Genomic DNA, 57,671 nt, shown 5'->3' with positions numbered 1-57,671 from the left:
TTCTATGATAATTGAAATATCCCTTGGATTACTATTAACCAAAACGATGTCTGCAGTTTCAGCAGCCACATCAGTCCCGGATCCTATAGCTACCCCTATGTCTGCTTGTGCCAAAGCTGGAGCATCATTTACGCCATCTCCAGTCATCAGAACAACTTCTCCCTCTTTTTGGCAATTTTGAATAATTTCTTTTTTATCCTCTGGCAAAACTTCCGAAAAATAACCATCAAGTTCCAATTGATCACTAACCGACTTTGCGGATGCTTCATTATCGCCTGTGGCCATTAGTACTTTTATTTTTTGCTCTTTAAGATAATTTACAGCCTTTTGGGAGGATTCCCTTATTTGGTCAGAAAGTGTCAAATAACCCACCAATTTGGACTCCTCCACGACAAAAACCTTGGTTTCAGCACCTTCTCCATTATCTCCATCCTTATAATCAATTTTAAGTTTTTTCAAGAAACCCGGACCTCCGATCTTTACTTCTTTACCATTTACCACACCTTTCACCCCTTCTCCAGTTATATTCTCAAAAGACTCAAGCTCGGGAACCTTTATTCCTTCCTCTTTGACTTTTTTCATGATGCCACTGGCTATAGGGTGTTCTGATTCTTGTTCAATGGCACCTACCAATTTCAATATATCCTCCTCTTCATAATCATCCTTTAAAGCTTTGATCTCCCTAACAGCAAAATCACCCACGGTTAAGGTACCTGTCTTATCAAAAATCACCATAGAAACATTTCTGGATTTTTCGAATGCCGTTCTATTCCGAATCAAAAGTCCCTGCTTGGCTGATGCTGAAGTAGAAATCGCCGATACCAAAGGAATTGCCAATCCCAAAGCATGCGGACAGGCTATGATCATAACAGTTACCATTCTCTCCAATGCAAAATCAAAGTCTTTTCCAATTACTAACCAAGTGGCAAGGGTAATCAAACCAGCTCCTAAGGAAATATAAAACAACCACCCTGCGGCCTTGTCTGCCAAATTTTGTGTTTTGGATTTGGTCTCCTGCGCAGACTTGACCATCCCGATTACCCTGGACAAATAAGCCTCTTCCCCTACACCTTTTACTTCAACTTTCAGGGATCCTCTTTCATTGATTCCTCCACCAACCACCTCATCATCTTTTTCTTTTTTAACCGGTTTAGACTCCCCCGTCAGCATTGCTTCATTCACATAACTACTTCCATCGACCACTTTTCCGTCAGCAGGTATTTTCTCTCCAGGTTTAACCAAAACCAAATCGCCAATTTTTAAATCCGTAATCTTCACCTCCTCGGTTTCTCCATGGTCTTTTAGAAGGTGGGCCTCTGAAGGCATTAGCTTCGCCAGTTCATCCAAAGCTCCCGACGCGCCCATTACAGACTTCATCTCTATCCAGTGCCCCAATAACATTAAATCGATCAAGGTAGCTAATTCCCAAAAAAAACCTTTGCCCTCCAATCCAAAAACGGTAGCAGAGCTATATCCATAAGCAACCGTAATGGCCAAAGAGATCAAGGTCATCATAGCTGGCTTACCTTTTCTAACCTCACTTATCAATCCTTTTAAAAATGGCCATCCGCCATAAAAATAAACGACAGAAGAGATCACGAACAACACATATCCATCTCCTGAATAACCAAAATCTACCCCTAACCATCCCTGTACCATCTTCGAATGAAAAAGTATGGGGACAGTAAGTAGAATTGACACCCAAAACCTCTTTTTAAAATTATCAAGCATATGATCATGATTTCCTTCATGCTTGTTATTAGAATTGGAATGATTATGATGTTCCATTGCAATTTCTATTTTGAATGAAAAATAAATTAAACAAAAAATGGGAGGCTTATAGCGCTCCCATTTCTTTTTCTACCCTGCCACATTTCAGCATTTTATCTCCAAAATATGGATTCCTAATCTCTGCCACATCTGACAACCAATATCCGCCTTTATTATTAAAAGCCATTGGACAATATTGCTTATAAACTTTTCCAGAACTGATATGCCCTTCAATTACTCCTTCCACGGCAGCTGAAAGCTTTTCAAAGCCCTCTCTTTGCTTCTCCAGATCTGATTCAGCTACAATGACTTTAGCTGATTCCACCAATTCAGCATGACCTTCAAGTTCCGCACTTGCAGTGGCCAATTCCTGGGCATATTTACTAGCGGCTTGAGCATCCCCTTCTACCAAAGCAGTTTTCACTTTGATATAGTTTTCAAATGTACCTCCAAGGCCTTCCTCTGTAAATGAAGTTTTTACCATTGAAGGCTCATGATGCTCCATCTCCATGTTTTCAGCATGCTCATGCCCACCATGTTCACTCTTTTTACTTTCACTACAGGCTACTGCCAATAACATCGACATGGCCAAGCTGAATCCTAATACTGATCTTCTTTTCATGATTAATATGTATTTGTTGTTAAAATTTATTGATTTCCATTAATTATCCGATTTTCTAAATTCTCCTTTTACTTCTCCACAACCTAACATTGCTGAGCCGAAATAGGGATTTTTGATGGTTTCAACTTCACTCAACCAAAAAGCACCCTGATCATTTTTTGCCATCGGACAGTAGCTTTTATATATAACATCTCTGGAAGTCCCAAAATCCTCCAAAATAGCAATAAAGGTCTCCGAAAGATTGATAAACCCTTCTCTTTCCCCTTCAATGGTATTCGCATTGATAATTGCACCTAGAGCTATTTCCATTTCTCTTTTTAGTGAATCCCATATTTCCAAAGCTTCTCCTTCAAGACCTTCTTTCTTAATTCCTTCAAGAATCCCCTTTAACTTTAACGCTTCCGTTCTTGCCATTTCATCCAACACCAACTTATTCTTTAAATCGAAATAGGCACCAATGGCCTTTTCGAAATTATTCAAAAATCCAGACGATACTTCTAGCTTTTTAGAAGCAGTCTGATTCATCATGCTATATTTCCCACTCAACTGTGCGGCACCATCTACTGCAAAAACTCCATTTGTCACAACCTTATCACCAATATTCAAACCACCTGTAACAATTTGCATATCTCCAGAAGTCCCGCCAAGTGTTACTTCTACCATTTCAAATGCAGGGGCATCCACCTTTCCTACTTCCCTATATACGACAGATCTTTCCCCCGTCCACAACACCGCAGTGCTAGGGATCAAAACTCCAGAGGATGATTTTGGAGCATCCACGACCAATTTAGCAGTCACAAACATCCCTGGCTTTAATTCACCATTATTATTTTTTACCTCTGCCCGAACTTTGATACTACGGGTGTTGGTATTAAGACTTGGATCAATAAAAGTCACTTTGGCTTCATAATCCTTATCAGTCTTGGAATTGGCACTAAAGACCAGTTGATCTCCCAAATCAATATGGTTAATATTACTTTCATAGGCATCTAAAATGACCCAAACCTTATTTAAATTGGTGATCTCAAATAGTACTGCTCCTTTCTGCACATAATCCCCAACGGATACATTTCTTTTGCCGACTACACCTGAGGTATTGGCATAAATATCAAAATGAACCTGATAATCGGCCTGTTCTTCCATTTTACTGATTTGTTCATCAGTCAATTCCCACTGCTTCAATTTTTGCTTTGCAGCTTCATAAAGGGCAGGGCTTATGTTTTGTGACTTTTTGGCCTCCAATAGTTCCCTGTGTGCAGCAATCAATTCAGGAGAGTAAATCCTTGCAAGCTTCTGCCCCTTTTTCACCTCTTGTCCTGTAAAGGCCACATATAGTTCGTCCACACGACCAGAAAAGTTGGCAGAAACAGAAGCTACCTTTCTTTCATCGGCTTCTATTTTACCACTTAGTTCCAGACTATAATTATCATTCCCTGCTTTAACCCTGCTAGTGGAAATATTCGCCAATGCAATGGCTTCAGCACTCATGTTAAGGACAGTTGGAATCGCACTGGCTTCCTTACTGCCTTCCAAAGAAGAAACTGGTATTAATTCCATACCACATATGGGGCAATCTCCAGGTTCTTCCTGTCTAATCTGTGGGTGCATCGAACAAGTATAGATAGTACCTGATTCGTGGGAGTGTTCCTCTTCTTGAACTTGTTCCCCTCCTGAACTCACCCACCAGCCAATGAAGGCTCCCAAAATGAAACTTATTCCTATTATGATTAATATTTTCTTGTTTTTCATGATTTCTAAAATTTTACAGGGACTTGGCCATTAAACGCTCCAATTGAGCAATCGCTTTCTGTTTATTTACAATGGCTTCAGATATTTTCATTTCAAAATCCAAAAGCTCTTGCTGCACATTCAATAATTCTTCAAAATCCCCTTCACCAGAACTGTACTCAGCCAATATCAAATCAAAGCTGCGCTGAAGTAAAGCCGCCTGGTCTTGGTATAACTTCAGGTTCCTTTCTGCATCCTTAATTTGCTTAAAGCCTTGCTCCATCTGAAACTCCAATGAATTCAGTACCTGCTCTTTCTGATAAATGGACAACTCTCTCAAGCGTTCCGCTTCCCTTATAGCAGCTTTATATTTCTTTCTATAAATGGGCAGGGATAAAGAGACCATAGGCATTACCATATTATGCCCCATTCCTCCAGGAATATACCCCATGCCATTTCCTATTTCTCCCATAGGAGACCTTGGTGAATTAACCATATAATCTAGCCCTATACCAATACTAGGAAGTCCTGCCTTATTGGCAACTTCAGACCTTTTCTGATAGGCTTCTCCCATCACATCCAATTTTATTATATCAGGGTTCTGAGTACGAATACTATCCATAATTACCTGACGCTGCCATATCATTTCCTGTTCCAGTACAGAATAATCAACATTCACCTTTTGATCGATTGGTCGATTAAGTAATTGATTAAATTTTACTTGTTCCAATTCCATCTCTTCTTCATACTCTTCTATCAGAGCAGCAACTTCCTTAGATTTTGATTGAATCCTAAGTACATCAGTCATTTTACCCTTCACTCCAGGAATCCCCCCTTTAAACCTATTGAGGGCTAGCCTTTCCATTGCCTCCAATAATTCCAAGTTTTCTTCTGCTATCATCCGGTGATGAGACCATAAATAAAGCTGATAATAGGATTGTTTCACCTGATTGTACAACTCATCCTTAGCCTTTTCAAACTCCAGGTAATTAGCTTGGGCTAACAAGCTGGCTTCATCCTTTTGACTTTGAAATGTCCCAAACCATGGAAATCTTTGCTTTATGGAAACATTCAGCTGCTGGTCTCCCATCAAAGTAGCCATATCCTTAAGAAAAAAACCAAAACTTAATTCTGGATCTGGAAGCTGGCCCAACTGAGGCACCTTTTCCAAGCTTGACATATAAAAAGCATACTTGGCTTTTAATCCAGGATTGTTTTCTCCCGCTTCCACAAGATAATCCTCCAGACTTTGCGCCATGGAAGCGTTTATCAGCAAAACCATGGACAAAAAAAGTCCCAGCATGCACTTATTTAAGCCCAAATATTCCTTGATCATTATTCTATAGCCTCTCATTATTTCTCATTTTTGGAATTGAGTTTACTCCATTTTATTTCTTCCCACCAACTGTAAAGTACCGGTACAATAAACAGTGAAATCAAAGCCACCATCATCCCTCCAAATGAAGGAATAGCCATTGGGATCATAATATCGGCCCCTCTACCAGTTGAAGTGAGCACAGGCAATAAAGCCAAGAGCGTAGTAGCCGAAGTCATCAAACAAGGTCTAACCCTTCTTAATCCTGCCGAAATAACAGCCTTTCGGATTCCATGCACTGATTCAGTTTTGTGCTTGTCAAAACTTTGTTTGAGATAAGTAGCCATTACTACCCCATCATCAGTGGCTATGCCAAACAGTGCAATAAAACCTACCCAAACCGCCACACTTAAATTAAATTCCCGAACTTGAAATAGTTCCCGTAAGGAGCTTCCCAACACATCAAAATCCAGAAACCAACTTTGTCCATAAAGCCATAACATGATAAATCCACCAGAAAATGCCATGGCAATGGCAGAAAAGATAAAACTGGTCACAGCCACAGAGCGAAATTGGAAATAAAGAATCAAGAATATTACTATGAGACAAATAGGGATCACCAAAGACAACCTTTTCTCAGCTCTAACTTGGTTTTCATAGGAACCAGAGAATTTATAGCTCACTCCTGCTGGGATTTTCAATTCCCCCCGCTCGATCTTATCCTTTAGGTATTGTTGGGCATTTTCTACGACTGTAACCTCTGCAACACCATCTTCTTTGTCCAATAAAACATAACCTACCAAAAACGAATCTTCACTTTTGATCACCTTAGGTCCAGGTCGGTATTCCAGCTTGGCCATTTCACCTATTGGAATTTGCTGCCCGTCAGAACTGGTTACTAAAAGCTGTTCAATATCGTTTGGATTATTTCTAAACTCTCTTGCATATCTAGCTCTAATACCAAACCTTTCCCTACCTTCAACAGTCGTACTTAGTTTCACCCCACCCAAAGCCGCCTTTATGGTTTCTTGGACATCCTCTATCTTCAAACCATACCTGGCGATAGCCCTTCTATCCAAATCCAATTCCAAATAAGGCTTACCCAAGGTCCTGTCTGCAAATACTGAGGCAGGTTTTACACCTGGAACCTCTTTAAGATATTTTTCGATTTGAAAGCTAAAGTCCTCAATGGTCTTCAAATCTGGCCCATAAACTTTCAAACCTATGGGTGCTCTCATGCCTGTCTGAAGCATTAACAGTCTGGTTTCAATAGGCTGAAGTTTAGGAGCAGAAGTTACCCCTGGAAGATTGGCTACGGAAGAAATTTCATTCCAGATATCATCTGGTGTTTGAATATGATCCCTCCATTGACGAAAGTATTCCCCATTTTTATCCTCGATAAGCGCTCCATCTTCATCTCTAAGGAATTCTCCTGCTTCATCCACCGCATACCTGATTTTCCTGCCATTTTCATCGGATTTAAACTCAGGCTTATACAAAATGATATTTTCGAACATGGACATAGGAGCCGGATCTAAAGGTGTATCCGCACGACCTGCTTTTCCCACTACTGAAGAAACTTCTGGAATGGTATTGACCAATAAATCCAACTGCTGAACGATCCGCTGATTGGCCTCTACCCCTGAATGGGGCATGGAAGTAGGCATGAGCAAAAATGCTCCCTCATCCAGTGCTGGCATGAATTCTTCCCCCATTCCCGGAAAAGTATGGGCCATACCGCTGTAAATGGAAGTAGTACGAATATTCCATCCCAATTGGTCAAATCCTTTGGCTATTCCTCCAAACAAGCGGGGAAAGCCCACCCAAATATTGATTCCTAAAAAGATCATCAAAATAGGAATAATAAGGAACTTTAATTTATTGGCTAAGCACCATGAAAGAATGGATTCATAATACTTAATAAATAGTGAAAACACACCCAACACTGATCCTATGACCAAGAGCACAAAAATAAAATTGACAAAGGCACTAACTGAAACTCCCAAAGGAGCCCAAGTACTCGCCAACAACCATGAAACAGCCAGAACAGCTATGAACACCAATACCGGCGTGTGGTATTTTTTATACCATTCTTGATTCCTATATAACAGATAATTATTGGCCCCTATCGCTATCATCACCAATCCCGGTAAGGTAAACCAATAAATACTGATAAGGCCGATTAGCACCAATCCAATATTGCCCCATTTTTTCCAAAATGCTCCTCCATTTTTCATCCCAAACACCCAATGTGCAAGGGCGGGCATAATCAATAGGGTAAACAATAAGGCTGATACCAAAGCAAAAGTTTTTGTGTAAGCCAGCGGCCCAAACAATTTACCTTCTGCAGCCTGCAAAGTAAAAACTGGGAAGAAGCTGACAATGGTGGTGGATACTGCTGTAATGATCGCTGTAGCTACTTCTGTGGTTCCCTCATAAACAGTCTTTAATAAGCTTTGTCCTTTGGGTGCTTCATCCATATGTTTAAGGATGTTTTCATTTAAAATGATCCCTAAATCCACCATGGTCCCAATGGCAATGGCAATTCCAGAGAGTGCTACAATATTCGCATCTACCCCTACATATTTCATGAATATAAAACAGGTCAATACCGCCAAAGGCAAAATGGCAGATATCAATAACGACGCCCTCAGATTATAAACCATTACCATGATCACCACGATAGTCATCAGAATTTGTAGTATAATGGCATCATTGAGCGTACCCAAAGTTTCCATAATGAGATTGGAACGATCATAAAAGGGTACAATCGTCACTTTGGAAATTCTTCCATCTTCCAACTCCTTCTCAGGAAGACCGGCACTGATTTCCTCAATTTTTGATTTTACATTTTCTATAACGGCCATTGGATTATCGCCATACCTGGCCACCACGACACCACCAACTGCCTCTGCTCCAGCTTTGTCTAAAATGCCCTTCATGGACCGATCAGCCGGCCCGATATTTACCCGCGCAATATCCTTTACCCTCAAGGGGACATTATCACTTACTTTAATGACCGTCTCTTCTATGTCTGCAATGTTCTCTACATAACCCAATCCCCTGACATAATATTCTACTTGGTTTAATTCAAGGGTATTGGCCCCCATATCTTGGTTGGTCTTTTTAAGAGCTTCACGCACTTCCATCATCGAAACACCATAAGCCTTCATGGCATTAGGATCAAGGTCTACTTGGTATTCCTTTTCCATACCTCCTACAGAAGCCACCTCAGCCACACCATCGACACCTGCTAGGCCATAGCGAACATAGAAATCCTGAATGGACCTTAACTCTTGCAAATCCCAGCCCCCAGATGGCTTTCCATTTTTATCCCTTCCTTCAAGGGTATACCAATATACTTGTCCCAAAGCTGTAGCATCAGGCCCTAGCTTTGGCTGGACATTTTCAGGAAGCAAATTGGTAGGCAATGAATTTAACTTTTCCAAAATCCTGGACCTGCTCCAGTAATAATCAACCTCGTCTTGAAATATGATGTAAATACTTGAAATCCCAAACATGGAAGATGATCGGATGGATTTTACTCCAGGAAGACCTAATAAAGATGTAGTCAATGGATAAGTGATCTGATCTTCTACATCTTGCGGGGATTGCCCCATCCATTCCGTGAATACTATTTGTTGGTTTTCTCCAATATCTGGTATGGCATCCACCGGGACTGGATCACTGGGCAAAAAGCCCGTATCCCACTTAAATGGAATGACCACTAGCCCCCAAGCCACCAATAGAAGCAGCAGAAGTACAGTAACCAGTTTATTTTCTAGAAAGAATTTAATGATAGCATTAAGCATAGCCTAAATATTAATGCTTGAAATAATCGATTAAGAATTAAATGAATAAGCTACCGCATAGGCAGCAAAAGGGTGTTTTTTTTTTAGCAAAGGCATAATCCTCCTGCTAAAAAGGTTATATCAAAAAAATCTCGTTTTCTATATAAATAGGTAAGTCATTGGGGGGGGCTTCGTCCAAGGGAAAATTAATGGATTCCACTTCCTTGGTCCAAGAAATACACTCTATAATATCTGCCAATAAATGAGGGTATGGCAAAATCACAGCAGAAATGAACTGTACATTGACTGTCTTTGAAGTGTTTTGCTCGGCGTTTTGCAATGCTGTTTTGGGGACATCATCACAACAGCCTGGCATTTCATCCTCTTCTGGACAACATTTTATTTCCTCTGCAAAAAAGTTAATGGCCTCCAGTTGCTCCCCACAATAGTGCATAGAATAACTCAGCCCCGCATTGAAGCAGAGATAAATTATTAAAAGCGATATTTGGAACAGCTTTCGCATGGTTTTATGCAACAAATATAAAAAAGCTTTGTCTACTAAAGTTATATAATTTTTGTAGATTTTAAACAAATGTCCTCTTAAGCATGCTAATCAGAGAAAAATCCTTCACTTGTCCGCATTGTCTTTCACGCATTTCAATGATACTTGACCTGAGTGTAAATCATCAAAAATACATTGAAGATTGTGAAGTTTGTTGCCGACCAATCGAAGTAAGTTTTACAATAAAAAATGGAGAAATTACAGATTTTACAACAACACCCATCGAACAGTAAAATCCATCAACTAAAAACTACTTATTTTTAACAATCTTGTATTTATGATTTTTGTGATTTACTTTTGTCAATCACAAGCTACCTAACTCATGATCAAAGCATTAAGCACTCATCTATTTATCTGTCTTTTCACTTTCATAGCAAATGCCCAGACGCCAACAGGAATCAAAGAGGCAGCTGAAGATTATGCACTGGCAAATATAAATGAGGACTTTGAAACTTTGGTCAAATATACCTACCCGGTAATCCTTGAAAAATCTGGGGGAAAACAGGGCATGATAAAATCACTTGAATTAGCTTCTGATTTATTAAAAATCAGAAATATGAAGGTGGAAAGCTTTGAGATCGGGGAAGCAAAAAAATACACTCATTGCTCAGGAGAAACCCATGCATTGGTTCCCGTTACCTCCATAATCAAGGTCCCAGGGGGCGAAATCATCAACCACACCATCCTTATCGCAGTGTCCAAAGCAGCTAGCGACCAATGGTATTTTATAGAAGCTGCTAGTTTAGAGCCCAATACCATTCATAATTATTTACCCACATGGAATTATACATTGGGGCTAAAATTTGACAGTTCCAATGAATTCATCACACTTAAATCGGAATAGTTCAGGACTTTTTCTTTCGCATATTAGCCAATTGATCCCATAATTCATCTGGAACTTGCTCCAGATGGTTGAATTCCCCAGCTCCCTTTAGCCATTCTCCACCATCAATGGTGATCACTTCCCCATTGACATATGCAGAAAAATCTGAAATCAGATAAGCTGCTAGATTGGCCAATTCCTGATGTTCACCAACTCTTTTTAGCGGTATCTTTTTGGCTGGATCAAATTTATTGGCCAAATCAGCTGGCAAAAGTCGGCTCCAAGCACCTTCAGTAGGAAATGGCCCCGGTGCTATCGCATTGGAGCGGATATTATACTTGGCCCATTCCACCGCCAAAGACCTGGTCATTGCCAGTACACCTGCTTTTGCACTGGCGCTGGGAACCACATAAGCAGAACCCGTCCATGCATAAGTGGTGACAATATTCAAAAATACTCCAGGCTGCTTAATACCTATCCAGTGTTTTCCTGCAGTCATGGTCATATTGACAGTTCCTTTGAGCACAATATCAATCACGGTGTGGAAGGCATTGGCTGAAAGCCTTTCTGTAGGGCTGATAAAGTTTCCTGCTGCATTATTGACTACTGCATCCACCGCCCCAAACTCAGCTATTGCGAGTTGAAACATTTTCTCCACCTGATCAATTTCCCTGACATCGCAGGCCAAGGGTAAAACTTTACCTCCATACTTTTCCTGTAGTTGCTTTGCTGTTTCTTTGAGCACATCCAACCTTCTACTGCTAATAACCAGATTAGCTTCCAATTCCAAAAAATATTCCGCCATGGATCTCCCAAGCCCCGTCCCTCCTCCGGTAATCAAAATGGTTTTACCTTTTAAAGCATCTTGCCTAAGCATTCCCTGCGTGTATTTCATGGTTATTTTGATTTTAAGGATTTATCCAATATACCTAAAAAACTATTGAAATCGGAAACCCATAAATTCAGCAAGAAAAATTAGGCATAAAAAAAACCGCTTATTAGCGGCTTTTTAATATTTGTCTTAATCCAATGATTAGTATCTATAATAATCAGGCTTAAATGGACCTGCCACTTCTACACCTATATATTTAGCTTGATCCTCGGTTAAAGTTTCCAATTCCACACCTAATTTACCCAAGTGAAGTTCAGCAACTTTTTCATCTAAGTGCTTAGGCAATACATAAACTTTATTTTCGTAATGATCTGTATTGGTCCATAACTCCAACTGAGCCAAAGTTTGGTTAGTAAAAGAGTTTGACATTACAAATGAAGGGTGGCCAGTGGCACAGCCTAGATTTACCAACCTTCCTTCTGCAAGAAGGATGATATCATTCCCTTCAACGTTATAAAGATCTACCTGAGGCTTGATTTCGTCCTTGGTATGACCATAGTTGGTATTCAACCAAGCCACATCGATTTCGTTGTCAAAGTGCCCAATATTACAAACGATGGTTTTGTCTTTCATCACTTTGAAGTGCTCACCGGTGATGATATCTTTATTACCAGTAGCAGTAACAACGATATCAGCTTCAGCAGCAGCATCGATCATTTTCTTCACCTCAAAACCATCCATAGAAGCCTGAAGAGCACAAATTGGATCGATTTCAGTAACGATTACCCGAGCACCAGCTCCTCTAAGAGAAGCAGCTGAACCTTTTCCTACATCACCATATCCACCTACAACAGCTACTTTACCAGCCAACATCACATCTGTAGCTCTTCTAATAGCATCCACCAAAGACTCCTTGCATCCATATTTATTATCAAATTTAGATTTGGTTACAGAGTCATTTACATTGATAGCAGGCATAGGAAGCGTTCCATTCTTCATTCTCTCATAAAGTCTGTGAACACCTGTAGTGGTTTCTTCAGATAATCCTTTGATGTCAGCAACCAATTCAGGGTATTTATCCAATACCATATTGGTCAAGTCGCCACCATCGTCAAGAATCATATTCAACGGCTTTTGCTCCTCACCGAAGAACAAGGTTTGTTCTATACACCAGTCAAATTCCTCCTCTGAAAGACCTTTCCAAGCATACACTGAAACACCTGCAGCAGCTACAGCAGCAGCGGCATGATCCTGCGTGGAGAAAATATTACAAGATGACCAAGTTACTTCTGCACCTAGTTCCACCAAGGTTTCAATCAAAACGGCGGTTTGAATGGTCATATGAAGACAACCTGCAATTCTAGCTCCTTTTAGGGGCTTGGATGCGCCATATTCAGCTCTTAAAGCCATCAACCCTGGCATTTCAGCTTCAGCCAATTTAATTTCTTTTCGGCCCCATTCAGCCAAAGAGATGTCTTTTACTTTATACTTGACGTATTTTGATTTAGTTTCTGACATGAATTTATCGTTTTGATATTAATTTCGGATCACAAATTTACTCAATCCCATAGACTTTACATAATTAGCTACTTAGATGAATTTAACTTCTTTGAAGGCATAATGGTTTAATTCCTTGTTATTTTTCTCAACAATCAATCGTCCCTCTGAACTTATCCCTATTATTTTCCCTTTAAACCGACCATATTCATCTTCATATTCCGACAAAATATTCTTTCTAAAAAGATGATCCCAATAGTCTGAATGTAAACGCTCCTTATCATCCCTTTTCAACTGTAGGTATCGTTTTTCAATACAGGACAAAATACTGCCAAGGATTTCCCATTTATCATATGTTTGTCCACTGAGCGCTGCCAATGAGGTGGGACCGGGAAAAGGGAAGTTAACTTGGTTGATATTTAGGCCCATCCCCACTATGGAATTATCAATATTTTTCCCTGAAATACTATTTTCTATCAAAATCCCACCTAATTTCCCCTGTTTTTCGTGTACTATATCATTGGGCCACTTCACTTTGATCCCATCAACCAACTCACTGAGTGTATCAAAAACTGCCAAGGAAACCACCCTATTCAACTCAAAATGTGAAACAGCATTCAGAAAAACGGGGGATAAAACCAAGGAAAAAGTCAGGTTTACTTCTGGCTCACTAAACCACCTATTGCCCCGCTGCCCCCTCCCCTTGGTTTGTTTATCTGTAACGATAATACTACCTTCTTTGGCGGAACCTTCTTTGATTTTCTGTGCGGCTATGTCATTGGTAGAGTGACACTCTGTCAGATAAATAATATCTTTCCCTAGAAAAACAGTATTGGCAAGGATTTTATGCATCAATTTATTAGTTATTTTGTCGCACAATAAAGATATTTATCCTTTTATTGTGGCGTTAATTATGATATTGTAAAATTACAACAAAAGTATGACAGCAGAAGAGCTGAGTAAATTAATCGTGAAAGGGATGGAAGAAAAAAAAGCTTCCGATATCGTGGTGATGGATTTGAGGGATATCAATAATTCTGTTTCCGATTTTTTTGTGATTTGTTCCGGCCAATCAGACACTCAAGTAGAAGCCATTTCTGATTCAATCGAAGAAGAGGTTTTCAAATCCAACAAAGAAAAGCCGTGGAGAAGTGAAGGAAAAAATAATCTGCAATGGATTTTAGTAGATTACGTTGATGTGGTAGCACATGTTTTCCTGAAAGATAAAAGAGAGTTTTATGGACTTGAAGATTTATGGGGGGATGCAAAAGTTACCCATATAAATTAAGTCTTTGTAAACTTTCATTTTTTAAATCCGTTTTACCTAAAGTTTATTGAATTAATATTTAAACGATGAGTGATAAAAACAAAAATAAAAAATTCATTCCCAAACCGCCCCAAAAGCCCAATTTTCAGCTTTGGCTAATCGTCACGGCTGTAATTGTGCTTATCGGCATCACCTACTTTAACCAAAGGAGTGCTGTCATTGATATAACAATGAATCGGTTTGAGGACATGATCCTGAGCAATGATGTGAAGAAGGTAGTGGTGGTCTACAACCAAAATTATGTGGAAGTCACCCTTAAAGAGGAAGCTCTGGAGAATCAGCGTTATAAAGACGAACTAGAATCCCAAAACCCTTTCTTTAATCCCACTGGCCCTCACTATAAAATAACAGTAGCGTCAGTTGATAAATTTGAAGAAGATTTTGACAAATTAGAGGAGAAACTTCCTGAAGAACAAAGAATAGGCACTTCGGCCAAAAAAGAAGAAAGTTGGGGCAACTGGTTTGGTAGCTTTGGCTTCTTGATCTTGGTATTCTTCCTTTTCTGGATCATGATGAGAAGAATGGCTGGACCAAGTGGACCAGGTGGCCAGATTTTCAATGTGGGTAAATCCAAAGCCCAACTGTTTGATGCCGAAAACAAGGTCAAAATCACTTTTGACAATGTAGCCGGATTGGATGAGGCCAAAGAGGAAGTACAAGAAATTGTTGAATTCCTAAAGAACCCGTCCAAATTCACCAAGCTAGGTGGTAAAATTCCTAAGGGCGCTTTATTGGTAGGACCTCCAGGTACTGGTAAAACCTTGTTGGCAAAAGCAGTGGCTGGTGAAGCAGGTGTTCCGTTCTTCACACTTTCAGGTTCTGACTTTGTCGAAATGTTTGTAGGTGTAGGTGCCGCCAGGGTGCGTGACCTCTTCAAGCAGGCCAAAGAAAAAGCACCTTGTATCATCTTTATTGATGAGATAGATGCCATTGGACGTTCTAGAGGTAAAGGCCAAATGCCAGGATCTAATGACGAGCGTGAAAACACACTGAACTCACTATTGGTAGAAATGGATGGTTTCGGTACGGACACTGGCGTCATTGTATTGGCTGCTACTAACCGACCTGATGTATTGGATAGCGCCCTATTGAGAGCAGGTAGATTTGACCGTCAGATCAGTATTGACAAGCCTGACATTTTGGGTAGAGAAGCCATTTTCAAGGTTCACCTAGAACCTATCAAGACCAGCTCTGATATTGACCCTAAAAAACTGGCAGCTCAAACTCCAGGATTTGCTGGTGCTGAAATTGCCAATGTTTGTAATGAAGCGGCCCTTATTGCCGCAAGAAGAAATAAAGCAGCTGTTGATATGCAGGATTTCCAAGATGCCGTTGATAGGGTGATTGGTGGTCTTGAGAAGAAAAACAAAATCATTTCTCCGGAAGAGAAAAAGATTGTTGCCTATCATGAAGCTGGCCATGCCGTGGCAGGCTGGTTCTTGGAGCATGCTGATCCTTTGGTAAAGGTAAGTATTGTACCAAGGGGGATTGCTGCATTAGGTTATGCGCAATATTTGCCAAAAGAACAATTCCTTTATCAAACAGAGCAATTGATTGACGAAATGTGCATGACACTTGGTGGCCGTGCTGCGGAAGAAATTGTCTTTGGCAAGATTTCAACAGGTGCACTTAGTGATCTGGAAAGAGTTACCAAAATGGCTTATTCTATCGTTTCGGTCTATGGTATGAATGATAAAATTGGCAATGTCTCTTTCTATGACAGCAAAGGAAATGATTACAAATTCAGCAAGCCTTACTCTGAGTCCACTGCGGAAACGATTGATGAGGAAGTTAGAAAGCTAATCAACTTTGCATACGAAAGAACCAAAGACCTTTTGAGTCATCGAAAACCAGAATTGGAGACCTTGGCCCAAGAGCTATTGGAAAAAGAGATTATCTTCCAATCTGACCTAGAAAAACTTATTGGTAAACGACCTTTTGACAGTGAAACTACTTATGAAGCATTTACCAGAAAAGTTGACGAAAAAGAATTAGAGGAAAAGAAATCAGCCACTAAGAAAGGTGATAGTTCTTCAGATGTTGAAGAAAGCCTTAGCGAGAAAAAGGACTGAATACTTTAAAATACATGATTCAAAAAAAGCTTTCCTATTTGATTAGGGAAGCTTTTTTTGTTTTCAGCCACATATAGTCCGCAAAACTTACCTTTCCAATAATCAAAAGATTGCTAACTTTGACAACCAAAACGATCAAGCAGGCATAATTAATATCTGCAGTATCGTACTGTCAACCTATAAATTAGCCTTTGCTTACATTTAACATATTCTTTCAGATCATACATGAACATCAACCTTAAGGAAAACCAAAAAATATTTTTCGCTTCTGATTTTCATTTGGGTTCACCCGACCATAAAACCAGTAGAAAAAGGGAAGATAAAATCATCAAATGGCTGAAGAGCATAGAAAACGAAGCAGCTGCTATATTTTTGGTTGGTGATCTCTTTGATTTTTGGTTTGAGTTTGACACAGTTATCCCTAAAGGTTTCATCAGGTTCATGGGCAAAATAGCTCAATTAAGAGACAGGGGAATTCCCATTTTCTTTTTCACTGGGAATCATGACCTATGGATGAAAGATTACTTTACCAAAGAGTTAAATATCCCCGTTTATCACAATCCAATAAACCTTGAAATCAATCATAAGAAATTCCTAATTGGTCATGGAGATGGACTGGGGCCAGGTGATAAAAAATATAAAATCCTTAAAAAGTTTTTTACCAGCAAAGTCTGTCAATTCATATTTAAATGGCTTCATCCTGATATTGGCTTGGCGATTGCTCACAAATGGTCTAGCCAAAGCAGAAGCAGTAATATGGCAAAAAATGAAGACAAGTTCTTAGGGAATGGCGAATGGCTATGGGAATACTGTAAAAATGTTGAAGATAAAATGCACTTTGACTATTATATATTTGGCCATAGACATTTACCTTTAGAACTACCAGTGGGTAAAAATTCCAAATACATTAACCTGGGAGAATGGCTAAGTCAAAACACTTTCGCTGAATTCAATGGAAAAGAATTAAAACTAAAGAAATTCGAAAAATGAGATGCTGGTTGATCTTCTTTCTTTTTTCCTTGAATTCACTATTAAGTTACGGGCAAGAAATAAAATGGAAAGCAATTTTCGATCTTAAAGAAAAAAGCATCAGCCTAGTTGATATTGACAATGATGGCAAAGTCTTAATAGCAGACTCAAGAGGTAATCTGGACCAATACAACCTTTCTGGGGATTCAACCAATCATTATTCTCCCGAATTCCAAGGAACCTTAAGTCAACTTGAAGCAGGAAGAACCTTAAATATTTTTACCTTTTCAAGCGACCTCCAACGTTTTGAGATATTAGATCGATTTATGAGTCCTCGATTTTCAAGCAGATTAAATAACTTAGAATTAGGTAATATTCGGGCCGCTTCCTTGGGCAATAATCAAAAAATATGGCTTTATGATGAAACCAATTTTTCCTTAATCCAATATGATTATCGAAGAAATGTGATTTTACAAGAACAATCTCTCAATCTTATTTTCGATGATACCTATCTAACAATTACTGAAATTACAGAATACCAAAACACACTTTTTATCAATGTTCAAGACAAGGGAATTTTTCTATTTGATAACCAAGCCAACTATATAGGTAAGATCGAATTGATCACGGAGCAAAAATTATCTTTTTCAGGAAACAATATATATACTACATCTGCAAATCAACTAATCAAGGTAGACTATTTGTCAGGAAAGAAAGAAATATTCAATGTCCCTGTCCAAAATATGAAAGTGGCTACCTACCAAGACCTTTTTATTTTTTATAATTCCAGCTTACTTAAAGTTTTTAAAGGGGAATACATCAAAAAGTAAACACTATTCAAAAAAGATTCTTTATCAATAATACTATACTATTCTTAGATAAGCTACATTATTCATAAGCTTAGTATCAATTTTGATTATTCAAATATTAGTTATCAATCTTCAGTTACATTAACAGTAAAAATAATTATTAGAATATTTCTTACAATTATTTAAAAAACATTCGATTTATGGTTTGATTTTTGCAATTTTGCGATCAAATGACAAAACCTTTACCAAGAAAAATTCAACACTTCCTTTTTATATTCGCTTTCCTGTATTTTGGATCAGGAGTAGCAATGAAATATAGTGCCCAGAATTTCCTGAAAAAATCGGAGACCAATCTTACTTTCCCGAAAAATCTAAACAAACCTGATGTAGACTTTGATTTAAAACCTACTGGGCAAAAGAAATTTAAAATAGTATTGGAAGAAAAGATCCCAACCAAAACCACTGTAAAAGTTTTTGACATTATTGGTAACTTAATACTTGAAGATGCCTTAATGCCTGAAGATGGCTTGCAAAAAACTTACGACTTTTCTTATGTTAGCAGTCAACTCTTTGTGGTGGAAGTGGGCAATTCAAAATACAATAAAACGAAAAGCATCTACGCCAATCCTCAAGGTAAAAAAAAAGTGGATGAGCTAAATAAAGACTTTGATGAAGATGAAAATCAAGACGAATCTTCAAAAAATGAATAAAAAAAACCGGCCTAGCCGGTTTTTTTTATTATGTGATATGAAATGCTAAAATTTAATTAAGCGATCTCAACCAATTTTATATCGAAAACCAAATCTTCTCCAGCAAGTGGGTGATTTGCGTCCAAAACAATCTTTTCCGTATCCACCTTAACCACTTTTACTGGTACTGGTTGACCTTGTTGATTTTGAATAGACAGATCCATACCTACTTCAGGCTTGATATCTGCAGGAACTTGTTCGATTGGCACATCAATCATCATATCATCTCTCTTGGCACCATAAGCCTCATCTGAAGGGATAGTTACGCTTTTACCTTGTCCTACCTCCATACCATCTACAGCCTGATCGAAACCTTTAATCATATTTCCATCACCTACTGTAAATTGAAGAGGTTCTCTATTTTCTGAAGAATCGAAAACAGTACCGTCCTTTAACTTCCCTGTGTAGTGTACTTTTACTGTACTTCCTTTAGTTGCTACAGACATTTAATTAATTATTTTTGTGAATAATGATAAAGGTAATACTTTTTGAAAGGGATAAAAAAGAATCCCATATTTGATTTAAAAAGCGTTCATATTCGTCCTTTTTTTGTTCAATTCCGAACATATCTTTATAAAAAACCCCTCATTTACTGTTATTTTGCCTATATTCAATTATGGCATTATTTAAGCAATTGAATGTTAATAACATTACAAAATCAAAATAACAATGGAAGAAAAAAGTCTCGGAAAAATACTGATAGTAGATGATAATGAAGACCTACTTTTCGCTGCAAAAATGCTATTAAAAAAATATGCTAAAGAAGTAACCATAGAAAAGGACCCTAGACGCATTCCATTTTTAGTAAACAATAACAGTTACGATGTAATTTTATTGGACATGAACTTTACCGAGGATACCACATCGGGAAAGGAAGGCTTTCATTGGCTAAAACAAATCAAAGAAATCGATCCAAAATCTGTGGTAATTTTAATTACCGCCTTTGGCGATGTCGAAATGGCCGTACAGGCCTTAAAAGAAGGCGCTACTGATTTTATCCTAAAACCTTGGCAAAACGAAAAACTTTTGGCCACTTTAACCGCTGCAAGTAGACTAAAAGAAAGCTATAATCAGGTAGATTCAATTTCCAGAAAATCAAAACAATTACAAGCAGACCTGAAAAAGCCATTTTCAGAAATCATTGGGCAAAGTGCCGCGATGAAAAACATTTTTTCGATCATTGACAAGGTCGCCCAAACTGATGCCAATGTGCTCATACTGGGAGAAAATGGAACAGGAAAAGAGCTTATTGCCAGAGCTATCCATGATAGGTCTTTGAGAAACGACGAGATATTTGTCGGAGTCGACATGGGAGCAATCACCGAGACTTTATTTGAAAGTGAACTATTTGGTCATAAAAGAGGCGCTTTTACAGATGCCAAGGAAGACAGGGCTGGTAGGTTTGAAGTAGCGGACAAAGGCACTCTTTTTTTGGATGAAATCGGTAATCTAAGCATGCCCTTACAGTCAAAGCTACTGACAGCATTGCAAAAAAGAGAAGTCACCAGAATAGGCACCAACAAATCCATTCCCGTCGATATCAGATTAATCAGTGCCACTAATATGAAAGTCCATGATATGGTCATGGAAAATAGCTTCAGGCAAGATTTATTGTACCGAATCAACACGGTGGAAATCTTCCTGCCACCATTGCGCGATAGGCAAGATGACATCCCTTTACTGGCGAATCATTTTCTAAAAGTCTATGCTAAAAAATACAGAAAAGAATTCAGTGGCTTTAAACCTGCCGCTATTCAGCTCTTGCAGCATTATAGCTGGCCTGGAAATATCAGAGAGCTTCAACATGCCATAGAAAGAGCCATCATTATGGCTGAGGGTAACGAACTGGATAGCAGGGATTTCTTTTTCCTTTCTTCAAAACCAATAGCTGAAAAAGTCAGCAATAACACCAGTCTCAACCTGGACGAAGTAGAAAAAAACGTGATTCAAAAAGCGATTGATAAGAATGGAGGAAATATCTCCAAGGCAGCCAAAGAGCTGGGGCTGACCCGTGCTTCTTTGTACAGAAGATTAGAAAAATATGGATTATAAAGTCGGGTTACTAGGAAGAGTGGTCTTACTTTCCATGACCCTCTTCATACTTTCCTATGCAATACTAAATGAAGCCGGTGTTTTCATCACTTCCTTATTTATCATTTTGGTTATTGCCCAATTGATTTTCCTGGTCAACTATGCAGAAAGCAGTTTCAAAAAGGTCAGGCAATTTTTAGACAATATCAAACAAAATAATTATTCGACGGTCTATCCTGTCAAATTTGATGGAACCGAAACTGACGACCTCCACATTGAATTCAATGCCATTTTGGCAAAGCTAAAGGAAGACCAAGCAGAAAAGGAAGCCAATTACCAATATTTCAGATCTGTATTTCAACACCTCAGTATTGGCCTGATCACCTTTGAGGAAGACGGACAGGTTCAGATCCTCAATACAGCAGCCAAAAGGATGCTCAATATAGATCAGCTCAGCCACATAGAGGAAATTGAAGAAGTCAATAAAGAATTACACTTTGCCATCAAAAACCTGCGCACCGGAGGCAGCGAATTGATAAAAATCGCCCATCCGGATGGTATTATGCAGCTTTCTGTTTATGTCATTGAACTGGTACTTCGAGATGTCAAGTTCAAACTTGTCTCCCTGCAGAATATCCAAAGTGAACTTGAGGAAAAAGAAATGGAAGCTTGGCAAAACCTAGTAAGGGTCTTGACCCATGAAATCATGAACAGCATTGCCCCTATTTCTTCATTGGCCTCCACTATTAAGACCGATATTCAATCACAAATGGATAAGGGAAGCAATATTCCTATCCATGATGTAGAAGACTATTTAATGGGAATAGCGACCATAGAAAAACGCAGTGAAGGCTTGATTGATTTTGTCAGCGATTTCAGAAGCTTGGCCCACATCCCTGTCCCTAAATTCTCAGCAATTAAAATTAATGAACTCTTTGAACAACTGGCTACGCTTTTCAGCCATCAGATAGATGAGTTAAGCATTAAATGTGAGAAAAACATAGAACCTGAAGATTTACTGTTATTCGCTGATAGTTCTTTGATTGAGCAGGTACTGATTAATATTATCCAAAATGCTATCCATGCTGTAGAGGAATCTGAAGAGAAAAAAATCTCACTTAGCGCCTTTATTGATGAGGCAGGAAAAATCATTATTGAAATAAGTGATACGGGTAGAGGAATTGAAGAAGAAGCGCTCAACAAGATCTTTATTCCTTTCTTTACGACCAAACAAAAAGGATCAGGTATTGGCCTCAGCCTATCCAAACAAATAATGAGAAGGCATAAAGGCAATATTCAGGTCAAATCGACTATTGGATCAGGCACCACATTTAAATTAATCTTCAATGCTTAATCTCCCAATTTTCATTAATCAGCAAGGAGGAATATTCATTAAAATCTCTTCAAAAATATCTTGTACAAGTAATTGATCTCTGAGTAATTTAATTCCATTATGAAATCGTTATATAAGGTTTCAGGATTTTTCTCAAACCAATTCTTTGAGTCCTGTATGTTTTGATTTTATTTTTTCGTTTGCTGATAGACAAAGGTTTTCTTTATCTGTTAGCTCGGCTACTTTCTGTTTCACTTTCACTAAAAATGTTGGTAGCTTATCTTGATATTTTTTATGAAGGTACAAGCCATGCAATACAGGTGAATCTTCGGAAATTTTGGATTCATTAGGCCGCTTCTTGTCTTTGAATTTTGACTTTAACCAAACTGACCCAATAAGCCCTCCTTTTATTGTCCAAGTTATGGGGATATCACCTTGTTGTAACTTTTTCAAACAATCAAACAAAAATTGCTGTCTGGTAAGTAATACCCCATCAGGTTCAAAATTCAGCAAATCTTTTAAGGAATTATAATTTATCTCAGTCGAGGGGTCTTCCTGCGGCAAATTTGATTCTTTATCCAAAATGAAATATTTATCATTTATTACTTCAGTGGGCAGGAACGGATGCTTCACCCATGAACTAAGACCAAATCTTTTTATAAGGGAAATTTGCTCTTTGCGTAAGCCCCACTTATGTCTCAGTTTCGATTTTGCTACTTTCGGATTTTTATAGACATTGGCAATGAAAGCATTGCCCCATTTATTCAAAAGGGATTTTATCCTAGAAGACAGTGGATTTTTCTTTTGGGGGTAAACTGTAAGTTTATAAACTGTATCCGAGGTATTTGCCAACCTGTCTTTATATGCCTGCCCCCCTATCGTCAGATCAAGGATCCCTCCCTGTTTTTCATACAAATCATTGATAAGCATTATAAAAATCAAAAATCCCGGTGAATGTCTTGAATATTGGATGGATTGGGTGTTAATTCCTGCACCATGGGACCAGCCTCCCTTTCCGTATGTTCCAGATATTGATGAAATGATTTTTCCGTCCAATTTAAGAACATATAGAAACATCAATCCTTTCTCAAACAACCTTGTATAAAAGGCTTTCTTTTGGGGATTATCCCTAAAAGGAGTTCGGTTATGGATCGCCCCTTGCCTAAAATCATATTGAACCACCAAATCCTCTAACACCGAGTTAATCTTATCTTTACCAGAAATTTGCTCAAAAGTTAAATCTCCAATTCTTTTTAAGCGATTACGATCCTCTCTAAACTGCTTTTTCTTAGTCAATTTCCTGACTACTCCTTCTTTCAGCTCCACATGAGGCCTGTTTATAGGCACTAATTCCCCATATCCATCAAGCGATGGGTCATTTTCCATCCACGCAATGGGAGCACCATTAGGAATGCAGCTTAATACTAGTTTACTTTTATTGAACTTTGATCTTAATAATTTTATTACATTTTTTAAAAAAACACCGTAGTCATTTTCTCTAGCTAACCAGGTTTGATACAATCCGTCTCCTTTTCCTACTCCGGTGATTTCATCTCTGAATCCTCTCCCTTTGCTGAGGAAGATCACAGCTGATAATGTTCCTAAAGAATTGGAAAAAATCATAATAGGCTCGAAGTCCTGAAAAAAAGCTTCATACCATTCAACAACAAACTGGGGACTTTGAAAGATGGTGGACCAAGGACAATCCTCATACAACTCAATCCAGCTTCTCAAGAAGCTCCGATCTTTGAGAATATCCAGCACCTCCATCCCAATCAATATTCTTGTTTGGGAACAGTTTTTTTCTTCCGGACAACCGTTCTTTTGATGCATGATTTCTGTATTTAAAACTTATGTTCTTTATGGCTTAAATGTCTTGGATAAGTTATCAGACTAATGCTGGCCTGAATTCAGAATTTTGAATTACCTGATTTAGCGCTTTATTCCTATCCTCTATAATTAAACAAACCCTTATATCCTCGTTAGGATCCAAAACAGCATTCACTACAGAAAGAATAAAATCACTTACCTGGTCCTCATATTCAACATGACTGTAAATCAGCTCCATAAACCTGACATCCTTTCCTAAAGATTTTTCTTTAACAATTCCATTCTTTCCCCTATAAACCTTGGCACAGGCCAATAAACAGTCCCCCTTAGCATGTGTATAGATAGTATTTTGTCCACTTAAACTGTACATAGCATTTTCCATAAATTCCCACCGCGTAAGACCAGGCTTAACATGCTTATATTTCAACAAATCTTTTATTGAATTCTTTCTAATAGAAACTTCCCTTCCAACTATGGATTCACCCTTAAAAAAATAAAAACTCACATTTTTCTTACTGAGCCCCATATTACCTCTGCCAAAAACATAGCTCCAAATTCCTTTATTTTTCACCATATACCACTGTTTACTCCAAAACAACTCTACAGACATAGGTCGAAATCTCATTTTCAGTAAAACCCCATAAATGAAAACGCGGAATTTTCTCTTTAGGTAAAAAACGGGGTCTTTGGTCAGTACAAAACTATATACAGCATCACTTTCTGTCTTCCAATTTTCCTTGTACTTGTCCCAGCCAGGTGTCAAATCAAAAACATCAACTCCATCACTTACAAGCAATTCACCCAAAAGATAAAAAAGGATAATCCCAGGTGAGTACTTTGCATAAATAGGCGAATAGGTATTAATTCCCTGTAAATGAACCCAATTTTTTCCTCTTAGGGCAACCATTGAGCCTAGCACTTCTCCTTTAATTGAAAGTACAGTCACATGAAGCAAACCCTTCTCAAAAAGTTTTAAATAAAAATCCATTTTTTGTGGACTTTCCCTAAACTGACTTTTATTGAACATGGCTGCCTGCCTAAAGTCAAACTGATCTATGATCTGAGGAAATATTTCTTCAAATTCATGCTTTTCGGTAATCCTTCTAAAATTATATCCTTTGAGTCTTTTTAATTTTTTGAGCTTTGCCTTATACTGGCTTTTGGGGGTGATAACATTGAAGATTTGAGGGGATTTTGTATTCATTAAGGGCCTTCTGAAGGGCTGAATGACCCGCTTATACTTCCACTTGCTGGACTTCTCAAAACCAGCTATTAGACCTTTATCAGGCACATACCTAAATAATATATCTGCTTTTGGGAATTGGTTTAAGATGAGATCAAAAGCCCTTTTGATAAACATTTCATTTTGATCTTTCTCAACTAACCAAACTTGATACTCTGCCTCGTAGAGCCCCGCTCCCTGGATTTTAATTTTCTTAGAATTATCTATATTGTCTTTTGGAATGGTCATCGTCAATAAACCAGTGAGATTTCCCTCGTGATCCGATGAGATCACAATTAAAGGTTCATACTCATCTTTGAACGCCAAATACCAGGAGACAACATACTCTCTGCTCTGAAATACAGTAGCCCAAGGACACTTCTCATAAAGCACAGTCCATTGGTGTATAAAGCCATCATCATCCATCTGTTCAAATGCTTCTTTTCCTACAAGCAAAAAAACTTTCTTTTGCTTAAGATTTGGGCTTGATATTTTTGAGGTGCTAGCTTTCCCCTCTTCAATTAGCTCCATTTTGGACATAATTAAAAAACCATTTAATTCCTATGCTAAATTGGTAATACATATAACCAATGACTTGCCTTCTAGGAGGCGTAGCAACTATCAACCATTTGATATTTTAAAAGCCAATTTTAAAAAAGCCTGATAATTTGCTATCTAAATCAATTACCCATCAATAAGTGTCACCCGAATTCAAACCGGCAGTGTATTGACTCACTAAAAAGCACTAAGGTCATCTATTAAAACATCTTTAAGCCCACATCCTTTATTTATATAAACCCTTGTAAATCTGGCCAATGACATTATATTGTAATAACGTAATAAAAAAAACAAAACAAAAACATTAAATACATTTTTTATCCTTTCAAAATATATTTAATGCTTTTTGTAACAATATTTAATATTAAGGAAATTTTTAAGCTAGAACATTCTCAATCCATATCAATATAGTAATACCCGCTTCACAATCAGTTAATTAGCAGTTTATATATTGATATAAAAATAGGAAAAGCTTTGAAAACACATTTTAAGACCATTGTCGTTTCTGATCTACACCTAGGTACAAAAGGCTCCAAAGCAAAAGAGGTAGTTCGCTTCTTGAAAAACTATCATTGCGAAAACCTTATCCTTAATGGGGATATTATTGACGGGTGGCAGTTGAAAAAGTCTGGATCATGGAAAAGGAAACACACTCGATTTTTTAATAGAATTCTCAAAATGATCGATAATGATAATACAAAGGTATATTATCTTAGGGGAAACCACGACGATTTTTTAGATCAAATTCTACCTTTGGAGATCGGAAACCTTTCCATTCAAAAGGACATAATTTACCAATCACATGGCAAGAAATACTTAGTCCTTCATGGAGATGTTTTTGATAGTATCACTACTAATCTCAGATGGATAGCCTACTTGGGAGACATTGGTTATACTTTCCTTTTATGGTTAAATCGTTTTGTAAACCATTACAGAAGAAAAAGAGGATTAAGCTATTTTTCCCTCTCCCAATACGTTAAAAACAAAGTCAAATCTGCTGTATCCTATATTGACAAATATGAAGAGGAACTAGCCAAGATGGCCAAGGCAAAAGGCTGTGATGGGATCATCTGTGGTCACATCCATAAGGCGGAATCCAGAATGATAGACGGAATTGCTTACCATAATTCTGGTGATTGGGTAGAAACCATGAGTGCCCTGGCAGAGGATTTCGAAGGGAACTGGCAATTGATTCATTATAACGAATTGGACTTTGCCAGGTCTACAAAAGATGAAAAGGTCATCCCATTAAAAGCACCTCATAAATATAGCGAAGTTTCCTTCTTTGGTTCAAACGACAACATCATCCTTCCTCCATCTTCATTTGAATCATGAAATTTGTTTTTATAGTTCAGGGCGAAGGAAGGGGACATATGACCCAAGCCATTGCATTAGCTTCCATATTAGAGCAGCAGGGCCATGAAGTCAAGCATATACTTATTGGTAAAAGTAATAGAAGACAGTTACCTGAATTTGTCCGTAAAAACTTAAAAGCACCTATAATACAATTTGAAAGTCCCAACTTTCATACTGACAAAAAGGGTAAATCAATCAACCTTTTCAAAACCATCACGAAAAACATCCTAAGGTCCAACAAATATATTCATAGCTTAAGGATACTTGATCGGGTGATAAAAGTTGATCAACCAGATATTATTCTCAACTTTTATGATGTACTTGCAGGGATATATAATTTATTCTTTAGGCCAAAAGCAGCATTTTGGACAATAGGGCACCAATACCTCATCTATCATTCATCTTTCCCTTTTGCTCCCAATAGCTTTATTCAGAAAAAATTATTCCAATTTAACACTTCTATAACAGCACTTGGAGCTGACAAACTGCTAGCCCTTTCCTTTAGGGATTACCCCAAAAGCACTCATAAAAAACTGATTGTCATTCCTCCGGTTTTAAGATCAGAAATTCACCGTTTGACCCCAAAGGAAGGAGATTATATCTTAAGTTATATTGTTAATTCAGGTTATGCAGAAGAAATTGTTTTATTTGCACAAGAAAATCCTGAAATAAAAATAGAAGCTTTTTGGGATCGCAGAGAATGCGAAAAAATCTATAAACCACAACCCAATATCACCTTTCATCAAATTGATGACCGGAAATTCCTTGAAAAAATGGCGAACTGTAAAGGTTTGGTCTGCACTGCAGGTTTCGAATCTGTCTGTGAAGCCATGTACTTGGGCAAACAGGTGATGATGATTCCCGTAACCGGCCAATATGAACAAGCCTGTAATGCCATTGATGCACAAAATGCCCATGCTGGCCTGGCCCATCATTCCTTTGATTTCAAGTTATTTTCAGATTATCTGGACAGAGCAAAAAAGAATGACCTAGCATTCAGAAAATGGCAACTTCAATTACCCAAAATGCTTGAAAAAATTATAGCTGAATCGAATTCACCTTCCACTTTATAAGCGTCCAATTCAAGTCAAATTCTTTAATATCCATGGAGTATCAATACATCAAACCCTATAATTTAAAGTATTTTAGAAAAAAACTTAATTGAAAAAAGTGCGTTTCCATCCTGCGCAATCGTTTTCGATAAAAAAAATGAACCATTTTTTAAAATTGGACCTCACAAAGGAAATTAGTTTTCTAAAAATACTTGTAAATTCAACATTTAAGACCTGAAATTATTTCCATGAATATAGAGAGACTAAGACTTAAAGAAGATCAGGATAGGATCAAACATTGGAAAAAATGGGGACCTTATTTAACTGAAAGACAATGGGGTACTGTAAGAGAAGACTATAGTGCGGACGGTTCGGCTTGGGAGAATGTTACTCATGAAGATGCAAGAAGCAAAGCATACCGATGGGGAGAAGAAGGTTTAGGTGGATTTAGCGATCACAAGCAAAAACTCTGCTTGGCTTGGGCCTTTTGGAATGGTAAGGACCCTATGATCAAGGAGCGATTATTTGGTCTAACAGGCAATCAAGGAAATCATGGGGAAGATGTAAAGGAGCTTTACTATTATCTAGATAGCACGCCTACACATAGTTATATGAAAATGCTCTATAAATATCCCCAGAATGAATTCCCCTATAAAGACCTAGAAGAAGAAAATTCCAGAAGAGGAAAACTGGATCCTGAGTACGAAATCATAGATACGGGTATTTTTGATCAGGATGAATATTTTGACATCTTCATTGAATATGCCAAAGAAGACTTTGAGGACATCGTCTCTAGAGCTACTATCCATAACAGGAGCAATGAGGATGCAACGATTTGGGTCATGCCCACCATTTGGTTCAGAAAGACTTGGTTTACTGGTCATGAGCCTTTCCTGCCAAAACTTTCCAAGAAATCTGAAAATCAAATACTGGCCTTTTCACCCAAATCAGGCAACTACCATTTCCACTTTGACGGAAATCCAGAGTTGCTTTTCTGTGATAACGAAACCAATAGGGAAAAACTATATGATATTGGCAACCAGAAGAAATTCTTAAAAGATGCCATCAATGATTATGTCGTAGAGGGCAAAACTAAACACCTTAACCCTGACAATTTTGGCACGAAGGCTGCAGGCCTATACAAAATCCTCATTCCAGCGGGAAAATCCAAAGAGGTAACCTTTAGGATGAAACGCAAGTCGAGCCCTGTAAACATGGAAGAATGTGATGAAATCATTCAAAACAGGCTCCATGATGCAGATGAATTCTACCTAGATCTTCAAGGACATGTTACTGACGAAGAACTCAGGAACATCCAAAGACAGGCCTACGCAGGTATGATGTGGGGAAAACAATTTTACTATTATAATGTAGAACGTTGGCTTGAGGGAGACCCAGGGCGTTATGTCCCTCCCGTAGAAAGAAAAAAAGGCAGGAACCACAACTGGCGTCACCTGCAGAACTATGATATAATTTCCATGCCAGACAAATGGGAATATCCTTGGTATGCAGCTTGGGATTTGGCCTTTCACTGTATCCCCATCGCCAGAATGGACCCTCAATTTGCCAAGGATCAATTATTGGTACTACTAAGTGAATGGTACATGCACCCCAACGGGCAAATACCTGCCTATGAATGGAATTTTAATGATGTCAATCCTCCTATCCATGCTTATGCCATCCAAAGGGTCTTCCAAATAGACAGGAAAATGAATGGTGGAGAGGCGGATTATGAATTCCTTGAGAGAGCCCTGCATAAACTAATGCTTAACTTCACATGGTGGGTAAACCAAAAGGATAGCGATGGACAGAACATCTTTGAAGGAGGCTTTTTGGGCTTGGATAATGTCAGCCTATTTGATCGCTCACATGTGGATCAATTCGGCGCAAAACTAGAACAGGCAGATGCCACCTCCTGGATGGCCATGTTTTGTCTGAATATGCTAAGGATTTCCCTAGATCTCTGCGAAAAAAATAAAGTATACCAATACACTGCCACTAAGTTTTTGGAACATTTTCTTTATATCGCAGGTGCCATGAATAATATCTCTGGGCAAAACATCAGCTTATGGGATGATGAGGATAACTTCTTTTATGATGTCCTCCATATTGATGACAAAGCTCCGAAAAGAATGAAAGTAAGATCCATCGTTGGACTTATTCCTTTATTTGCAGTGGAACCCATAAAGGAAGAAATGTATGAAAACCTTACTGAATTCAAACAACGGTTGGATTTCTTTCTAAAAGAGAAACCTAAGCTTGCTTCTCTTGTTTCGAATTGGATAGAACCAGGCAAGGACAAAAGACATTTGTTCTCTCTCTTACGGGGCCACAGGATGAAAAGCCTTTTAAACAAGCTTTTGGATCCTGAAGAATTTCTTTCTGACTATGGAATAAGGTCTGTTTCTAAATACCATAAAGACCATCCTTACTCCATGAGGCTAAATGGTGAAAAACATACTGTCAAATACACTCCTGGTGAATCAGATACAAGAATGTTTGGTGGCAACTCCAACTGGCGTGGTCCAATTTGGTTTCCTATCAACTGGCTGATCATGGAATCCCTTAAGAAGTTCAATTATTATTATGGCGGAGATTTTCCTATTGAATACCCAACTGGATCTGGAAAATTTATCACCTTGGACATTATTGCGAAAGAACTGTCTCTAAGAAACATTGAAATTTTCAAAAGAAACCAAGAAGGCAAAAGACCGGTATTTGGAGAAAACGAAAAAATGCAGAACGATCCACATTTCAGGGATTATATTCTCTTTTTTGAATATTTCCATGGAGACAATGGTAAGGGACTTGGATCTTCCCACCAAACAGGTTGGACAGGACTAATTGCTGAAATGATCCATAAATATTTTCCAAGGGAAGAAAAAGTAGAAGATGAAGTTGTCACCTTATTTAGAAGCTAACAGATTGGAAGCTGGATGTGATGAAGTAGGCAGAGGTTGCCTTTGTGGCCCTGTGGTAGCCGCTGCAGTCATTCTTCCCAACGATTTTGCCAATGAAATCATTAACGATTCCAAGAAATTAAGCAAGGGAAACAGGGAAAGACTGATAAGCGAAATTAAAGATAAATCCATAGCTTGGGCAGTAGCTGAGGCCTCGGTAGAAGAGATCGATCAAATCAATATCCTAAACGCTTCTTTTCTTGCCATGAACAGGGCCATAGAAGCTTTAAAAACTGATCCAGAACACCTTTTGATAGATGGGAACAAGTTCAAAAACAACCTTAATATCCCTTATGACTGCATTATAAAAGGAGATGGTAAATATGCCAGCATAGCTGCTGCATCCATTTTGGCAAAGGTTCATAGAGATAATTTAATGGCTGAATATGCCAAGGAATACCCTGGGTATGGCTGGGAGAAAAATGCTGGCTACCCTACCCGGCAGCACCGACAAGGCATACTGGAATTAGGCCCTACTCCAATCCACCGTAAATCCTTTAAGCTACTACCAGACCAATTAGAAATCGGTTTTTAAACAAAAAGCCCCAAGGCGTTCATTCACCTTGGGGCTTTTTGTTTATTAATCCAATCTTTACTTTTTAGGACTTGCCCCCATCTCAATCAGCAAATCACCGCCCTTTACCAAATCCTCATGCATCAAAAACTTGGTACTATACGGTTCACCATTAAAAGTGATTTTTTGAATATAAATATTTTCTGAAGAGTTATTCTCGACTGTCAAATTCAGGGTATTTCCATTGTCCATGTGAATCGTAGCTTCGTCAACAGTAGGGCTACCCCAAACATAAGTCCCCCCTGCAGGATTAACCGGATAAAAACCAAGAGAAGAAAGCACCAGCCATGCTGACATTTGCCCTACATCTTCATTTCCGCTTAAGCCATCAGGATCATTAGCATAAAGTTCCTTCAAAATATACCTTACTTTTTCTGCTGTCTTATATTGCTGATCCACGTAACCATACATATAAGTAACATGGTGACTTGGTTCATTCCCCTGTGCATATTGACCAATCAAACCAGTGATATCATTGGAGGCTTCCTCTCCCATATCTCCTTCTACAATAAATAAGGAATCCAACTTGGATATAAAAGCCTCTTTTCCTCCCAGTAATTCAACCAAACCTTCTACATCCTGAGGCACCAAGAAAGTATATTGCCAAGAATTACCTTCTGTAAAATCACCTTTCATATGTATGGATGTAAATGGACTAAATGGTTCCCTCCATTCTGTATCGGAAACTTTGCCCCTCATAAAACCAACCTCAGGGTCGAAGTAATTTTTATAGTACTGTCCCCTTTTCGAGAAGTATTCATAATCCTCCTCCTTGCCCATAGCCTTGGCCATTTGAGCAATGCTCCAATCAGAGAGCGCATATTCCAACCCCTTGGAAACATTCTCTACTTCATCATTTGCTGGTATATATCCAAGCTTTTTCACCTTGTCCAGTCCAAATTCATCCCTCATTGCGGTGGTTTTCACTGCCTCAAATGCCAATTCAGCATCCATTGGAATCCCTTTCAAATAAGCATCAACTATGATAGGAACAGCACTATAACCGGGCATGGTATTGGTCTCATTGCCCATTAAATGCCAAACAGGTAATTTGCCTTGCTGCTCATAGATCTTCAACATGGACTCCACCATATCCACCATTCTATCCTGTTGGGTAATGGTATAAAGTGGACTACATCCTCTGTAAATATCCCATAAAGAGAACGTTGTCAAATTGGTAAAAGTCTGATCATTTCTCACCTCACCATCAGTTCCTCTGTAATCACCATTCACATCATTGAATACTGATGGAGCTATCATGGTATGATATAAAGCAGTATAAAACTTTACCAGTTCATCTTTCTCCTTCATTTCAACCTGCATCTTGTTGAGCTCATGATTCCAAGCTTTATCTGCATCAGCAACCACCTTATCAAAATCCCAATGAGGCAGTTCTTCTTGAAGGTTCAACAAGGCATTTTCTTCACTGACAGGAGAAATCGCCACTTTCATTTCCACTTCCTCATCCTGCTCTGTTTCAAAGCCCAATATGGCCTTTACTGCTCTTGAAGTATATTCATCACCATCCACAGGCTCATTCATATCAAACAAGTCAAAAGACTGTATTGGCTTTGACAAAACCGCCGTAAAAAACAATTTCTGGTCCTCTGCCCAGCCCTTTGAATGACGATAACCTGAAATAGTGGTATCATTTACCATCCTAATATGGGTATCCGTTGGGCTGTCCCAGCCAATTCCTTGTTTCAAATTAATGAGGATCTTGGATTGCTGACTACCCGGAAATGTATATCGGTGAAAACCTACTCTTTCTGTAGCAGTCATTTCTGCAAAGACATCATATCTATCTACCTCTACCGCATAATAACCAGGTTTCATTTGCTCATTATCATGAGAGAAATAGGAGAAATATCCTGTTTCTGGCTGTTCTGGATCACCTTTATAAACCTTGGTATCTCCCACTATCGGCATGACCAATACATCCCCTAGATCACCAATTCCAGTACCACTCAGGTGGGTATGGGCAAAGCCAATAAGCGTCGAATCCGAAATATGATAACCCGAACACCAATCCCAACCTTCTGTCAAATTCACAGGACCTAATTGCACACCACCAAATGGGACGTTCGCTCCTACAAACACATGACCATGCCCTCCAGCCCCAATATATTGATTGACATACTGAGTAAGATCAAGCTCACTATCTTCAATATTGTTTTCATGTTGAGCATTTTGGTTACATGAAAACATTACCATACCTGATAATAACAGAAATGCTACTTGTTTAAAATTCATATCGTCTCCTTTCTATTTTAAAGGCTTATTTAGAAATATACCATTCGGTTGGAACGGGTTTTCTTTCACCTTCTTGATCAATATATTCCAGAATAAGGGTATGCCCCCCTCCACCTTCGATAAAGTCCAACTTAATCGGGTGAAGTCCCGCGTTTAATGCTACCTGACCACTTACTTCTTTCGCAGGGTGAAATCCATCATTATCTATTACCTCTCGCCCTCCAATATAAAGTTTGCTCCCATCATCACTAGTCAAAATAAAGTCATATATTCTTTTTTCTGGGACATTGATATAACCTATAAACTCAGCTCCAAAGGCACCTTTGGCTAAATCTTCAGGTATACTTAATTGCTCCATCAACCTTGTTTCATCGGCCTGATGGTCAGCCATTAGCGCTGTTTGTTTGAATGTCCCCTTATGGAAATGCATAATGAGTCCTTTTTGTCCTGAAACCGCTTTGGTATTTATTACCTTTAAATAAGTGGTTTTTCTATAAGGCACCTCATACACATCCCCCCTATTACCTGAAGGTCCAAAAGCTGCTATTTTAAAATCCGTATCAGTCTTCACTTTTAAAGGCTTTTCCAAAACTTCATCATCCATTGCTGGAGCGCTACCATCTGTTGTATACCTTATGGTCAAAAAATCAACTGGAGCGCTCACATCCAATTTCCCTTTTTTTACAAACATATTCTTATCTGCAATGCCATTCAAGTCTGGCAAACGATAGTTGATGTCTTTCTTCTGCATCCAAGCAAAATGATTATTCAACCTTTCTTGGTATCCTTCAAAATCTTCTGGGTCTGACCATAACCTTTCTGCCAAAGCAGTCATCCTCGGCATATACATATAGTCTGCTCTTGCTTCTGAAGGAATATATTCTGTCCAAATATTGGCTTGTCCACCGATGACCTTATTGGCCTGCTCAGCAGTAAATCCTTCTGGCACAATACTCACTGTATATACTTTTCTCAAAGAGCTCTTATCTGGTGCATAATCAAAATATAGTCCTCCACCAACCGGCGACATGATGATCTCATTACCATTTTCTACGGCTTTGAAAGGAGCGTCTTTAACCCAGCTCCTCCAATACATCACATGGGCCGTCGGGCTGATCCCGCCTGCCAAGGCATCGTCCCACACAATTAATTGTTTTCCCTTTGATTTAACATAGGCTTCCATATGATTCACAAAGAAGCTTTGTAGTTTGTCCACATCTTCAATGCCATTCTCCTCCATCCAATCCTCGCACATCGAAGTCTCCCAAAACTCCCTATCCACTTCATCTGCCCCTATATGCACGTATTTGCTGGGAAATAAAGCCATGATCTCATCCAATACTTTTTCTGCAAACTCATAGGTACTTTCCTGACAAGGGTTCAAAGGGCTTGAAAACAACTCTCCCCATTCCGTCTTTTGATCACCTGTCAAATAAGGATAAGCCCTTACTGCAGCACTCATATGCCCTGGCATATCTATCTCAGGCACTACTTCAATATGATTCTTTGCCGCATAGGCTATAATTTCTTTAATATCTTCCTGAGTATAAAAACCTCCATAAACTTCCTTGCCATCGACTTCCTTGATATTCCAAGGGTCAATGATATAATCAGGATTGGTTACTGACCGCTCCATGCATATACTATCATGCTTATTAAAAGTTCTCCAGGCTCCTACTTCTGTCAACTTAGGAAATTGCTTGATTTCAATTCTCCACCCTTGATCATCGGTCAAATGCAAATGGAGTTTGTTAAACTGGTACCTTGCCTGCCGATCAATAAATTTCTTAATATACTCTTTAGTAAAAAAATGTCTTGCTACATCAATGTGCATCCCTCGCCAATCATATTTGGGGGCATCATTTATTTCTACTGCCGGAACTTCAATCTCAGATAGTTGCTCACCTGAAAGGTTTACTGGCAATAATTGCCCAAAAGCTTGAACACCTCTAAAAAAACCAGTATTGGTACTGGCTTTGATCACCACTTCTTTGTTTGAAATAGCTAGAAAGTACCCTTCTTCTGCATCCACTTCATTTGAAAATGATAATTGTATCTTTCCACTGGTAGAACCTTTGGCAGAATCCAAATCATATTCTTCTAGCATTTCCTTTAGGAAAGCTACTTCATTACTTAAATCCAACTCCCCATTTTCCAATTGAATTTTTGTTTCTGCAGATAGTTTGAAAGCGCCATCTTTAGCTATCAACTCAGAAGGGTAGGGAATTAAGGGATATCTTTTAGAAAGATTTTCCGTCTTCTGAGCCATTACCGCCACACACAGCAGCATTGCACTTAAACAAAAGGTGATTTTCTTATTCATAATACTATTAAATACTAAATAAAAAGGGTTTATGAACAATATACGTCCTTAACCCTTTTCGAACTAATTACTATTTTGGCTTTAATAAAAATACGGATATGAAATTTCCAATACTGTCAATTCTTACTTGTGGGTTTTCAAATTATTTTCATATTTAAAGGAACCTATAAACTGATCCCAATACCATTTGGATTATCCAGAAATATTTATTCAGTTCAATTGGAAATCCCCTTCTAAACGGATATCACTGGAAGACCTTCCAACCAAGATTTTAAACGCACCGGGCTCTACAAGCTGATTCATTTGACTATCTAAAACCTGTAAATCTTCTGAGGTCAACTCAAACTGGATTGCTTCCTGCTTACCTGCCGGAATATTAACCTTATCAAAGCGTTTCAACTCCATCAATGGTCTGACAGTGCTGCTGACCAAATCTTTTATATATAATTGCACTACTTCTTCTCCATCAACTTCACTTGTATTTGATACGCTGAAACTCACGATTACCTTGGCATCTTGCGCACTTCCCTCTGTTACTATATTGAGGTCAGAATACTCAAACTCGGAATAACTTAAGCCATGTCCAAAAGCATAAAGAGGCGCTGCACTACCCTCTACATAATCATGCCTTTTAGGATTTTTATAATTATAATAAACAGGTAGTTGCCCAACCGAACGCGGAACAGAGATCGAAAGTCTACCAGCAGGATTATAATCGCCAAATAATACATCAGCAATAGCATTCCCTCCTTCTTGGCCCGGGTACCAAGCATTCAAAATCGCTGGAATATTTTCATCCGCCCAATTCAAATTCAATGGACGACCTTTGATCGTCACCAAGACCACGGGTGTACCCGTTGCATGAATTGCTTTCAACAGCTTAATCTGATCCCCCAACATCTCCAAGGTCATCCGATCAAAACCTTCACCACTTTCCATATCACTGACCAACTCCCCTTCTGCGGTCTCACTGACTTTAGCTGCAGCAGTTTCTTCATACTCGGTATCAAAATCCCTGGCACTACTACCTCCCAATACCACCACCGCAACATCTGCCTTGGCCGCTAAAGCTGCAGCTTCCTCAATTTGGCTTTGCGTGGTATCGCGTATTGCACAACCTTTGATATAGTCGACCTGAACATGCTCCCCTACTTTATTTTGTATTCCTTCTAGAACAGTCACCACATTACTATTGGCTTGAGGAGCCGTATAATCCCCCAGTTGATTGTATATATTATCGGCATTGGGGCCGATGACAGCTATTTTATCCAACTTCTTACTTAGTGGTAAAGTAGCATTTTCATTTTTCAACAATACTAAGGATTCCTTTGCCACTCTTCTTGCCAAAGCAATATGCGCTAGGGACCTCACTTTTTGTGCTGCCAATTCAGGATCAACATAAGGGTTCTCAAACAATCCCATTTCAAATTTCAATCTTAAAACCCTAGCTACTGCCTGGTCCAAAATATCCAAATCCACTTTTCCACTTTGTATAGCTGCATAAAGGTTTTCATCAAATCCATAGCCTCCCAAATCGGAATCCACACCAGCATTGATGGCCAGTTGGGCCGCATCTTCCAAAGTCGCTGCCACATGGTGACTTCCCTTCAATCCACTGATACTTCCAAGGTCAGAAACCACAAATCCATCAAATCCCCAATCATCCCTCAAAACATTATTGAGTAAATATCCATTGGAAGTACACGGAATTCCATCAATGGAATTATAGGCGGTCATTACCGATAGTGCACCTGCCTGAACAGCGTCTTTAAATGGAGGCAAATAGCTCTGGTGAAGTTCACGTTCTCCCACACTCACACTGGTTCCATTATGCCCTCCTTCTGGGACACCATAAGCCGTAAAATGCTTTAAGGTAGAAATCACATTAACACCTGAAGCGATGGACTCACCTTGAAACCCTTTTACCATGGCTATCCCCATCTGTCCGTTTAAATAAGGATCTTCACCATAGGTTTCCTCTACCCTTGACCATCTAGGTTCCCTAGCCAAATCCAGCACTGGACCGTAACCGATATGTCCACCTTGTAACCTTGCTTCCAGTGCAATGACAGAAGCCATCTCCTGGATCAACTCAGGATTCCAAGTACTTGCCTGACCGATAGAGGTAGGAAAGACGGTCGTTCCAATGGCCATATGTCCATGTGGACATTCCTCTGCCAAAAGCATGGGAATACCCAAACGGGTGTTTTCCACCACATATCGCTGCATGGCATTGGTAGCTATGGCCGCTTGCTTGGGCTGCAATCCGGTTTCCAATGTCTTTTGAGTCCAAGGATCGGCCCTCAATGTTGCCCATAGCATCCCTATATTTCTTTCCTGTACAGCTTCCTTAAAAGCTTCACTAGCTTCAGCCCCATCACCGGTTTTCTCATACATTTCCCAACCCAACAGTGTGGAAAGCTGACCAACTTTTTCTTCCAAAGTCATCCTATTCAGAAGATCAGTCACCCGGGCTGCCACTGGCAAATCCTGTTGCTTATAAGCTGCCTGATTATTTTGTCCAAACGCACTAATACTGAAGGCCATAAGGAAGCCTCCCACTATTGCATTTTTTAACAGACCTAGGGGGGAAATATTTTTGAACATACTAACTAGAGATTTTTTGATTTTTAAGGGCGATAGGTGCCGCAAACGGAAAGCTATTTAATTATTTTTTTAGTAAAGTAAAAAGAGAATATTAAAAATATTTCAGCAAGAAACCTACTTTTCATAAAAAGAAATAAAATGAAAGAAAACCAAAACAATTCAACAAGCGCTGATTCCAGCACTCCCGTCAAAATTCCATTTTCAATCATACTAAACCGATTATGCTTTACAGTAATACCCACGACCAAAGTTCATAAAAAATAATTCGCCCCAAGGAATAAAAACATTTACTGTTCTTCATCATTACTGACCATCTTGAACTGACTCATACGGGGACCTCCATTGTACTACCAAGTTAGGAGCAAGTATTCTCAAGTATAGAATATAAGGTATTAAAAAGTTGAGAACCACAGATGGAGGAGGAAAAATCAATTTTCTCACTATAACCAAGCATTCTTCTTCAAGTGTTCTCTCGGCTCTGATGCGGAACAACGAGGAATTGAACCTGTGGCTCAAAAAATCCTATCCGTGTTTATCCGTATCCATCTGTGGACCATTCCCCATAAATAATACGAACAGTGGTAAATAGAACACCTTCTCCATAACACGAGATCGCCACGCCCTCCCTCAGTCGGTCTCGCGATGACGTAGCCTGCTCTTTACTCTTTATTCTTTTCTCCCCCTTTGCTACTTGATACTCAATACTTGTTACCCACAATCCTTTAGGCAAAAAAACACAAAAAGGCCTTCCGGAAATACCGAAAGGCCTTTTTGTGCGCACGAGAGGATTCGAACCTCCACGCCCATAAGAGCACCACCCCCTCAAGATGGCGTGTCTACCAGTTTCACCACGTGCGCAGGATTAGGTCTGCAAAAGTAGAAAGATATCCCTTTTGCTCCAAACGTTCACCAAATATTTATGGGCATACCAAGGTTTTCATATCATTTATAATCTGATTTTAAGCTCATTAAAATTAGATTTTTTTCTCTAAAATAATTCTATACTCTTCCACTGTAGCTTTTTTTATTATATCAGCAATCATAAAACCCCGCTTCAAGGCAAAGCGAATCATATCTTTATGCATATTTCTTGTTTTAAAAACCAACTTTTCATAGCCTGATTGCTTGGCCCAATTGGCTTGGACGTCTGCCAAAATCCCCGCAACACCACTCCGTCGAAATGCGGGAAGCACTCCTCCCATCCATGAATAAAATTGTTCATCATCCATGGCATAGCCCACCTTAAAACCAACCAACTTCCCCCCATATTCTGCCACCAAAATCAGATTGGGCCTCCCCTTAAGTCTATCTACATAAACGTCATCCCCATAGGGATCACTAAACTCCGGTATGGCTACACTTAAGGAGAGTACCTCTGCTATACTCCCTTCACGAATGATGATTTCTGGTTTTCCTGATTCAATCATTAAAGCTCCACTTCCATTTTAATATCACACCTGCTGTATTTCCCTGCTTCGGGAACCACTTCCTTAAATCCCAGCTTTCGGTACATATTGATCGCTGGAACTAATTTCCGACTACTATACAATACCACCTTCTCTGCATACATTGTTTTGGCCTTTTCCAAAATGGCCTTGGCCAAGCTCCAGCCCACTTTCTTCCCCTGTGCAGCTGGAACGACCCCCATCTTCGTCATTTCATACACCCCCTCCTCATAATACTTTAAGGCCACCGTCCCCACTATTTCCCCATCCAGCTCTGCAAATATCACCGTTCCTCCCTGATCAATGATATTTTCCTGAGGTTTTTCCAAAACAGCCACATCTATTGGCTCCAAAGTAAAATTCGCAATGATCCAAGCCTTATTAATCGATTCAAAATAAGGCTGTAAATCTGCGCTGTAATCTATAATCCTGATGCTTTCCATGTTTTATGCTGCACTATATTATAAATAAATACTCGTTTTCCCCAAACATTCAAAAATACCAAGAAGTTGCCCACCTCTCCTATTTATTATCGAGACACATAATGTCCAACTTTCCACCAACCTAGCCTAACAATATCACGTTAGTTTATATTATAAACATTTTAATGTTTACTAAATTTACATCATGAATACAGATAACACTAGAACCATCGTCCATATGGACCTGGACTCCTTTTTCGTTTCGGTCGAGCGGTTATTTGACAGCAGACTCAACGGCAAACCCATACTGATTGGTGGCACAGGGGACCGTGGTGTAGTGGCATCTTGCAGTTATGAAGCCCGCATATTTGGCATCCACTCTGCCATGCCCATGCGCACTGCCCGTCAGCTTTGCCCGGAAGCTTTGATCATACGGGGCGACACGGAACGATACAGTCAAAAATCACACGAAATCACTGAAATCATACGAGAAGAAGTTCCGCTTTTTGAAAAATCATCCATTGATGAATTTTATATCGACTATTCTGGAATGGACAAATTCTTTGGCTGTTTCAAAATGGCCCATGAACTTCGTCAAAAAATCATCAATGAAAGTGGACTTCCTATTTCCCTGGGGCTTTCTGAAAACAAAACAGTATCTAAGGTAGCCACGGGCGAGGCCAAACCTAATAATGAAAAAGAAATTCCATTGGGTACAGAAAAACCCTTTTTGGCCCCCTTATCTGTAAGAAAGATACCCATGATCGGTGAAAAAACCGCCCAAAGCTTATATGAAATGGGAGTAAAGAAAATCCAAACCTTACAAACCATGCCTGCCGAATTACTGGAAAGTGCATTTGGCAAAAACGGCAGAATACTTTGGAACAAAGCCAATGGAATAGACAAAAGCCCTGTCATCCCCTACAGTGAAGCCAAGTCCATCTCTACAGAAAACACCTTCAGCCAAGACACCATCGATGTCAGGATGTTGGAAGCCACTTTGGTAGCCATGACAGAGCAGCTGGCCTCAAAGCTCAGAAAAAACAGACAACTTACCTGTTGTGTAAGCATCAAAATTCGTTATTCCGATTTTGACACCCACACCATGCAACAACGCATCCCCTACTCTTCAGCAGACCATAGTTTAATTCCCGTGGTCAAAGAACTCTTTAGAAAGCTCTACAACCGCCGCCTACTTATACGCTTAATAGGTGTTCGCTTTAGCGCCTTGGTTCATGGGCAATACCAAATCAATCTCTTTGAGGACACAGAGGAAAGTATTCGCTTATACCAAGCCTTGGACAAAATCAATATAAAGTACGGTAACAAGACAGTTTGCCGTGCAATAGGTATGAGCACCGGAAAACGTAGCTTCAACCCTTTTAACGGTTTGGACAATTGACCAAACTAACTATCTTTAATACTATTATTAGAAATGCTTTTTATGTAATTTTGCAGTCGGTTTTTCACCCAAACATTATCATGGCTAAATCGTTATACTTAGTCATTCCATCTAAAAACCAATAGTATGCAGGAAATTCAACGCATTGAAGCACAAATAAAACCTTTAAAAGACCAGCTTTCCCAGCATCCCCTATACTCAAACCTTTCCAGTATAGAAGACATCAAAGTGTTCATGAAACTGCACGTTTATGCGGTATGGGACTTCATGTCCTTGCTCAAAGCACTGCAAAGAGACCTTACGGGAATTTCTTTACCTTGGACACCTGCAAGCAACCCAAGCCTAAGCCGCTTTATTAATGAAATCGTGCATGGTGAAGAAAGCGACATCAACGAACTTGGAGAACCTAAGAGCCACTATGAAATGTACATAGATGCCATGGAACAAGCAGGAGCAGACACCAGTGAAATCATTCAGTTTATGCAGCTGATCAATAAAAATCACACGGTCAAAGAAGCCTTGGAAATGATCAATGCCGATCCTGCTGTAAAGGACTTTGTCAACTTTACCTTTGAGGTAATCGCAACGGGCAAAGCCCATCTTATCGCATCAGCCTTCACCTTTGGACGTGAAGACCTGATTCCAGATATGTTCATTGAGATCATCAAACAGGCAGAGCAAGAAAACCAGCATTCTTACAGCAAATTAAGCTATTACCTAAAGCGACACATCGAACTAGATGGAGACGAGCATGGTCCTTTGTCCATGCAAATGATCGCGGAACTATGCGGGGACGACAGCCGTAAATGGGAAGAAGCAGCAAAAATCGCTGAGCAAGCCCTAAATCAAAGGATCAAACTATGGAATCAAATCAACAAAAAAATCTCAGCTACGGCATTATTAAATACCTGATAAACAATCAAACCTTTTTCTAAATGATAATTACTTCATCTAAAAGAATTATCCAAGCGCCCCCACTTAACACCACCCCCTTTAAACTGGTTTTTGTTTTGGTGTTATTCATACTTCTTTTCATTGAAAATAGCTATGCCCAGGAAAAGGAGGTTATTCGCAGCAACCAACAATGGTTTCGATATTGGAACAAAACCAAATTCAATGATAACTGGAGCCTAAAATCTGACTTTGGCATAAGATACAAACACCAACTCAGCCAAAGAAACCAATATATCGCCAGAACCGGACTGATTTACAACTGGAAGAAAAACCTGGAACTGACTGCTGGATTTGCACACCTTGGCTCCTTTCAAGGTAAAAAAATCTCGATTATAGAATCAAGACCTTTTCAACAAATCTCCCATTCTCATCAAACAGGAGTAGCCAAGCTAAAACAAAGATTATCTGTTGAAGAAAGATCTTTTAAAATCAAAGACGGGGACAATAGTTATAGGGCTCCATTAAATTTCCGCTTCCGTTACCGTTTAATGGTAAATATCCCCTTGATTAGCTCCCCCTCAAATGACAAGTCCCTTTCTCTTCAAGCCGGCGATGAAATTTTCATCAAGAGCACACAGAAAAACGTCCCTACTCCATTTGACCAAAACAGATTAATACTTGGCCCCACCCTTCAGGTAAACAATAATGTCAAACTTGACCTTATTTATATGTACCAATACGCCTCCACTCCCATTGAAAATATTTATAAACAGTCCAATATTTTCAGGATGACACTTAAACACTATATTAACTTATAATACATCAATGGCTCACCTTTTTCAATAAGCAATGCGGCCATCCCATGAGGATGGCCGCATTGCTTATTATTGGATCATCGCTAAGCTGTCTCTTTCTCCATAACCGATTCTCTGCGCCGCCTTTGCTCCATGTCCATAGGCTGGGATGAACTTAGTTCCAAAATCCTCGGTGAGGACTTGGCTATTTTCTTTACCTTTTTCAAGGTCACAGCATCTAAAAACAGGCAAAGCCCAATCACCCCTCCAACAACCATTGGAAGCAATAAATTATCCGAATAGGAAGCAAAGCTGATCACTAGGAACAAAAAACCAAGCTTGATTAAGCCCAAAACAATAGCCACTTGATCATGCCTCATATTCATCCTCATCAAAAAATGATGAACGTGAGATTTATCTGCCGCCATTGGTGGTTTCCCATTTCGGATTCTTTTCACAAAAACCCTCAGGGTATCTATACAAGAAACCAACACCAATGCCAGACCTGCTGTAATCGGTGCTTGAAATTTCAAATAATGGTTTTCATTTAATTTCACTCCATTCGCTTCAACAAAAAATATTGCTAGAATAGCCATTAAAAATCCGATGGTCAAAGAACCTGTATCCCCCATAAAAATTTTTGCAGGATGCCAATTATATACCATAAATGCCAAAATCCCACCTGACACAGACAAGGCCAGCACACCATATACATGAAACCCTGTCAACAAAAACCAAGCTCCTAAAAACAAAAATGAGATCAAACTTAAGGTTCCTGCCAGCCCATCCAAGCCATCCACCAAATTAAAGGCATTGGTCAAACCAACCACCGTAAAAATGGTCAGTGAATAACTCAACCATAACGGAAGCTCTCCCACACCTAAGAAGCCATAAAAACTGCTAACCCGAATATCACCCAGGACAACCACGATCGATATAGCGAACAATTGCCCCAATAGCTTTTGTAAAGGAGTCAATTCAACCAAGTCATCCTGAAGTCCCAATACAAACATCACCCCACTGCCTAGCAACAAAAATCGAATCTGGCTTAATTCTTCAAGGTTTAAAGACAATGCTAATCCTGCGAGCATTGCTAGGAATATACCTATGCCACCCATGGAAGGGATGGCCTCTTTATGGATTTTCCTGCCTCCAGGTTTATCCAAAATATTCTTTTTCTTAATGATTTTAATAATGATTGGAATCACCAATATTCCAACAAAAAATGAAATCAGACTTGTAAATAATTGAATCATAATAAAAAACTTATCAGTTCAGTAAGATATTTTATACTTTATAACAATTAAACAATTTAAATGCCACCAAGCCAGGTTTGACTGTACACGATTATTTTGGGCGATTAAAATACAACTACCTAATTACACTTGTAGAAATCCCTACCCAATTTTACACAATGAGGCAGAAAACTACACGCTTGTTGGATTATCATTTAATAACAATAAATACATCTTCAAAACTAATGAGCTTAAAACTTTTTTCATATACCCCAAAAAAGGTATTTTATTATATTGGATTTGGCTCAAGAAAATTCCTCTTCCAGCTACTAGCTTTCCCCACAACCATATATTAATTCCATTTTTTTAGTCTAACCAGTACTTTTATTTCGTTAATAATCTTAAATTGATATTTGCTTAACCCTACTCTTGTTGAGTAGAATAAAGTAAATTCTTGAATATTATTTTCATTTAAGATCCAATGCTTATGATCCCCACAAGAAATTTTCGAATATTAACAGTTCTTATTTTATCCCTATCCATTTTCATCACTTCCTGCAAGGACTCAGAAAAGCCTTCTAACCCAGATGACAACACCCCTGAAAACCCCAATGTCATTATCAACAATTGGATACAGGTAAACATGGACTATTGGTACTACTGGCATGCTAGTATGAATAACCCCATCAATGAAGAGTCCGATCCAGAAGAGTATTTCAACGAGCTTTTGGTAAATCAGGATCGTTTTTCCATTATTTACCCCAACTTTCAAGAACTTTTGAGCGCCCTAGAAGGCACCAGCAAAGAAGCTGGTTATGAATACACACTCTTTAGAGAAAGTGAAGCCAACAATAACGTCATAGCCGTAGTGCTTTATGTTAAAAAAGGCAGCCCTGCAGAAGCCGCCGGAATTAAAAGAGATGATGTAATTGTGGGCATAAATGATACCCAAATCACCCTAAACAATTACCAAGATTTATTAGGAGCAACAGAAGAAACACATACGCTTAACATGTACAGATACGATGATGGTGAAGAAACCTATTTACCAATTGAAGATCCTGTAGAGGTAAGCACGACCATATTTTCAGAAAACCCGCTCTTTATGGATTCTGTTTACACCATTGGTGACAAAAAAATAGGCTATCTAGTATATAATTTCTTTGCCCCTGGGGACAATACCGAGTATAACCAGGAACTGGATGAAGTATTTTCTGATTTTAAAGCGAAAGGCATCAATGAATTCGTTTTAGACTTAAGGTATAATGGAGGAGGCTATGTGAGTAGCGCTGTTAATTTAGCCAGCCTAATAGCTCCAAACGCTACCGAAAATGATATATTTTCCAAAACAGAATATAACAGCAATGTACAGCCTGATTATATAGAGTTATATGGAGAAGCCTCGCTGACCAACCGATTCAAAAGCAAAAGTCAAAACATTGGGAGTTTACTTGGTTCAAACACGATTTATGTCATAGCAACTGGCAGCACAGCCTCTTCCAGTGAACTGATCATCAATGGTCTAAAACCTTTCCTAAACGTAGTTATTGTCGGCGAAACCACTTATGGTAAAAACGTGGGATCCATACCAATTGAAGACGAAGAGAATGAAGACAATGACTATGGCATGCTTCCCATCGTTTCTAAAAGTTTCAATAGCCAAAATCAATCTGAATACGGTGAGGGCTTCAGCCCAAACATTCCTATAAACGAATTTGCTTATAGGCTTTTACCATTTGGCGATACGAATGAAGTTTTGCTTAAAGGTGTCATTGAGCAAATCACTGGTATCAGCAGTGGCGATAGATTAAAAACCCTAGACCGAAAAGTCCTTGACAATAGTCTAAAAACAAAGGCCAGATTCGGAAAAATGATCGAAAGCCCTATAAAACTTCAAAAATAAACATACATTTCAATTTAGCTCCAGAAGCCTTTTCATTCTGGAGCTTTTTCTTTTCTCCATATGGGCCCCAATACATTTTTAAAGCTACCCAAATAAATAAAGCCTACCTCGCTCGAACAACCTTACTCCTTGGCAATAAAAAAGCCACTCTTTATAGAGTGGCCTTATCATATTCAATATCTTGCTTAACCTATAATCAATTAAGCTCTTTCAAATTATCCTGTACAATCTCAAACTCCGGAGCATTTGCCAGAGCAGCCTCAAATGCCGCTTTTGCTTCTGAAGTACTCCCCTGTTCTTTGTATATCAGCCCTTTCAAATTCAAGGCTGCTGCTTTCATGCTCACATCCTGGGTACTGTTATCCTTTTTAGGAAAGGTCAGCTTCTCCTCTTCTGATTTATTGTTTTTTATCAACATATCCACCGAATTCAAAGCTTCATCATATTTCTTCAAAGAATATTGAAGGTAAGAAGTTTTATATAAGCTAAAAAGGTCTCCAGACAGTAAGTGTAAAGACTCAAAATGCGGCAAAGCCCTATCCAAGGCTCCAAGCTGCTCCAATGAATAAGCCGCTATTTCCAATGCCGGAATATTTTCATCATCTGCCTTCAACACATCCAATGCCACTAGGGCTGCAGAACTATACTGTTCAAGTTCAAAATACAATTTTGATAATCTTTCTGCATAAAACAGATTTCCGGGATACTTCTCGATCAACTCATATAATTTACTCTTGGCCACTGCTGGATCATTATACCTCAGCGCCATTTGGTAAATATTTATTGCTGCTTGGTCAGTAGCCTTTTGACTGCTATCCATTTTTGTGGGTTGGCTATTTGAATTTCCTTCCTGTGCCATCACCCCACAGCTGATCATAAACAACGCTAATGCGGTAAATTTAAACTTATTCATACAATTACTAATTTTCCTTTTTGGTAATCCCCTTTGCTTCAGCCAACTTAAACATTAACTGAATAGCCTGTTCTTTATTGTTCTCAATTTGACCTTCTAATATAGCTTCTTTTATTTCTTCTTTTATTTCTCCGACAATTTTTGATGGTGAAAGACCAAAAATTTCCATTATTTCCTCTCCTGATACAGGGGGTTGAAAATTCCGAACCTGATCCTTCTCTTCTACTTCCTGGATTTTTTGCTCCACCTTATCAAAATTCGCCAGAAATCGCTTTACCCTGTTCGGATTCTTAGAAGTCACATCCGCTCTACACAAATTCATCAAATCTTCAACATCATCTCCCGCTTCATAAACCAACCTTCTTACCGCAGAGTCTGTGACCTTATCATTGACCAATGCGATTGGCCGTAAATGCAATCTTACTAATTTCTGCACATATTTCATGCGCTCATCCATAGGTAATTTGAGTTTTCTGAAAATTTTGGGTGTCATTCGAGCCCCTTTATCCTCATGCCCATGGAATGTCCATCCTACTTTTTTATTGAATCTCTTGGTAACTGGCTTTGCAATATCATGCATGATGGCCGCCCACCTTAACCATAAATCATCCGTAAAATCACAGATATTATCCAACACTTGTAACGTATGGTAAAAATTATCCTTATGGGATTTGTCTCCTACCGAATCCACCCCTTGTAAATCTACCATTTCAGGGAAAAACTGATGCAATAGTTTACTTACAAAAAGTAGTTTAAAACCATAGCTGGGCTTTTCAGATAGGATAATCTTATTCAACTCATCAATAATACGCTCCCCTGATATGATCTCCAGCCTGGAGGTATTCCTCATCAAGCCATCAAATGTACTAGGCTCAATATCAAACTTCAACTGCGTAGCAAAACGTACCGCACGCATCATACGAAGAGGATCATCAGAAAAAGTGGTATCAGGGTCCAAAGGTGTTTTGATGATCTTTCTCTTGAGGTCTTTCACCCCATCAAAAGGATCTATCAATTCCCCAAAATTTGCCTGATTAATAGATATCGCCAAAGCGTTGATAGTAAAATCCCTTCGTTCCTGGTCTTCTTTCAATGTACCATCTTCGACAATAGGTTTTCTGGAATGCTGCCTGTAGGACTCCTTTCTGGCCCCTACAAATTCCAATTCCCAATCATCCAACTTAATCATGGCCGTGCCGAAGTTTTTAAAAACCGACAATGGCACATGATGATCAAAAGAATCTGCTACTTTTTTGGCCAGCTCTATCCCACTGCCTACACAGACAAAATCTATATCTTTGCTTGGCCGCTTTAATAACAAATCCCTTACGAATCCACCTACTACATATGCATCCACACCCAATTCATCTGCACAAGTCCCTACTCTCTTGATTACTTCAATCGCTGCTATTTCTTTCGATAAATTCATTAATCACCTATTTTGACATCACCCTCAGGACTTAAAAACAGTCGCTTCACATCCGATCGAAACAAAGGAAACTTTTCTTTGACAGTCCCCGCTTCCTCCTGCTCAAAAACTTCTTTATACAATAACGGCCTACTAAAACTAAAAACCACTTTATTCCAAAATCCCTGTTTCAAAATACTGAACTTCACTTTCCCTTCTTCCACAGGCCCCTTTACCAATAATGGACTGGCCAGTGAAGTATAAATGGTTGGTTTGGTGGCATATTCCACTATATCCAAGGCAATTTCAGAAAACTGACCTGCCAAGGCTCGAATTTGAAACAAATCAGTCAGTAAATATATCGCCGACTGGTCAAGATTTTCATCGTAAAGATCCGGGTTGATCAATTCAATTTTTCTCCCGGCCCCTTCCTGAAGACAAACCCGGCCATTTTCTCGTAGTAAACGGACAATGGTATTTATTTCCATTTGCTAATTTTTATTTATTTAAACGGCAAAATTAAAATAGTTTATGAAGTAGCAGCTATTTTTTTTGAGATTAACTACATTTTACGACCGTAGCCACGCTCACTTGCTTATTTTTCAAATACATCATGATGAATATACAAATATTTTCCCTACCTTTGCCCTTCGTTTGGAATAGAACTAAAACTCGAATAGATATGGCAGTTACTACATTAAAGAGAAAAGCTAGAAGAAATAGGCAAAGACAAGTTACGCGTGTAATCAAGATCAAGCAATTAAATGCTAAGCCTGTAATCAAAAACGTGGATGTTGAGGAACTTAAAAAAGATTTCTCTAAATAATATCAGCCACTTGTGCATATCAAAAGAGGCCATCCGCCACGGCGGATGGCCTCTTTTGATTTTTTCATTAATACCTTAGCAATCAAGCACAAAGATAATTCAAGTCTCAATTTAGTGACAAATCATTCCTGTGGGCTATCTTGGAAGGAGAAACAAAATTTTAATCCATTCCTCCTCCCTCAAGTCAATAATTTTATTTAATTTTGAGCCCCATAGGAATTCAAACAAAACATTATAATATTCTTATGGCATCACCCACCAAATATATCTTTATTACAGGGGGAGTTACTTCTTCATTAGGTAAAGGAATCATTGCAGCCTCTTTAGCAAAACTGCTACAATCCCGAGGTTTCAAGGTAACCATTCAAAAATTCGACCCTTATCTTAACATCGATCCAGGAACACTTAATCCTTACGAGCATGGAGAATGCTATGTCACTGAGGATGGTGCAGAAACTGATCTTGACCTTGGGCATTACGAAAGATTCCTGAACACCAATACCTCCCAAGACAATAATGTTACCACAGGAAGGATATACAATAATGTCATTACTAAAGAACGTAAAGGTGAGTTCTTGGGAAAAACAGTTCAGGTCATCCCTCACATTACAGATGAAATCAAAAACAGCTTCTATAGACTAGGGGAAAAAGGCAATTACGATGTTGTCATCACCGAAATTGGTGGATGCGTGGGTGACATCGAATCTCTTCCATTTATAGAAGCAGTAAGACAAGCACGTTGGGACCTTGGACCAAACAACTTCTTGGTAGTACACCTTACTTTGATCCCTTATCTTTCTGCAGCCAAAGAATTAAAAACCAAACCTACCCAGCACTCTGTGAAGCAGTTGTTGGAAGCAGGTATCCAGCCTGACATTTTGGTTTGTCGTTCAGAACACCATTTACCTGCAGATGTCAAGAAAAAGCTCGCTCTTTTCTGCAATGTTCAATTAAACTGTGTAATTGAGGCCATGGATGCAGAGACCATCTATGATGTACCTTTACACATGAAAAAAGAAAAACTGGATGAGCGGGTAATGACCAAGCTGAAACTACCTTCCAAATCAGACACCAAACTGGAGCATTGGAAAGAGTTTTTGGGCAAACTTAAAAACCCGACTTCAGAAGTCAATATTGGCTTAGTAGGAAAATATGTCTCTCTGCCAGATGCCTACAAATCCATTATTGAATCCTTTACCCATGCAGGAGCTGCTTGTGAAACAAAAGTAAACCTGAGCCTTATCTCCTCAGAGGAAATCAATGTAGACAATGTCACCAAAAAACTCAGCGAGTTGGACGGCATCTTGGTAGCCCCTGGCTTTGGAGAAAGAGGACTTGAAGGGAAATTAGAAACTGTTAAATTTGCCCGTACACAAAACATTCCATTCTTCGGTATTTGTTTGGGTATGCAGGTGGCAGTTATTGAATATGCCAGAAATGTAATCGGATTAAAGGATGCCAATTCAATTGAAATGAACCCTGAGACTGCCAATCCTGTAATTTCCTTAATGGAAGAACAGAAAAACATCGAACAAATGGGCGGTACCATGCGTTTGGGCTCTTATCCTTGTGACATTAAAAAAGGCACCAAGGTAAGTGCTGCTTATGGCAAAACTAAAATACAGGAAAGACACCGTCACCGTTATGAATTCAACAACAGCTACCTGAAACAATACGAGGACAATGGCATGTTAGCTACTGGAATCAATCCAGAAAGCGGATTAGTGGAAATTGTAGAACTAGAAAACCATCCTTGGTTCGTAGGGACCCAATTCCACCCAGAATATAAGAGTACCGTATTAGAGCCTCATCCTTTATTTGTAAGGTTTATTAAGGCCACTTTGGACAATAAAAAGAATAACAATTAAAACAATTTCGGAAGGGGCTATAATGGCCCCTTTACGGATTTCAGAAATCTAATATTATGGACAGAAATCAAGCGACAGGGCTTATCCTTTTCGCAGCTGTGCTTTTGGTTTACACTTTCTTTTTCAGTGAACCGCAGCCAGTAACAGATGAGCAAAGTACCACTACTACAGAAGCCATAACCGAGAAACCTTCTCCTCAAGCGGCAGAAACAACTCCGGTCACTTTACCTGACAGCCTACAAAACCTCCAAAACCAACAGCAGTATGGAGAATTTGCGGCCTTGGTATCAGGCAATGAGGAGCAAGTTGTTTTAGAAAATGATTTGGTAAAAATCATTTTCTCTTCTAAAGGTGGTGAGATAAAAAGTGTTGAACTTAAAGACTTTAAAACCTGGTCAAAAGAGCCTCTCCTGCTTATTGATGAGGAAAGTGCCGCCATTGATTATCAGCTTCAAACAAGTAAAGGCCCTATCAGCCTAAATGAGTTCTATTTCAATTCCAGTATTGAAAATACCACCATTGAAGATAATGCTGCTCAGAAACTTACTTTCACCGCCAATACAGGCTCTGGTAGTATCAAAAGGATTTATACACTTCAATCGGACAAATATACGCTTGCCCAAAGTATCTCAGCCAATGGCATCAACAGCTTGACTGATCAGCGAATTGCCATTACTTGGGACAATAAACTGAAAAAGCAGGAAGCCGATATCAGTGAATCTAGAAGGAAAACACATATAAACTATTTCACCAAAGAAGGTGATTTTGATAACTTGAGTGCTTCTTCTGATGAGGACAACGAGCAACTTGCTACTCCAGTAAAATGGGTTTCATTTAAACAGCGCTTCTTTAGTGCAGGTTTGATCGCCGATGACCAGTTCTCGGATGTCAATCTAGTGCAAGCCACTCCTACAGACACCATGTCAGTTAAGGATATGACAGCCAGCCTTTCAATAAATATGGTGAATGGCCAAGCCAATAACAGCTATTTCTTTGGTCCTAATAATTACAAACTCTTAAAAAAGGTAAGTCCTGAATTTGAGAGGAACGTGGACATGGGCTACTTCTTTGTTAGCTGGGTCAACAAATACATCATTGTCAATTTGTTCCATGTATTGGAGAAACTCTTTTCCAACTATGGAATTATCATTATTCTGATTGTATTCATCATTAAGGCAGCCCTTTTCCCTTTGACCTACAAGTCCTATATTGGAATGGCCAAAATGAGGGTCATCAAGCCGGAAATCGATGAACTCAAGGAAAAATACGGAGACGATCCTACAAAAATGCAACAAGAGCAAATGAAGCTCTTTGGACAACTGGGAGTAAGCCCGATAAGTGGTTGCTTGCCGATGTTGTTGCAGATGCCATTCCTATTTGCCATGTTCTTCTTCTTCCCTAACTCAATCGAATTAAGGCAAGAACCTTTCCTTTGGGCGCATGATCTTTCGACTTACGACTCCATCATCAACCTACCATTTACCATTCCTTTTTATGGAAGTCACGTGAGTCTTTTCACCTTGTTGATGACAGTTTCCCAAATCGTCTATACACGCTTCAACAACCAGTTGACGGCTGCGCAAGGACCGATGAAGAACCTTGGTTATATCATGCCAGTAACCTTCATGTTTGTCCTTAACTCTTATCCTGCGGCTTTGAGTTTCTACTATTTTGTTTCCAATATGGTCACATTTGGTCAGCAAGCTTTGATCAAGCGTTTTGTGGATGATGACAAAATCCGTCAGAAAGTTGAAGACAACAAAAAGAAAAATGCCAATAAGAAAAAGTCCAAGTTCCAAACAAGATTGGAAGAAGCCATGAAAGCTGCCGAAGCTGGCAAAAAAAGAAAATAAGCAAAGCCTTATTTGGGACGAAATGCTAAAAGGAGGAATGGTAAAACCGTTCCTCCTTTTAGTTTACCCCTATTGAACGGACCCCTCCTCTTTACTTTTATTTGTACCAATAAGCACCCATTTCTTCAAGAATTTTGGTTTCGGCATTCCTACTATATTGCTCCATTTTCAGGGCATAACCATGTTTTTTCAATAGATTTCAGGACAAAATAAACCCCGCAGAAAATTAATAATCAACCAGTTATTGAGTATCCACAAGCCTATGTGGAAAACAAACTGTTTCATGTAAAAATTAAACTTATATCTTTGTGTAGCGTGAAATTGGCATTTTGGCAGAATTATATTGATTGATACCCAATTGATTTAATTATTATTAAATTCTAGTGAATTTTAAGTAATTTGCGGGATGATTTTACCCGAGGGCTTAGAATTCTAAAGGATTAGTAAAGCATTAATAAGGCTGTTTTAGAAATGTCAAAGCTTTGTACCAAAACTAACATGACCATTTGACACCAATACAATGGGAAAAATAGTAGCTATTGCCAACCAAAAAGGCGGCGTGGGTAAAACAACCACAGCCATGAATTTAGCAGCCAGCTTGGCTGTTCTGGAGTTTAAAACTCTAGTGATTGATGCTGACCCACAGGCCAACACTACTTCAGGACTGGGACAAGACCCCAAAGAAATAGACAACAGTATCTATGAATGCATGGTTGATGGAGTCGATATCAATTCCATCATCTACCATACTGACATTGAACACTTGGACTTGGTGCCATCACATATTGACCTAGTAGGTGCTGAAGTAGAAATGATCAACCTGGATAACAGGGAAGAAAAAATGCGTGAGGTAATTGGTAAGATCCAAGATCAATATGACTTCATCATCATTGATTGTTCACCTTCTTTGGGTCTAATCACCATCAATGCCCTTACTGCAGCTAATTCTGTCATCATTCCTGTGCAGTGTGAATACTTTGCTTTGGAAGGTCTCGGAAAACTATTGAACACCATTAAAATCATCCAGACCAGACTTAATCCTGATCTGGAGATTGAAGGCATATTATTGACCATGTACGATGTTAGGTTGAGACTCTCTAACCAAGTTGTAGAAGAGGTTCGGCTACATTTTAAAAACATGGTTTTTGAAACTATTATCCCGCGAAATGTAAAGCTAGGTGAATCTCCTAGTTTTGGACTTCCCGTGATAGCTTTCGATGCCGAAGGCAAAGGAGCGCTGTCCTATTTGAATTTAGCCAATGAAATTGCGGAGCGCAATGGCTTGGTAAAAATGAATTAACCTATTACACATCATGGCTGATAATCAAAAACCCATAAAAAGGAAAAAGGCACTGGGAAGAGGATTGGGTGCTTTATTGGAAGATTCTTCTAAAAATGAAAATAAAAAGGAAGAAAGGGAGGTAGAAATTCCTGCTGCAGGAATCCATGAGGTTCCTTTGGCGGAAATTCAGGTAAACCCTTATCAGCCAAGAACCCATTTCGACAAAGATGCCCTGCAGGAACTTGCAGACTCCATCATAGTTCAAGGCATTATTCAGCCTATTACAGTCCGAAAATTAGCGGACAATGAATACCAATTAATCTCAGGTGAAAGAAGGTTCCAAGCATCCAAAATTGCTGGATTAGAATCCGTACCGGCCTATGTCAGGACGGCCAATGACCAGCAGATGTTGGAAATGGCCCTGATTGAAAACATCCAACGGGAAAACCTTAATGCACTTGAAATAGCCCATTCCTACCAAAGATTATTGGCTGAATGTGACCTAAAGCAAGAACAGCTGGGTGATCGAGTAGGAAAAAACAGAACCACGGTCAACAATTATCTTAGACTGCTCAAACTCCCGCCGGATATACAAGCAGGTATTAGAGACAAAAAAATATCCATGGGCCATGCCCGTGCATTGATCAATATCGAAGAGGTTGACAAACAGCTTGCCATCTACCGAAAAACCATTGAGGAAGAGTTGAGCGTCCGTAAAGTGGAAGCTTTAGTAAAAGCTTTACACAATGGACCTGAAGAGGAAACTGTCACAGCTGAAAAACCAGAATTGGACCCTGTCAAAAAATATGAGCTGAGCAAGCTTCAACAAAGATTGGCTTCTCATCTAGGCAGCAGGGTAAGCTTAAAAATGGATCATAGAGACAAAGGAGAAATCAAAATCCCTTTTGGTTCTGCAGATGATCTGAACAGAATACTGGAAATACTAGAAATCATATAAAAGTGTGTCATTCTTATCTCAAATGTTTAGTTGAGGAAATAAAAAAAGCAATAGTTAACAATCCGAAAACTATTGCTGTTTTTGTTTTATTGCCGCTATTCCAAATCCAATGTTTGGGACAAGAAATCAGGCCAATTGAAACAGACACTACCGATCAACAAGAGATTACGCTAAATAAGGACGCCAAAAACCCAAAAAAAGCAGCATTATTATCGGCCATTCTTCCCGGAGCTGGACAAGTTTATAATGAAAAACCATGGAAAGTACCGATTATTTATGGTGGAATCATAACTAATCTTTACTTTGTGGACTTCAATAATCGCAGGTACCAGCTTTTTAAGGAAGCTTTGATCATTTACCGTGATGATGATGACAGTACGGAAAACCTTTTTCCTAACCTTAATGAAGATGGTCTGATCAGGAATGTCGATTATTGGAGAAGAAACAGGGATGCTACTTATTTGATTTTTGGAGCCATCTATGCATTAAATATCGTGGACGCCATTGTGGATGCCCACCTTTCAGGTTTTGATGTTTCTGATGACCTGACATTGAAAGTTCAACCTTCTGTAGAATCCATGTATGCCAGTGGAAATTCAGTAGGAATATCAATAAAATTAAAATTTTAAATACCAGATGAATATTTTAATACTTGGGTATGGTAAAATGGGAAAAATCATCTCCCAAATTGCAGAAGAAAGAGGCCATACCATTGCTGGAAAGATTGACGAATCCAATGTACACACACTGGATCAACTTGACACTAAATCAATAGATGTAGCCATAGAATTCAGTCAACCTGATGCTGCTTTCAAAAACTTAACTTGGGCCATCGACCACCAGATCCCTGTAATCAGTGGAACTACCGGTTGGCTGGATAAGAAAGGTGAAATAGAAAAACTAACATTGGCCAAAGACGGTGCATTTTTCTATGCCTCCAACTACAGTATAGGAGTAAATATTTTCTTTAAGATCAACAGCTTTTTAGCTAAAATCATGAATGATCAGTCTGATTATTCAGTGAAAATGGAAGAAATCCACCACACAGAAAAGAAAGATGCTCCAAGTGGTACTGCCATCACCCTTGCAGAGGGTATCATCAATAATATGGACAGAGTAAATAGTTGGAATTTGGACACTGAACTGAACGGCAACGAACAATCTATCCCTATTACTGCAAAAAGAATCGACCCTGCTCCGGGGACCCATATCATTAATTATTCGTCTGAAATAGACGATATTGAAATCAAACACACAGCACATAGCAGGAAAGGATTTGCCCTTGGCGCAGTTTTGGTAGCTGAGTGGATCAAAGATAAAAAGGGAGTATTGTCAATGGACGATTTCCTTACATTCTAATTAATCATTGTACAAGATGAGTTCAGAAAAAAAGAAAAAAGGCCCAGTTAGGGAATGGCTGGATGCCTTGGTTTTTGCGGTCATTGCCGCCAGTTTGATCAGGTGGTTATTTTTGGAACCCTTTACCATACCCACTGCTTCAAT

The 57,671-nt window shown here is 39.0% G+C and carries 46 protein-coding genes and 1 tRNA gene (2 of these 47 only partly in view); 25 read left to right on the top strand and 22 right to left on the bottom strand.

Annotated elements, in window-relative coordinates:
• The 6 genes from H7U17_RS09170 to H7U17_RS09145 form a co-directional block, all read right to left on the bottom strand.
• Nucleotides 1–1,788: the 5' portion of a heavy metal translocating P-type ATPase gene (locus H7U17_RS09170; protein ID WP_186756409.1), read on the bottom strand. 204 nt of this gene lie to the left of the window's left edge; only the first 1,788 of its 1,992 coding nucleotides appear in the window; it begins with the start codon at nucleotides 1,786–1,788; its stop codon lies off the left edge, out of view.
• 49 nt (nucleotides 1,789–1,837) lie between these two features.
• A complete protein-coding gene (locus tag H7U17_RS09165; RefSeq protein ID WP_186756408.1) occupies nucleotides 1,838–2,392 on the bottom strand; it encodes a DUF3347 domain-containing protein in 555 nt (184 codons plus the stop codon).
• Nucleotides 2,393–2,431: 39 nt separating this feature from the next.
• On the bottom strand, nucleotides 2,432–4,141 hold the full coding sequence (locus tag H7U17_RS09160; RefSeq protein ID WP_186756407.1) for an efflux RND transporter periplasmic adaptor subunit: 1,710 nt from the start codon (nucleotides 4,139–4,141) through the stop codon (nucleotides 2,432–2,434).
• Between the two features lie 13 nt (nucleotides 4,142–4,154).
• On the bottom strand, nucleotides 4,155–5,474 hold the full coding sequence (locus tag H7U17_RS09155) for a TolC family protein (RefSeq protein WP_186756406.1): 1,320 nt from the start codon (nucleotides 5,472–5,474) through the stop codon (nucleotides 4,155–4,157).
• Entirely contained in the window at nucleotides 5,474–9,247 is a 3,774-nt protein-coding gene (locus H7U17_RS09150) for an efflux RND transporter permease subunit (protein WP_186756405.1), read from the bottom strand. The genes H7U17_RS09155 and H7U17_RS09150 overlap by 1 nt, the downstream gene beginning before the upstream one ends.
• Nucleotides 9,248–9,362: 115 nt before the next feature.
• Nucleotides 9,363–9,749 (bottom strand): HYC_CC_PP family protein, encoded by a 387-nt coding sequence (locus H7U17_RS09145; protein WP_186756404.1) that lies wholly within the window; start codon nucleotides 9,747–9,749, stop codon nucleotides 9,363–9,365.
• A gap of 83 nt (nucleotides 9,750–9,832) precedes the next feature.
• Here H7U17_RS09145 and H7U17_RS20720 point away from each other — a divergent pair, with 83 nt between their 5' ends.
• Nucleotides 9,833–10,021, top strand: a complete 189-nt coding sequence (locus H7U17_RS20720; protein WP_222439169.1) for a CPXCG motif-containing cysteine-rich protein — start codon at nucleotides 9,833–9,835, stop codon at nucleotides 10,019–10,021.
• An 89-nt stretch (nucleotides 10,022–10,110) separates the two neighbouring features.
• Complete coding sequence (locus H7U17_RS09135; protein WP_186756403.1) at nucleotides 10,111–10,632, top strand: hypothetical protein; 522 nt, start codon at nucleotides 10,111–10,113, stop codon at nucleotides 10,630–10,632.
• Between the two features lies 1 nt (nucleotide 10,633).
• Here the strand turns inward: H7U17_RS09135 and H7U17_RS09130 are convergent, their stop codons facing one another.
• The 3 genes from H7U17_RS09130 to H7U17_RS09120 all read right to left on the bottom strand — a co-directional run bounded on the left by H7U17_RS09130 (nucleotide 10,634) and on the right by H7U17_RS09120 (nucleotide 13,792).
• Nucleotides 10,634–11,506 carry an SDR family oxidoreductase gene (locus H7U17_RS09130; protein WP_186756402.1) on the bottom strand — a complete coding sequence of 291 codons (873 nt, stop codon included), beginning with the start codon at nucleotides 11,504–11,506 and terminating at the stop codon, nucleotides 10,634–10,636.
• 138 nt (nucleotides 11,507–11,644) lie between these two features.
• Nucleotides 11,645–12,961 carry an adenosylhomocysteinase gene (gene ahcY / locus H7U17_RS09125; protein WP_186756401.1) on the bottom strand — a complete coding sequence of 439 codons (1,317 nt, stop codon included), beginning with the start codon at nucleotides 12,959–12,961 and terminating at the stop codon, nucleotides 11,645–11,647.
• A 72-nt stretch (nucleotides 12,962–13,033) separates the two neighbouring features.
• Nucleotides 13,034–13,792, bottom strand: a complete 759-nt coding sequence (locus tag H7U17_RS09120) for a biotin--[acetyl-CoA-carboxylase] ligase (protein ID WP_186756400.1) — start codon at nucleotides 13,790–13,792, stop codon at nucleotides 13,034–13,036.
• Nucleotides 13,793–13,880: 88 nt separating this feature from the next.
• Here H7U17_RS09120 and rsfS point away from each other — a divergent pair, with 88 nt between their 5' ends.
• The 5 genes from rsfS (at nucleotide 13,881) to H7U17_RS09095 (ending at nucleotide 18,827) form a co-directional block, all read left to right on the top strand.
• Complete coding sequence (rsfS, locus tag H7U17_RS09115) at nucleotides 13,881–14,228, top strand: ribosome silencing factor (protein WP_186756399.1); 348 nt, start codon at nucleotides 13,881–13,883, stop codon at nucleotides 14,226–14,228.
• 65 nt (nucleotides 14,229–14,293) lie between these two features.
• The gene (gene ftsH / locus H7U17_RS09110) at nucleotides 14,294–16,339 is read left to right on the top strand and encodes an ATP-dependent zinc metalloprotease FtsH (protein WP_186756398.1); all 2,046 of its coding nucleotides are present in this window, start codon (nucleotides 14,294–14,296) and stop codon (nucleotides 16,337–16,339) included.
• A gap of 225 nt (nucleotides 16,340–16,564) precedes the next feature.
• The gene (locus H7U17_RS09105; protein ID WP_186756397.1) at nucleotides 16,565–17,329 is read left to right on the top strand and encodes a UDP-2,3-diacylglucosamine diphosphatase; all 765 of its coding nucleotides are present in this window, start codon (nucleotides 16,565–16,567) and stop codon (nucleotides 17,327–17,329) included.
• Nucleotides 17,326–18,138, top strand: coding sequence for a hypothetical protein (locus H7U17_RS09100; protein WP_186756396.1), 813 nt, complete (start codon nucleotides 17,326–17,328; stop codon nucleotides 18,136–18,138). The genes H7U17_RS09105 and H7U17_RS09100 overlap by 4 nt, the downstream gene beginning before the upstream one ends.
• A 209-nt stretch (nucleotides 18,139–18,347) precedes the next feature.
• Nucleotides 18,348–18,827, top strand: coding sequence for a hypothetical protein (locus H7U17_RS09095; protein WP_230981339.1), 480 nt, complete (start codon nucleotides 18,348–18,350; stop codon nucleotides 18,825–18,827).
• Nucleotides 18,828–18,883: 56 nt separating this feature from the next.
• On the opposite strand, the gene H7U17_RS09090 is transcribed toward H7U17_RS09095, so the two are convergent.
• Entirely contained in the window at nucleotides 18,884–19,312 is a 429-nt protein-coding gene (locus H7U17_RS09090) for an FKBP-type peptidyl-prolyl cis-trans isomerase (RefSeq protein WP_186756395.1), read from the bottom strand.
• A 223-nt stretch (nucleotides 19,313–19,535) separates the two neighbouring features.
• On the opposite strand from H7U17_RS09090, the gene H7U17_RS09085 reads away from it, so the two are divergent.
• Complete coding sequence (locus tag H7U17_RS09085) at nucleotides 19,536–20,918, top strand: sigma-54-dependent transcriptional regulator (RefSeq protein ID WP_186756394.1); 1,383 nt, start codon at nucleotides 19,536–19,538, stop codon at nucleotides 20,916–20,918.
• A complete protein-coding gene (locus H7U17_RS09080) occupies nucleotides 20,908–22,251 on the top strand; it encodes a sensor histidine kinase (RefSeq protein WP_186756393.1) in 1,344 nt (447 codons plus the stop codon). Before H7U17_RS09085 ends, H7U17_RS09080 begins: the two co-directional genes overlap by 11 nt.
• Before the next feature lie 132 nt (nucleotides 22,252–22,383).
• Here H7U17_RS09080 and H7U17_RS09075 read toward each other — a convergent pair whose 3' ends face one another.
• Together H7U17_RS09075 and H7U17_RS09070 are read right to left on the bottom strand one after the other, a co-directional pair.
• Nucleotides 22,384–24,063, bottom strand: a complete 1,680-nt coding sequence (locus H7U17_RS09075; protein WP_186756392.1) for a GNAT family N-acetyltransferase — start codon at nucleotides 24,061–24,063, stop codon at nucleotides 22,384–22,386.
• A gap of 55 nt (nucleotides 24,064–24,118) precedes the next feature.
• The gene (locus H7U17_RS09070; protein ID WP_186756391.1) at nucleotides 24,119–25,813 is read right to left on the bottom strand and encodes a GNAT family N-acetyltransferase; all 1,695 of its coding nucleotides are present in this window, start codon (nucleotides 25,811–25,813) and stop codon (nucleotides 24,119–24,121) included.
• Nucleotides 25,814–26,314: 501 nt separating this feature from the next.
• Between H7U17_RS09070 and H7U17_RS09065 the strand changes: the two genes are divergently transcribed.
• The 4 genes from H7U17_RS09065 (at nucleotide 26,315) to H7U17_RS09050 (ending at nucleotide 31,743) form a co-directional block, all read left to right on the top strand.
• On the top strand, nucleotides 26,315–27,175 hold the full coding sequence (locus tag H7U17_RS09065) for a UDP-2,3-diacylglucosamine diphosphatase (protein WP_186756390.1): 861 nt from the start codon (nucleotides 26,315–26,317) through the stop codon (nucleotides 27,173–27,175).
• Nucleotides 27,172–28,269, top strand: coding sequence for a glycosyltransferase family protein (locus tag H7U17_RS09060; protein ID WP_186756389.1), 1,098 nt, complete (start codon nucleotides 27,172–27,174; stop codon nucleotides 28,267–28,269). The genes H7U17_RS09065 and H7U17_RS09060 overlap by 4 nt, the downstream gene beginning before the upstream one ends.
• Before the next feature lie 227 nt (nucleotides 28,270–28,496).
• The gene (locus H7U17_RS09055) at nucleotides 28,497–31,169 is read left to right on the top strand and encodes an MGH1-like glycoside hydrolase domain-containing protein (RefSeq protein WP_186756388.1); all 2,673 of its coding nucleotides are present in this window, start codon (nucleotides 28,497–28,499) and stop codon (nucleotides 31,167–31,169) included.
• The gene (locus H7U17_RS09050) at nucleotides 31,141–31,743 is read left to right on the top strand and encodes a ribonuclease HII (RefSeq protein WP_186756387.1); all 603 of its coding nucleotides are present in this window, start codon (nucleotides 31,141–31,143) and stop codon (nucleotides 31,741–31,743) included. The genes H7U17_RS09055 and H7U17_RS09050 overlap by 29 nt, the downstream gene beginning before the upstream one ends.
• Before the next feature lie 57 nt (nucleotides 31,744–31,800).
• On the opposite strand, the gene H7U17_RS09045 is transcribed toward H7U17_RS09050, so the two are convergent.
• From H7U17_RS09045 to H7U17_RS09020, 6 genes are all read right to left on the bottom strand, one after another.
• Nucleotides 31,801–34,035, bottom strand: coding sequence for a GH92 family glycosyl hydrolase (locus H7U17_RS09045; RefSeq protein WP_186756386.1), 2,235 nt, complete (start codon nucleotides 34,033–34,035; stop codon nucleotides 31,801–31,803).
• A 25-nt stretch (nucleotides 34,036–34,060) separates the two neighbouring features.
• Nucleotides 34,061–36,358, bottom strand: a complete 2,298-nt coding sequence (locus H7U17_RS09040; RefSeq protein WP_186756385.1) for a family 20 glycosylhydrolase — start codon at nucleotides 36,356–36,358, stop codon at nucleotides 34,061–34,063.
• Between the two features lie 210 nt (nucleotides 36,359–36,568).
• Nucleotides 36,569–38,965: a glycoside hydrolase family 3 N-terminal domain-containing protein gene (locus H7U17_RS09035; protein ID WP_186756384.1), complete on the bottom strand. Its 2,397-nt coding sequence runs from the start codon at nucleotides 38,963–38,965 to the stop codon at nucleotides 36,569–36,571.
• Between the two features lie 774 nt (nucleotides 38,966–39,739).
• Nucleotides 39,740–39,823 (bottom strand) — tRNA-Leu (locus H7U17_RS09030).
• Between the two features lie 116 nt (nucleotides 39,824–39,939).
• Entirely contained in the window at nucleotides 39,940–40,392 is a 453-nt protein-coding gene (locus H7U17_RS09025; RefSeq protein ID WP_186756383.1) for a GNAT family N-acetyltransferase, read from the bottom strand.
• A complete protein-coding gene (locus tag H7U17_RS09020; RefSeq protein WP_186756382.1) occupies nucleotides 40,392–40,853 on the bottom strand; it encodes a GNAT family N-acetyltransferase in 462 nt (153 codons plus the stop codon). Before H7U17_RS09020 ends, H7U17_RS09025 begins: the two co-directional genes overlap by 1 nt.
• Nucleotides 40,854–41,037: 184 nt before the next feature.
• Here H7U17_RS09020 and dinB point away from each other — a divergent pair, with 184 nt between their 5' ends.
• The 3 genes from dinB to H7U17_RS09005 all read left to right on the top strand — a co-directional run bounded on the left by dinB (nucleotide 41,038) and on the right by H7U17_RS09005 (nucleotide 43,946).
• Nucleotides 41,038–42,234 (top strand): DNA polymerase IV, encoded by a 1,197-nt coding sequence (dinB, locus tag H7U17_RS09015; RefSeq protein ID WP_186756381.1) that lies wholly within the window; start codon nucleotides 41,038–41,040, stop codon nucleotides 42,232–42,234.
• Nucleotides 42,235–42,360: 126 nt separating this feature from the next.
• Nucleotides 42,361–43,146 (top strand): DUF3050 domain-containing protein, encoded by a 786-nt coding sequence (locus H7U17_RS09010; RefSeq protein WP_186756380.1) that lies wholly within the window; start codon nucleotides 42,361–42,363, stop codon nucleotides 43,144–43,146.
• A gap of 23 nt (nucleotides 43,147–43,169) precedes the next feature.
• On the top strand, nucleotides 43,170–43,946 hold the full coding sequence (locus H7U17_RS09005) for a DUF2490 domain-containing protein (protein WP_186756379.1): 777 nt from the start codon (nucleotides 43,170–43,172) through the stop codon (nucleotides 43,944–43,946).
• An 80-nt stretch (nucleotides 43,947–44,026) separates the two neighbouring features.
• Here H7U17_RS09005 and H7U17_RS09000 read toward each other — a convergent pair whose 3' ends face one another.
• On the bottom strand, nucleotides 44,027–45,178 hold the full coding sequence (locus H7U17_RS09000; RefSeq protein ID WP_186756378.1) for an MraY family glycosyltransferase: 1,152 nt from the start codon (nucleotides 45,176–45,178) through the stop codon (nucleotides 44,027–44,029).
• A 466-nt stretch (nucleotides 45,179–45,644) separates the two neighbouring features.
• On the opposite strand from H7U17_RS09000, the gene H7U17_RS08995 reads away from it, so the two are divergent.
• The gene (locus tag H7U17_RS08995; RefSeq protein WP_186756377.1) at nucleotides 45,645–47,060 is read left to right on the top strand and encodes a S41 family peptidase; all 1,416 of its coding nucleotides are present in this window, start codon (nucleotides 45,645–45,647) and stop codon (nucleotides 47,058–47,060) included.
• Nucleotides 47,061–47,256: 196 nt separating this feature from the next.
• On the opposite strand, the gene H7U17_RS08990 is transcribed toward H7U17_RS08995, so the two are convergent.
• The 3 genes from H7U17_RS08990 to H7U17_RS08980 are packed head-to-tail and all read right to left on the bottom strand — an operon-like array spanning nucleotide 47,257 to nucleotide 49,869.
• Nucleotides 47,257–47,973, bottom strand: coding sequence for a tetratricopeptide repeat protein (locus H7U17_RS08990; protein ID WP_186756376.1), 717 nt, complete (start codon nucleotides 47,971–47,973; stop codon nucleotides 47,257–47,259).
• Nucleotides 47,974–47,980: 7 nt separating this feature from the next.
• A complete protein-coding gene (locus H7U17_RS08985; RefSeq protein WP_186756375.1) occupies nucleotides 47,981–49,402 on the bottom strand; it encodes a CCA tRNA nucleotidyltransferase in 1,422 nt (473 codons plus the stop codon).
• On the bottom strand, nucleotides 49,402–49,869 hold the full coding sequence (locus tag H7U17_RS08980) for a hypothetical protein (protein ID WP_186756374.1): 468 nt from the start codon (nucleotides 49,867–49,869) through the stop codon (nucleotides 49,402–49,404). Before H7U17_RS08980 ends, H7U17_RS08985 begins: the two co-directional genes overlap by 1 nt.
• A gap of 194 nt (nucleotides 49,870–50,063) precedes the next feature.
• Between H7U17_RS08980 and H7U17_RS08975 the strand changes: the two genes are divergently transcribed.
• The 8 genes from H7U17_RS08975 to lepB form a co-directional block, all read left to right on the top strand.
• A complete protein-coding gene (locus tag H7U17_RS08975) occupies nucleotides 50,064–50,207 on the top strand; it encodes a hypothetical protein (RefSeq protein WP_186756373.1) in 144 nt (47 codons plus the stop codon).
• 245 nt (nucleotides 50,208–50,452) lie between these two features.
• Nucleotides 50,453–52,075: a CTP synthase gene (locus H7U17_RS08970; RefSeq protein ID WP_186756372.1), complete on the top strand. Its 1,623-nt coding sequence runs from the start codon at nucleotides 50,453–50,455 to the stop codon at nucleotides 52,073–52,075.
• Nucleotides 52,076–52,131: 56 nt separating this feature from the next.
• Nucleotides 52,132–53,928 (top strand): membrane protein insertase YidC, encoded by a 1,797-nt coding sequence (yidC, locus tag H7U17_RS08965; RefSeq protein ID WP_186756371.1) that lies wholly within the window; start codon nucleotides 52,132–52,134, stop codon nucleotides 53,926–53,928.
• Between the two features lie 520 nt (nucleotides 53,929–54,448).
• Complete coding sequence (locus tag H7U17_RS08960) at nucleotides 54,449–55,228, top strand: ParA family protein (RefSeq protein WP_186756370.1); 780 nt, start codon at nucleotides 54,449–54,451, stop codon at nucleotides 55,226–55,228.
• A 13-nt stretch (nucleotides 55,229–55,241) separates the two neighbouring features.
• A complete protein-coding gene (locus H7U17_RS08955; protein ID WP_186756369.1) occupies nucleotides 55,242–56,168 on the top strand; it encodes a ParB/RepB/Spo0J family partition protein in 927 nt (308 codons plus the stop codon).
• Between the two features lie 113 nt (nucleotides 56,169–56,281).
• The gene (locus H7U17_RS08950) at nucleotides 56,282–56,797 is read left to right on the top strand and encodes a DUF5683 domain-containing protein (protein ID WP_230981338.1); all 516 of its coding nucleotides are present in this window, start codon (nucleotides 56,282–56,284) and stop codon (nucleotides 56,795–56,797) included.
• A gap of 7 nt (nucleotides 56,798–56,804) precedes the next feature.
• Nucleotides 56,805–57,527 (top strand): 4-hydroxy-tetrahydrodipicolinate reductase, encoded by a 723-nt coding sequence (gene dapB / locus H7U17_RS08945; protein WP_186756368.1) that lies wholly within the window; start codon nucleotides 56,805–56,807, stop codon nucleotides 57,525–57,527.
• A gap of 16 nt (nucleotides 57,528–57,543) precedes the next feature.
• Nucleotides 57,544–57,671, top strand: partial view of a signal peptidase I gene (gene lepB / locus H7U17_RS08940; RefSeq protein WP_186756367.1) — the start only. The gene runs 943 nt beyond the window's last position; only the first 128 of its 1,071 coding nucleotides appear in the window; its start codon is at nucleotides 57,544–57,546; its stop codon lies off the right edge, out of view.

The organism is Echinicola salinicaeni (genome assembly GCF_014280965.1).
Lineage (GTDB): Bacteria > Bacteroidota > Bacteroidia > Cytophagales > Cyclobacteriaceae > Echinicola > Echinicola salinicaeni.
The sequence above is the reverse complement of the archived record's forward strand: the minus strand, read 5'-3'. Positions and strand labels throughout refer to the sequence as shown.

Excerpts from the sequence above, each read along its gene's own strand:
- H7U17_RS08990 (WP_186756376.1), bottom strand. The coding sequence starts at position 47,973 with ATGAATAAGTTTAAATTTACCGCATTAGCGTTGTTTATGATCAGCTGT.
- dinB (WP_186756381.1), top strand. The coding sequence starts at position 41,038 with ATGAATACAGATAACACTAGAACCATCGTCCATATGGACCTGGACTCC.
- H7U17_RS09105 (WP_186756397.1), top strand. The coding sequence starts at position 16,565 with ATGAACATCAACCTTAAGGAAAACCAAAAAATATTTTTCGCTTCTGAT.
- H7U17_RS08980 (WP_186756374.1), bottom strand. The coding sequence starts at position 49,869 with ATGGAAATAAATACCATTGTCCGTTTACTACGAGAAAATGGCCGGGTT.
- H7U17_RS09050 (WP_186756387.1), top strand. The coding sequence starts at position 31,141 with ATGAAGTTGTCACCTTATTTAGAAGCTAACAGATTGGAAGCTGGATGT.
- H7U17_RS09045 (WP_186756386.1), bottom strand. The coding sequence starts at position 34,035 with ATGAATTTTAAACAAGTAGCATTTCTGTTATTATCAGGTATGGTAATG.
- ftsH (WP_186756398.1), top strand. The coding sequence starts at position 14,294 with ATGAGTGATAAAAACAAAAATAAAAAATTCATTCCCAAACCGCCCCAA.
- H7U17_RS09035 (WP_186756384.1), bottom strand. The coding sequence starts at position 38,965 with ATGTTCAAAAATATTTCCCCCCTAGGTCTGTTAAAAAATGCAATAGTG.
- H7U17_RS09085 (WP_186756394.1), top strand. The coding sequence starts at position 19,536 with ATGGAAGAAAAAAGTCTCGGAAAAATACTGATAGTAGATGATAATGAA.
- H7U17_RS09000 (WP_186756378.1), bottom strand. The coding sequence starts at position 45,178 with ATGATTCAATTATTTACAAGTCTGATTTCATTTTTTGTTGGAATATTG.
- H7U17_RS08975 (WP_186756373.1), top strand. The coding sequence starts at position 50,064 with ATGGCAGTTACTACATTAAAGAGAAAAGCTAGAAGAAATAGGCAAAGA.
- H7U17_RS09095 (WP_230981339.1), top strand. The coding sequence starts at position 18,348 with ATGACAAAACCTTTACCAAGAAAAATTCAACACTTCCTTTTTATATTC.
- H7U17_RS09145 (WP_186756404.1), bottom strand. The coding sequence starts at position 9,749 with ATGCGAAAGCTGTTCCAAATATCGCTTTTAATAATTTATCTCTGCTTC.
- H7U17_RS09040 (WP_186756385.1), bottom strand. The coding sequence starts at position 36,358 with ATGAATAAGAAAATCACCTTTTGTTTAAGTGCAATGCTGCTGTGTGTG.
- H7U17_RS08970 (WP_186756372.1), top strand. The coding sequence starts at position 50,453 with ATGGCATCACCCACCAAATATATCTTTATTACAGGGGGAGTTACTTCT.
- H7U17_RS09020 (WP_186756382.1), bottom strand. The coding sequence starts at position 40,853 with ATGGAAAGCATCAGGATTATAGATTACAGCGCAGATTTACAGCCTTAT.
- H7U17_RS09025 (WP_186756383.1), bottom strand. The coding sequence starts at position 40,392 with ATGATTGAATCAGGAAAACCAGAAATCATCATTCGTGAAGGGAGTATA.
- H7U17_RS09005 (WP_186756379.1), top strand. The coding sequence starts at position 43,170 with ATGATAATTACTTCATCTAAAAGAATTATCCAAGCGCCCCCACTTAAC.
- H7U17_RS08995 (WP_186756377.1), top strand. The coding sequence starts at position 45,645 with ATGATCCCCACAAGAAATTTTCGAATATTAACAGTTCTTATTTTATCC.
- H7U17_RS09135 (WP_186756403.1), top strand. The coding sequence starts at position 10,111 with ATGATCAAAGCATTAAGCACTCATCTATTTATCTGTCTTTTCACTTTC.
- H7U17_RS09160 (WP_186756407.1), bottom strand. The coding sequence starts at position 4,141 with ATGAAAAACAAGAAAATATTAATCATAATAGGAATAAGTTTCATTTTG.
- H7U17_RS09055 (WP_186756388.1), top strand. The coding sequence starts at position 28,497 with ATGAATATAGAGAGACTAAGACTTAAAGAAGATCAGGATAGGATCAAA.
- H7U17_RS09060 (WP_186756389.1), top strand. The coding sequence starts at position 27,172 with ATGAAATTTGTTTTTATAGTTCAGGGCGAAGGAAGGGGACATATGACC.
- H7U17_RS09075 (WP_186756392.1), bottom strand. The coding sequence starts at position 24,063 with ATGCATCAAAAGAACGGTTGTCCGGAAGAAAAAAACTGTTCCCAAACA.
- H7U17_RS09155 (WP_186756406.1), bottom strand. The coding sequence starts at position 5,474 with ATGAGAGGCTATAGAATAATGATCAAGGAATATTTGGGCTTAAATAAG.
- H7U17_RS09080 (WP_186756393.1), top strand. The coding sequence starts at position 20,908 with ATGGATTATAAAGTCGGGTTACTAGGAAGAGTGGTCTTACTTTCCATG.
- H7U17_RS20720 (WP_222439169.1), top strand. The coding sequence starts at position 9,833 with ATGCTAATCAGAGAAAAATCCTTCACTTGTCCGCATTGTCTTTCACGC.
- ahcY (WP_186756401.1), bottom strand. The coding sequence starts at position 12,961 with ATGTCAGAAACTAAATCAAAATACGTCAAGTATAAAGTAAAAGACATC.
- H7U17_RS09100 (WP_186756396.1), top strand. The coding sequence starts at position 17,326 with ATGAGATGCTGGTTGATCTTCTTTCTTTTTTCCTTGAATTCACTATTA.
- H7U17_RS09070 (WP_186756391.1), bottom strand. The coding sequence starts at position 25,813 with ATGGAGCTAATTGAAGAGGGGAAAGCTAGCACCTCAAAAATATCAAGC.
- H7U17_RS09130 (WP_186756402.1), bottom strand. The coding sequence starts at position 11,506 with ATGAAATACACGCAGGGAATGCTTAGGCAAGATGCTTTAAAAGGTAAA.
- H7U17_RS08960 (WP_186756370.1), top strand. The coding sequence starts at position 54,449 with ATGGGAAAAATAGTAGCTATTGCCAACCAAAAAGGCGGCGTGGGTAAA.
- yidC (WP_186756371.1), top strand. The coding sequence starts at position 52,132 with ATGGACAGAAATCAAGCGACAGGGCTTATCCTTTTCGCAGCTGTGCTT.
- H7U17_RS09090 (WP_186756395.1), bottom strand. The coding sequence starts at position 19,312 with ATGTCTGTAGCAACTAAAGGAAGTACAGTAAAAGTACACTACACAGGG.
- dapB (WP_186756368.1), top strand. The coding sequence starts at position 56,805 with ATGAATATTTTAATACTTGGGTATGGTAAAATGGGAAAAATCATCTCC.
- H7U17_RS09165 (WP_186756408.1), bottom strand. The coding sequence starts at position 2,392 with ATGAAAAGAAGATCAGTATTAGGATTCAGCTTGGCCATGTCGATGTTA.
- H7U17_RS08985 (WP_186756375.1), bottom strand. The coding sequence starts at position 49,402 with ATGAATTTATCGAAAGAAATAGCAGCGATTGAAGTAATCAAGAGAGTA.
- H7U17_RS09120 (WP_186756400.1), bottom strand. The coding sequence starts at position 13,792 with ATGCATAAAATCCTTGCCAATACTGTTTTTCTAGGGAAAGATATTATT.
- H7U17_RS09150 (WP_186756405.1), bottom strand. The coding sequence starts at position 9,247 with ATGCTTAATGCTATCATTAAATTCTTTCTAGAAAATAAACTGGTTACT.
- H7U17_RS08955 (WP_186756369.1), top strand. The coding sequence starts at position 55,242 with ATGGCTGATAATCAAAAACCCATAAAAAGGAAAAAGGCACTGGGAAGA.
- H7U17_RS09010 (WP_186756380.1), top strand. The coding sequence starts at position 42,361 with ATGCAGGAAATTCAACGCATTGAAGCACAAATAAAACCTTTAAAAGAC.
- rsfS (WP_186756399.1), top strand. The coding sequence starts at position 13,881 with ATGACAGCAGAAGAGCTGAGTAAATTAATCGTGAAAGGGATGGAAGAA.